The following is a 57076-nucleotide window of genomic DNA, read 5'->3' as shown; positions in this document are numbered from 1 at the left end:
CCGCGGGTGCACCTGCGGCGACCGCTCCGGCCATGTCTGCCGAGCTGGCCGCCAACCCTGCGACGGCACCTGCTGAAGTCGCCCCGGCGCCAGAAGCCGCTGCCGCTCCTGCACCAGCACCTGCTGAAACGCCAATCGAGCCTGCACCGGCCGTCTCGGACGATCAGAAATTCAACGAACTGCTGACCAATCCGATCCTGCTGGGTCTGATCGGCGGTGGTGCGGTGGTGCTTGCGCTCTTGCTGTTGTTGCTGGCGCGTCGTCGCAAAGCTCAGCAAGAAGCCGAGAAGCATCTGCGCATGGCCCGTGCATTGTCCGAAGAACAGGACCTGTCCTATGGCAACGACCTGCCGGAAAGCAGCTTTGAAGGCCTGGAAGTTCCACCGCCCAGCGTAAAACTCGCCACGGCGCCGACGCCTGCTCCTGCTCCTGTTCCTAAAGCAGAGCCTGCTCCAGTGGTTGCGCCCGTTGTGATGACGACACCGATCGCAGCACCCCTGGTGTCGCCTGCCGCCGAGCGTGATGACGATGTGCTGAGCAAAGCGCAGTCGCACATCACGGCCGGTCGTCTGAACCAGGCTGCTGCGTTGCTGGAAGACGGCATCAAGCAAGAGCCACAACGCAGTGATCTGCGTCTGAAGCTGATGGAAGTGTATGGCCAGCAAGGCGACCGCGATGCGTTCGTGGGTCAGGAGCGTCAACTGGTCGCCAACGGCGACAACTTCGCTCAGGTCGAAAAGCTCAAGGCTCGTTTCCCGGCCATGGCCCTGGTTGCCGCAGGTGGCCTGGCTGCCGCGGCTATCGCTGCGGAACTGGATGCGCAATACGTCAAGGACCTGCTGCTGGACGAGCCGCAAGCCCCGGCGGCTGCCGATGACGACTTCGACAGCGCTTTCGATTTGAGCCTGGACGATCTGGAGGCAACCTCCCCGGCGGTGGTTACGCCAGAAGAAGACACGTCGACCGAGCTGGAAGAGTTCCCGCTGGATGACGACTTGAGCTTTGAATCGGTGTTGCAGCAGCAAACCGAAATCAAGGAGAACCTCGACGACCTCGCGGACTTCGATCTGGACATGGACCTGGGGGCGGATCCGTCGCCGGCGATCCTCGCTGAAGACGACTTCCTGCTGGATCTGAGCCTGGACGAAGGCCTGAAGGATCTGCCGGTTGTACCTGAAGTGCCGCAGGATGACCTGGAATTGCCTGCCGACTTCGACCTGTCGCTGGCTGATGAAATGGACGCGGCTCCGGCACCGACTCCGACCGTGGCAGGCCTTGACGAACTTCCGGACGCCTTCGAGGCTGAGCTGGATGACGTCAACGCCGAGCTGGATCGTCTGTCCCAGAGCATTGGCGAACCGAGCTTTACCGCAGAGGACGCGATGGCCTCTGCAGGCGACGAGCCGGACTTCGACTTCCTCTCCGGTACGGATGAGGTCGCTACCAAGCTCGATCTGGCTCAGGCCTACATCGACATGGGTGACAATGACGGCGCACGGGACATCCTCAATGAGGTGGTGACCGAGGGTGATGCCGGGCAGAAGAGCGAAGCCAGGGAAATGCTTTCGCGTCTGGCTTGAGTGGTCGCTGCGCAGTAAACAAAACGGCAGCCCGGTGAGGCTGCCGTTTTTGTTTGCGTGATGAGCTGGGGGCTCTATTGTTTCGCGCGTTATGTGGTTGTCTATATAGCGAGGCTCGCACGTGTAGTGCAGCGGCACAAAAGACACGCGCCTCTGGCGTCCCGGTCCAGCCGCCTTATAATGCCCGCCTTTGCGCACATCAGCAGGCTGCACCCCTTGGCAAATATAGATAATCCGGCCGCCGAAATGGCGGCCGACGGCTTTTTCCGCGTCGCACTGGGCGTTGAATACAAAGGTTCGCGTTATCGCGGCTGGCAGCGCCAGGCCAGCGGCGTGCTCACGGTTCAGGAAACCCTTGAGAACGCCTTGTCCAAAGTCGCCGACTCACCGGTGTCGCTGCTCTGCGCCGGGCGTACGGACGCTGGCGTACATGCGTGTGGTCAGGTGGTGCATTTCGATACGCAGGTCGAGCGTTCGATGAAAGCCTGGGTGATGGGCGCCAATATCAATTTGCCCCACGATGTCAGCGTCAGTTGGGCCAAGGTCATGCCGGCGCATTTTCATGCGCGATTCAAGGCTATCGCCCGACGTTATCGTTATGTGATCTACAACGATCAGATCCGTCCGGCACATTTGAACGACGAGATCACCTGGAACCACCGCCCGCTAGACGTCGAGCGCATGGCCGAGGCGGCGCAGTATCTGTTGGGTACCCACGATTTCAGTGCGTTCCGTGCAGGTCAGTGCCAAGCCAAATCGCCGATCAAGGAACTGCATCACCTGCGGGTCACGCGTCACGGCAAGATGATTGTGCTGGACATCCGCGCCAGTGCATTTCTGCATCATATGGTGCGCAACATTGCTGGCGTGCTGATGACCATCGGCGCCGGCGAGCGTCCGGTGGAGTGGATGAAGGAAGTGCTGGAAAGCCGCATTCGCCGTTCCGGCGGGGTCACGGCGCATCCGTTCGGCCTGTATCTGGTGCAGGTCGAGTACCGCGATGAGTTTCAATTGCCCGAGCGTTACATCGGCCCACACTTCCTGACCGGTTTCACGGAACTTGACGGCTGACGCCCTCGAATGCATTTGTTACCATCCGGGACTTCCCCGGATTTACCCTGAGGTTTTATCGACATGTCAGCCGTTCGCAGCAAGATTTGCGGGATTACCCGCATAGAAGATGCGTTGGCGGCGGTCGAGGCGGGGGCCGATGCCATCGGGTTCGTGTTCTATGCCAAAAGCCCGAGGGCTGTGACGTTCCAGCAGGCGCGCGACATCATCAGGGTGCTGCCGCCGTTCGTCACAACCGTGGGGTTGTTCGTCAACGCCAGTCGGTGCGAGCTGGGTGAGTTGCTCGACGCCGTGCCGCTGGACCTGTTGCAGTTCCATGGCGATGAAACGGCTGCCGAGTGTGAAGGGTGGAACCGGCCGTACATCAAGGCGCTTCGGGTCAAGGCGGGTGACGACATCGCGGCGGCCTGCGATGCGTTTCCTACGGCCAGCGGTATCTTGCTTGACGCTTATGTCGAAGGCATTCCCGGTGGAACCGGTGAGGCGTTCGACTGGTCTCTGATACCGCAGGGCTTGAGCAAGCCAATCATTCTGGCGGGCGGTTTGACGCCTGAAAACGTCGCCGAAGCGATTGCCCGGGTCAAGCCTTACGCCGTGGACGTCAGCGGCGGGGTAGAGGCGAGCAAGGGCATCAAGGATCACGCAAAGATTCAGGCATTTATAGAAGCGGTGCGTAGGAGCTAGGTTGATGTGACGGCTGGCAGACTGCCGCCGTCCATAACTTCACTTGCACAAAGCAGGCACGGCTGAGGATGTTTCGGGTTGTACGCAGGTCGCGTTTCGCTGACCCGGCCACTCGATCAATCATCGCCACACACATGAATTTAGCTCAAGGGCATACGCGGGGCTGCGAACAAAGCGTTCGAGCCGCCGGTACTGGAGAAAGAAAGCATGAGCAACTGGTTAGTAGACAAACTGATCCCTTCGATCATGCGTTCCGAGGTCAAGAAGAGCTCGGTGCCTGAAGGTCTGTGGCACAAATGCCCGTCTTGCGAGGCTGTGCTGTATCGTCCGGAGCTGGAAAAGACCCTGGATGTTTGCCCCAAGTGCAACCACCACATGCGTATCGGCGCCCGCGCCCGCATTGATATCTTCCTTGATGCCGAAGGCCGTGCCGAACTGGGTGCGGACCTGGAGCCGGTTGACCGTCTGAAGTTTCGTGACGGCAAGAAGTACAAGGATCGCCTGACCGCTGCCCAGAAGCAGACCGGCGAAAAAGACGCACTGATTTCCATGAGCGGCACATTGCTGGGCATGCCAGTCGTTGTTTCGGCCTTCGAATTCTCCTTCATGGGCGGTTCGATGGGCGCCATCGTCGGTGAGCGCTTCGTTCGCGCCGCCAACTATGCGCTGGAAAACAAGTGCCCAATGATCTGCTTCGCCGCTTCCGGTGGTGCGCGGATGCAGGAAGCCTTGATCTCCCTGATGCAAATGGCCAAGACCTCCGCGGTACTGGCGCGTCTGCGTGAAGAAGGCATTCCGTTCATCTCCGTGCTGACCGACCCGGTTTACGGGGGCGTTTCTGCCAGCCTGGCGATGCTCGGTGATGTGATCGTCGGTGAGCCCAAAGCCCTGATCGGTTTTGCCGGCCCGCGTGTAATCGAGCAAACCGTGCGTGAAAAACTGCCGGAAGGCTTCCAGCGCAGTGAGTTCCTGCTGGAGCACGGTGCCATCGACATGATCGTTCACCGTCAGGAGCTGCGTCCGCGCCTGGGCAACCTGCTGGCGCAAATGATGGGCCTGCCGACGCCGAAATTCGTCGCTGCGCCAATCGAGCCGATCGTGGTTCCACCGGTACCTGCCAACCTATGACCCAACGTACCCTTGGCGAGTGGCTCGCCTACCTTGAGCAGTTGCACCCTTCGGCCATCGACATGGGCCTGGAGCGCTCGCAACAGGTAGCGTCCCGCATGGGACTGGGCAAGCCGGCGCCTCGGGTGATTACGGTCACCGGCACCAACGGCAAGGGTTCTACCTGCGCATTTGTGGCCTCGTTGCTACGGGCGCAGGGCCTGAACGTCGGTGTCTACAACTCTCCGCACCTGCTGCGTTACAACGAGCGGGTGCAGGTCAATGGCGTCGAAGCCACGGATGCCGCGCTGTGCGAAGCCTTCGCGGCTGTCGAGGCCGGCCGTGGCGATACTTCCCTGACGTATTTCGAAATGGGCACCCTGGCAGCGTTCTGGCTGTTTCAACAGGCCGGGCTTGATGCCGTGGTGCTGGAAGTCGGTCTGGGTGGGCGTCTGGACACGGTCAACGTGGTGGATGCCGACATGGCGCTGGTCACCAGCATCGGCGTCGATCATGCGGACTATCTGGGAGATACCCGTGAGTCCGTGGCTTACGAAAAAGCCGGCATCTTCCGCCAGGGCGCGCCTGCGCTGTGTGGCGATCTGAATCCTCCACAACCACTGCTGGACAAGGCGCGCGAGCTGGCTTGCCCGTTTTACCTGCGTGGGCGTGATTTCGACCTCGGCATTACCGATCACAACTGGCAATGGCGCGGACTTGATGCGCAGGGGCGCGCCGTGGAATTGCGTGATTTGCCCTTGCTCGATCTGCCAATGGAAAACGCTGCGCTGGCGTTGCAGGCCTACTTGTTGCTGGGTTTGCCGTGGGTGGATGCACAGATTGTCGATGCCCTGAAAGCGACGCGGGTAGTCGGTCGTCTCGATCGTCGGCAGTTCGACTGGCAGGGCAAGCGCCTGAACCTGTTGCTGGRCGTGGGCCATAACCCGCATGCCGCCGAGTACCTGGCTCGCCGTTTGGCCAGTCGACCACCAGCCGGCAAGCGTCTGGCGGTGTTCGGGTTGCTGGCTGACAAGGATCTGGATGGTGTTGTCGGTGAATTGAATGCTAGTGTCCAGCATTGGGCTGTGGCGCCGCTGGATTCGCCGCGCGCCCGTCCGGTCGCTGATTTGCACAAGGCGTTGAAGAGCCTTGGTGCTTGCGTAACATCTTATGCAAGTGTGGCCGCCGCGCTGGAAGGTCAGTGTGCGCTGGCGACGAGCGACGACGAGATTCTGTTGTTCGGATCATTTTATTGTGTCGCCGAAGCCCTTGAATGGTTGGCTCGGCGCTCCACGGAGGAAGCGGCAAATGGCATTGCTGGATAAGGCCTACAAACAGCGTATGGTTGGCGCTCTGGTGCTGGTGGCGTTGGCGGTGATTTTCCTGCCGATGCTGTTTTCCCGGCAGGATGAGCAGCGGCAGGTGACGGTCGATGCGCCGGCTGCGCCGCAGGCGCCGGCAATGCCGCAAGTTCAGGTCGAACCTGTGGTGGTGCCTGAGCCGCAAGCGCTGCCTCAAGAGCCTGTGCCGAGCGATGATGAAATCGCTCAGCAAGAAGTGCCTTCGGCACCTGTTGCGCCGGTTGCCCGTGTAGCCCCTGCGCCTGTGGCCAAGCCGGCTCCGGTGCCTGCTTTGGCCGCCAAGCCTGCTGCCGCGCCGTCGCAGCCTATCTCGGCAGCGCCGGGCAAGCCTGACACCACGCAAAGCCGTATCGACGCCAACGGTCTGTCGGTCAGCTGGTCGGTTCAGGTGGCGAGTCTTGCGAGCCGAGAAAATGCCGAAAGCCTGCAGAAAGACCTGCGCAGTCAGGGCTACAACGCTTACATCCGATCCTCTGATGGCAAGAATCGAGTGTTTGTCGGTCCGCTGATCGAGCGCGCCGAAGCCGACCGTCTGCGTGACTTGTTGGACCGCCAGAAGAAGCTCAAGGGCTTCGTCGTGCGCTTCCAGCCTGAGCGCGGTTAACGAGCGACCAATCGACTCTTTTTGTAGCAGCTGCCGAGCCTGCGAGGCTGCGTCCGGCGGCGCAGTCGTCGTAAAACCTGCTTGTACGGTGTACCTGATACACCGAGTTGCCTGATTTTACGGCTGCTGCGCAGCCGGACGCAGGCTTCGCCAGCGGCTACATTGCTAAGCGCGGTTAAATACTATCGCCCCGATTTGAAATGCACTGACAATCGCAGCTTACCGATAAGCATGGGCTCTGCTAAAATGCGCCGCCTTATCCGTCTGTAGGCTGCACTGTGCCATTTACCTGGGTTGACTGGGCGATCGTTGCAATCGTCGCCATCTCCGCATTGATCAGTCTGAGCCGCGGCTTCGTCAAAGAAGCGCTGTCGCTGGTGACCTGGATCATCGCAGGAGTCGTTGCCTGGATGTTCGGTGGTTCATTGTCCGAGTACCTCGCCGGATACATTCAAACGCCGTCGGCTCGTGTGATCACGGGCTGTGCCATCATGTTTGTCGCCACGTTAATCGTGGGCGCAATGATCAATTATCTTATCGGCGAGTTGGTACGCGTCACCGGGCTTTCCGGGACCGATCGATTCCTCGGCATGGCCTTCGGCGCCGCGCGTGGCGTGTTGCTGGTGGTCGTGGCGGTCGGGCTGTTGAGCCTGGGGCCGGTACAGCAGGACGGGTGGTGGAAAGAGTCACAGCTCGTGCCAAAATTTCTATTGGTCGCTGATTGGTCCAAAAACCTGATTCTCGGGTGGAGCAGTCAGTGGCTTGCCAGCGGTATCAGCGTACCCGCTGAGATACCGTTCAAGGAGCAACTCTTGCCGATGGCCAAAACGCCTCAGTGAGTGTTGTTCAGTTCAGATCCATTAAGTAGGGGTTGCGTCGCATGTGTGGCATCGTCGGTATCGTCGGTAAGTCGAACGTCAATCAGGCGCTGTATGACGCGCTAACCGTGCTCCAGCACCGCGGCCAGGACGCTGCCGGTATCGTGACCAGCCATGATGGCCGGTTATTCCTGCGCAAGGACAACGGCCTGGTGCGTGACGTGTTCCATCAGCGTCACATGCAGCGCCTGGTCGGCCACATGGGCATTGGCCATGTGCGTTACCCGACCGCGGGCAGCTCGACGTCGGCCGAAGCTCAGCCGTTCTACGTCAACTCGCCTTACGGCATCACGTTGGCGCACAACGGCAACCTGACCAACGTTGAACAGCTGGCCAAGGAGATTTACGAATCTGATTTGCGCCACGTCAACACCAATTCCGATTCGGAAGTGCTGCTGAACGTGTTCGCTCACGAACTGGCCCAGCGCGGCAAGTTGCAGCCAACCGAAGAGGACGTGTTCGCCGCCGTCACCGACGTGCACAACCGTTGTGTGGGTGGTTACGCGGTCGTGGCGATGGTGACCGGTTACGGCATCGTCGGTTTCCGTGACCCGCACGGCATCCGCCCGATTGTCTTCGGTCAGCGTCATACCGACGAAGGCGTCGAGTACATGATCGCCTCCGAAAGCGTCTCCCTGGACGTACTCGGTTTCACCCTGATTCGCGACCTTGCACCAGGCGAAGCGGTCTACATCACTGAAGACGGCAAGCTGCACACCCGTCAGTGCGCGACCAACCCGTCCCTGACTCCGTGCATCTTCGAACACGTCTACCTGGCGCGTCCGGATTCGATCATTGACGGCGTTTCTGTCTACAAGGCTCGTCTGCGCATGGGCGAGAAGCTCGCCGAGAAGATCCTGCGCGAGCGTCCTGAGCACGACATCGACGTGGTCATCCCGATCCCGGACACCAGCCGTACCGCGGCCCTGGAGCTGGCGAACCACTTGGGCGTCAAGTTCCGCGAAGGCTTCGTGAAGAACCGCTACATCGGCCGGACCTTCATCATGCCGGGCCAGGCCGCACGGAAAAAGTCCGTACGCCAGAAGCTCAATGCCATTGAATTGGAATTCCGCGGCAAGAACGTCATGTTGGTGGACGACTCGATCGTTCGCGGCACGACCTGCAAGCAGATCATCCAGATGGCTCGCGAAGCCGGCGCCAAAAACGTCTACTTCTGCTCCGCCGCACCGGCCGTTCGCTACCCGAACGTCTACGGCATCGACATGCCGAGCGCCCACGAGTTGATCGCCCACAACCGTTCGACTCAGGACGTTGCCGACCTGATCGGCGCTGACTGGCTGATCTATCAGGATTTGCCTGACTTGATCGAAGCCGTCGGTGGCGGCAAGATCAAGATCGACAAGTTCGATTGCGCGGTGTTCGATGGCCAATACGTCACCGGCGACGTCGACGAGGCTTACCTGAACAAGATTGAGCAGGCACGTAACGATGCCTCCAAGGTCAAGACGCAGGCAGTCAGTGCGATCATCGATCTGTACAACAACTGAGTTTCTACCGGCCCTGAGGGGCCGGTTTTGTATCTACTAAAGACTCTCTATATCAAGCAGCAAGGCAAGGAGTGTGAGCATGAGTCAGGATTGGGATGCCGGTCGGCTGGACAGCGACCTCGAAGGCGTAGCGTTCGATACCCTGGCCGTTCGTGCCGGTCAGCACCGTACGCCGGAAGGCGAACACGGCGATCCGATGTTCTTCACTTCAAGCTACGTATTCCGTACCGCTGCCGACGCGGCTGCGCGGTTTGCCGGTGAAGTGCCGGGCAACGTTTATTCGCGTTACACCAACCCGACGGTGCGTGCGTTCGAAGAGCGCATTGCTGCGCTGGAAAGCGCCGAGCAAGCTGTGGCCACGGCCACCGGCATGGCTGCGATCATGGCGGTGGTGATGAGCCTGTGCAGTGCGGGTGATCATGTGATCGTTTCGCGCAGTGTGTTCGGTTCGACCATCAGCCTGTTTGAAAAGTACTTCAAGCGCTTCGGCATCGAAGTCGATTACGTGCCTCTGGCGGACTTGTCCGGTTGGGATGCGGCAATCAAATCCAACACAAAGTTGCTCTTTGTCGAGTCCCCATCCAACCCGTTGGCCGAGCTGGTGGACATCGCCGCGCTGGCGCAAATCGCACACGCCAAAGGCGCGATGCTGGTGGTCGACAACTGCTTCTGCACCCCGGCGTTGCAGCAGCCGCTGAAGATGGGCGCGGACATCGTCGTGCACTCGGCAACCAAGTTCATCGACGGTCAGGGCCGTTGCATGGGCGGTGTGGTGGCCGGTCGTAGCGAGCAGATGAAAGAAGTGGTCGGTTTCCTGCGTACTGCCGGGCCAACCCTGAGCCCGTTCAACGCCTGGATTTTCCTCAAGGGCCTGGAAACCCTGAACCTGCGGATGAAGGCGCATTGCGCCAACGCCCAGCAACTGGCCGAGTGGCTGGAGCAGCAGGACGGTATCGAGAAAGTCCATTACGCCGGCCTCAAGAGCCACCCGCAGCACGAGTTGGCGTTGCGTCAGCAGAAGGGTTTCGGTGCGGTGGTCAGTTTCGAGGTCAAGGGCGGCAAAGACGGCGCTTGGCGCTTTATCGATGCGACCCGTCTGATTTCGATCACTGCCAACCTCGGTGATACCAAGACCACGATTACCCATCCAAGCACTACCTCTCATGGTCGTCTGGCGCCGCAAGAGCGTGAAGCGGCGGGCATTCGTGACAGCCTGATCCGTATTGCGGTCGGTCTCGAAGACGTGGCTGATCTGCAAGCCGATCTGGCACGCGGGTTGGCAGCCTTGTGATCGAGTTGTCCACGCCGACCTCCGGGTCCAATGGCCGAGTGGCCTTGGTCACCGGTGCCGCGCGCGGTATCGGTCTGGGAATCTCGGCATGGCTGATCAGCGAAGGCTGGCAGGTGGTGCTGAGCGATCTTGATCGGGTGCGTGGTTCGAAAGTGGCGAAAGTGCTCGGCGACAATGCCTGGTTTATCGCCATGGACGTCTCGAACGAAGGGCAGGTGGCACTGGGTGTTGCTGAAGTGCTGGGGCAGTTCGGGCGACTGGATGCGCTGGTCTGCAACGCGGCAGTGGCCGAGCCGCACAACATTACGCTGGAAAGCCTCGATCTGGCTTACTGGAATCGTGTGCTGGCGGTGAACCTCAGTGGGCCGATGTTGTTGGCCAAACACTGTGCGCCGTACCTGCGCGCTCACAGCGGCGCGATCGTCAACCTCGCCTCGACCCGTGCCGGGCAGTCGGAACCGGATACAGAGGCTTATGCAGCGAGCAAGGGCGGTTTATTGGCCCTGACTCACGCATTGGCGATCAGTCTTGGGCCGGAGATCCGCGTCAATGCGGTCAGCCCTGGCTGGATCGACACGCGCGATCCTTCGGTGCGACGTGCCGAGCCGCTGACGGATGCCGATCATGCCCAGCATCCGGCGGGCAGGGTAGGGACGGTCGAAGATGTCGCGGCGATGGTGGCCTGGCTGTTGTCGAAGAATGCCGGCTTTGTCACGGGCCAGGAGTTTGTGGTCGATGGCGGCATGACCAAGAAGATGATTTACAGCGAGTAGTTCCAGCGGACCCATGACAGACAGGGCTTGAGGTTGAAGGCGCTGGTTGTCAGTGCCGCAGGAATTGACACGATTTTGTCTTTTTCAGAAAAACTTCAATCCTGCTATTGACTTAGGTTCGGTACCTGCGTAAATTTCGCGGCCTCGGAGATGCAAACGGGTGATTAGCTCAGCTGGGAGAGCGTCTGCCTTACAAGCAGAATGTCGGCGGTTCGATCCCGTCATCACCCACCACTTCCGAGAGTCTTGCGAAAGCAAGATGGAAGCTGTAAAAAGCCTCCACCGACGCGCAGCGGTAGTTCAGTCGGTTAGAATACCGGCCTGTCACGCCGGGGGTCGCGGGTTCGAGTCCCGTCCGCTGCGCCATATTTTCCGAGTCAGATTTATCTGGTTCGAGATTGAAAAGCTACTGAGTTTTCAATCAGAGGAGTTACTTGGGCGAAAGTCCAAAGCGATACGCAGCGGTAGTTCAGTCGGTTAGAATACCGGCCTGTCACGCCGGGGGTCGCGGGTTCGAGTCCCGTCCGCTGCGCCATATCTGCTTCAAGGCCCACTGAACGCCTTGAAGCTACGAAGAAAGATGCTGGTAAAGCCAGTGACTGCTTCGAGTCGATAGCAAAGACCCTGGTCGAAAGACCGGGGTTTTTTGTGTCTGCGATTTGGCTTTGTCTCCTTCCCGTCATCCTCATGGATCCGCATCTGCCGGCCAAGCGCGAGCGCTCAGTGAGCTCCGATCCCTCTCGAAAATCTCTCCCCCCCTTTTTTTAATCCGCCGCCCCGATGAATCGGCGCCTGCGCGGCCGAATTGCCTTTCCGGCACTAAACAATTCAAGCATTTACTCGGTGCAATTTGCACAAAGGACTTGGTGTGGCGCCTCAACACAAATTAGAATGAATCTCATTTAGAATATTTCTTCGCGCAGGGTTTCTTTAGATGAGTGATGTAGCTACGCCGCCGGAGCAAACCTTCCACGACCTGTACCGCGACCACCGTGGCTGGCTCGAAGGCTGGTTGAGACGACGCATGAGTAACGGCAGCGATGCGGCAGATCTGAGTCAGGATACCTTTGTGCGGTTGCTCGCCAGCTCCCAACGCATCGCCGATCTGCAAGAACCTCGCGCCTACCTGGCGACCGTCGGCAAGCGGCTGCTGACCAACTTCTACAAGCGGCGCAGCCTGGAGCAAGCCTATTTGTCTGCTTTGGCATTACTCCCTGAGGACTGTGTGCCGTCCCCTGAGCAGCGCTGGATGCTATTGGAAACCCTGCAAGCCCTGGATGAATTGCTCGATGGATTGGCGCGGCCGGTAAGGCGGGCGTTTCTCTGGAGCCAGTTGGAAGGCCTGGGTTATCAAGAAATTGCCGAGCGATTGCAAGTCTCGGAGCGCACGATCAAGCGCTACATGGCTCAAGCCTACGAACATTGCCTGTTGGTGGAGCTGTGAACGGTTCGGCACCTTCGGCTCAAGCCCGACAAGTCGTGCGGGCCGCCGCGCAATGGCTGGCCCTTATGGAATCCGGCTGCGCCAATGAGCGGGACCGGGCACAGCTGCAGAGCTGGCGCGACAGCCATTCCAGTCACGAACAGGCCTGGCAGAAAGCGCAACTCTTGCGCCAACGCTTTGCAGAACTGCCATCGGCCCTTTCCATGGCCAGTCTGGACCGGCCGCAAACCAGTCGACGTACAGTGCTCAAGCGCGCCGTCGGGGCGGTAGCTTTGGTGCCGGCCGCGTGGCTGATCAGTCAGCAATTGCCCCTGGATGTCTGGAGTGCCGACCTGCGGACCGTCACTGGGGAAAGCAAAAAAGTTCAGTTGGCTGATGGCAGCTCTCTGCAGTTGAACACCGCCAGCGCCGTCGATATCGACCTGAAGAACCGGCGTCTGAAACTGGTGGAAGGCGAAATCGCACTGAATGTACCCGGGACTTCGCCGCTGACGATCCTCACGCGCTTCGGGCAAGTGGTCGTCGGTCAGAGCGAAGTGTGCGTTCGTCAGGGGCAGGCGGGCTACAAGGTGTCAGTACTTAAAGGCACCGTGCAGTTACAGCCCCTGCGCGGGCCGGTCTTTTCATTGCGCGGCGGCCAGCAAGTCAGCCTTCAAGCGGCGGGTGCCGGCGCTGTGGAGCCATTCGACGTGCTGGCCCCAGGCTGGCGTGACGGTGTGCTGATGGCGCAGAACCAACCCTTGGGGGATTTTTTGCGCGAACTCAGTACCTATCGTCCAGGCGTATTGCGTTGGGAGCCAGAACTGGAATCGCTGCGCATCACTGGCAGTTTTCGCCTGGAAGACACCGATCGCATCCTCGCGCTGCTAGCGGCCAGCCTGCCGCTGGAGGTGCATTCGCGTACGCGTTACTGGGTAACGCTGGTGGCGCGCAAAAATAATGTTTAAAGCGTGTCCCCTTTTTTCGCGCCGCTTGTCATTCAAGGCAAGTGAAACGAAATCAGAGAGATTCTCAATGCCTGTAGTGATGCCTTGTAGTACGCGTCTGGCTCCGTCCCGGTTGCGCCCCTTGTTGCACTTGAGTCTGTTGTTGAGTCTGAGTGCCTGTCCATTGTTTATCACTGCCGGTTGGGCCGAAGACGCGCCGCGCCGCAGCTATCAGGTGCCGGCCGGTAGCCTCGGCGCGGCGTTGACCCGTTTCGCGGGGCTGGCCGGGGTCAATCTGTCGGTGGACCCGGCACTGGTGAGGGGGCGCACCAGCCCTGGTCTTTCCGGCGACTTCGCGGTGGAGGAGGGCTTCACCCAGTTGCTACAGGGTTCCGGTCTGCAACTGCAGCCGGTGGGTGAACAGGCGTACATGCTGACCCCGGCGCCAACGGGCAGCGGCCTGCAACTGGGCGCTACCTCTATTTTCGCTGCTGCGGACACGGCGCACGGTGATCCGTATGCTGGCGGGCAGGTCGCGCGCCTTGGGTCGCAAGGCTTGCTGGGCTCCAAAGACTTCATGGAAACGCCGTTCAGCGAGACCACCTACACCAGTGAAACGGTCAAAAACCTGCAGGCTCGTACCTTGGGTGACCTTATCGCCAGCGATCCCTCGGTTCGCGCCACCAACCCGGCGGGTGGGCGGTATGAGCAGTTCACCATTCGCGGGCTTAGCCTGTTCAATAGTGATGTCTCCTACAACGGTCTCTACGGCGTCTTGCCGACTTACACGATCGATATGGAAATGGCCGACCGCGTCGACATCCTCAAAGGTCCGAGCCAGCTCATCAACGGCATCTCGCCGCGGGGTAGCGTGGGTGGAGGGATCAACGTGGTGCCCAAACGCGCCACCGATGCACCCATTACGTCGTTCACCACCAACTATGCCTCCAACAACCAGGTCGGCGGGGCCGTGGATGTCGGCCGGCGCTTTGGTGAAGGTGACATGTTCGGCGTTCGCTTCAACGGCGTGAAGCAGTCCGGCGACACCGAGTGGGATCATCAGAGTGTCGACCGTGACATGGCCGTGCTGGGCCTGGATTTTCGCGGTGAACGCCTGCGACTTGCGACGGACGTCGGGCATACCGAGCGTGATACCGACGCCCCGCAGGAGCGTGTGCAGGTGGGCGCCAAGGCGCAGGTTCCGCATGCAAGCGAGGTTCGCAGCAACTACGCGCAGCCATGGAGCAAGGCGCGTACCAGGGATACCTTCGGGACGGTGACCGGCGAATTCGATGTCAGCGACGCCGTCATGCTGTATGGCGGTGTGGGCGCGCGCAGGAGTGATCATGATTTTCTCCGACACGCCGTATCGGTCACCAACAACGCGGGTGATTTCAGCGTTCTGCCACGTGACTTCACCCGTGACGAAAATGTCCGGACGGCCAATGCCGGGGTGCGCAACTGGTTCCATACCGGCCCGGTGAGCCATGAAGTGAATCTGGCTGCCAGCTATTTCTACATGGACTTTGAAAATGGCGGCGCCCGTTATGCCGCTGCCCCCAGCAATATCTACAACCCCGTGCAAACACGGACGCCGATCACCCCCACGCGATTCGATCCGAAGGTGTATACCGAGAACCGCTTTAGCAGCATGGCGTTATCCGACACGTTGGGTTTCTTCGATGATCGAGTGCTACTGACCCTCGGCGCCCGCTGGCAGCGAGTGCAGGTTGACGACTGGTCGGATGATGTCAAAGGCGACACGGCCTATGATGAAGAAAAGGTTTCTCCGTCGGGCGGCATCCTGTTCAAGGCAACCGATAAACTGTCGCTGTATGCCAACTACATGGAAGGCTTGAGCCAAGGCAAGATTGCGCCGTCGACCTCGGTCAACGAGGACGAGATCTTCCCGCCGTTCATCAGTCGGCAGGTCGAGGTCGGTGCCAAGTACGACGCGGGTGCGTTCGCTATCACCACTGCAGTGTTCCGGATCAAGCAGCCGGCCTATGAGACCAACGCCATAACGCGAGTGTTCGGTCCGAACGGCAAACGCGAAAACAACGGTGTGGAAGTCAGTGTGTTCGGTGAGCCGCTCAAAGGTTTCCGCCTGCTCGGTGGCGTCATGTACATCGACAGCGAATTGACCAATACCGCCAACGGCACCTTTGACGGCAACCGCGCTCCTGCCACGCCGGAATACAACGTCAGCCTGGGCGCCGAGTGGGATGTACCGAGCGTGCAAGGCCTGACCCTGACCAGCCGCAGTATCTATTCCAGTTCGCAGTATCTGGACCAGTCCAATGACAAGGAAATCGATGCCTGGACGCGCATCGACGTCGGCGCGCGCTACGCCTTCAAGGTCGAAGAAAAGAACATCACCCTGCGTGCCAATGTCGAGAACGTGGCCGACAAGCGCTACTGGAGTTCTGCCGGGGCCTCGGATGACAGCGAGCCGGGATTGACGCTCGCGACCCCACGTACCTACCTCCTTTCAGCGACCGTCGACTTCTGAGTCGATCAACCGCGCGCTGCGCCACAGGGAAGGGCGCCGCCGGGTTGTGTTCATGAATTGATTCCTGCAGAGAAAGAAATGCTCGCCCATCTGATGTGAATGACCCATTGCGATACTTTTCTACAAGTTAGCGCCTGTTGCAGGGTATTAAAAAGTTGTCATTTTTATAATAAAAGCATGGCCGGATAATGGCACTAATGATCGTTTCTCAGGTTTTTATAACTTGGGATTTTGTGTGCGCGAGCGATTTTAATAGCTGACTGGCAAGCTATGTAAGTTTTCAAAAAATGGCGAGCAAGTAGTTGCGTTAATTTGCAAATGAGAATAATTTGCATATCGAAACTTATCGAGGATAAACCGATGTTGAATGATGGCGTATTGCACTCTAACCCTTTGCAAAAAACCAATGCCGACTATCTGGCTCGACAAAGCAAGTTTGAATCCAATGTGCGCAGTTACCCGCGCAAGTTGCCGCTGGCAATTGCCAAGGCGCATGGAGTCTGGGTGACTGACGTCGAGGGTAAAACGTACCTCGACTGCCTGGCCGGCGCCGGCACTTTGGCTTTGGGGCACAATCACCCGGCCGTCATGGCCAGCCTCGACAGCTTCCTTGCCTCGGGCCTGCCGATGCATACCCTGGACCTGACCACGGTAGTCAAGGACGCCTTTTGCGAAACCCTGCTCAGCCTGTTGCCAAACCAGGGCCGCGATTACTGCCTGCAATTTTGCGGGCCGTCCGGGGCGGACGCGGTGGAGGCCGCACTGAAACTGGCCAAGACCCACACCGGGCGCAATAACATCATCAGTTTCTCGGGGGCCTACCATGGCATGACCCATGGCGCCCTGGCCCTGACCGGCAATACCGCACCGAAAAATGCCATTGCCAGCCTGATGCCCGGGGTGCAGTTCATGCCGTACCCTCACGAATACCGTTGCCCGTTGGGCATTGGCGGTGAGCCCGGGGTAGAGGCCTTGACCCACTATTTCACCCAGTTCATCGAAGACGTCGAAAGTGGCGTGTCGTTGCCGGCGGCAGTCATTCTTGAAGCGGTGCAGGGGGAAGGTGGGGTCAACTGTGCTCCAGTGAACTGGCTGCGGGCGATCCGCGAGGTGACGCGCAAGCACGGCATCCTGCTGATCCTCGACGAAGTGCAGACCGGTTTCGCCCGCACCGGCAAGATGTTTGCCTTCGAGCACGCCGAGATCGAGCCGGACCTGATCGTCATGTCCAAAGCGCTCGGTGGCGGTTTGCCTATGGCGGTGCTGGGCATTCGTCGTGAGTTCGACGCCTGGGAGCCAGGTAATCACGCTGGCACCTTCCGCGGCAATCAGATGGCCATGGCTGCCGGGCTGGCCACGTTGCAGGTGTTGCAGCAGCAACACGTCGCCGCTCAGGCCGAGCGCCGTGGCCAGTGGCTCAAGGATCGGCTGATCGAGTTGCAAACGCACTATCCGGCCCTTGGCCAGGTGCGCGGTCGTGGCCTGATGCTGGGCATCGAGATCGTCGACGAGCGCGAGCCGGCTGATCGCCACGGGCATTTCCCGACGGACCCGGCGCTGGCCGTGGCCATCCAGCAGCAGTGCTTCAAGCAAGGTCTGTTACTGGAGCGCGGTGGGCGCAAGGGCAATGTCATCCGCTTGTTGCCGCCATTGATTATCGACGATGAACAATGCCAACAAGTGATACAGCGTTTTGATAACGCTGTGGCCGCTGCGTTATTGCAGTTGCGCCCTTGAATGAATCAATCGACGCTGAATGGTTAATTCCTCGAGTTGCAGTTTGATGATGTTGGCGTAAGTCACTTTTATCGTCATCCAGTTTTTTAAAAGGCTTAGCGAAGTGAAGTCGCTGTGTGGGGATTCGTCGACTTTTAATTAAGTCGATCAGTCACTAATTTTTTCGCGACATAACGTATTCAGTGACCTCGCGGGCTACTGTGGAGCACCCATGAATCATCCAAATCGCAATGTGTTACCGAATATGGTCAGTGAGTTGGCGACAACGTGCGCGCTGCTTAACTGTTTGATCAAAGAGTTCGCCTTGCCGGAAAACTGCGTCAGTTATAGCTGGCCGACGCAGATGCAGGGCATCGCCCCGGGCAGTTACCTTGAGGGCCTGAAATGGAAGGGCATTCCCCTGACCATCAAGCTGCCCAATCAGCAGCAGTTTTTTGTGATGGTGGACCGCCGTGATGGGCTGGGCAGCCACCGTTACCTGTCGGACGTTTATGCCCGGCGCGATGAGGGCGAATGGTCGTGCCTTGGATTCGGCGAGTTCGTCGAGCAGTTGCTCGCGGCGTGCGAACACATGACCCGCGCCAGCAACGACGAGTTGCTGGATCAGGTGTTGCAAAGCCAGTTGCTGACCGCGGCCATTGTTGGCCACAACACACCCAAGGACTCGGACCCGCTCAGCAGCTACCTGGCCAGCGAGCAAGGATTGTGGTTTGGTCATCCGAACCACCCGGCACCGAAAGCGCGGCTGTGGCCCGCTCATCTGGCCCAGGAAACCTACGCCCCTGAGTTCCAGGCCCGCACGCCGTTGCACCTGTTCGAGGTGCCGCTGGAAGGGTTGAGTGTCGGGGCCAACGGCTTGAGCAAAGCCCAGGTACTGGCGGGTTTTGCCGATCAGGCGCAAGCACGGCCGGGGTATGCAGTGATGAGCATGCACCCGGTACAGGCGCAGTTGTTCATGCAGGACGGCCGGGTGCAGCGCTTGCTGAAATCCGCGGCCATCGTCGATCTGGGCGCCACTGGCCTGATGGCCAATCCCACTGCATCGATCCGCACTTGGTACATCGAGGGGCATGAGTTCTTTATCAAGGGTTCGCTGAATGTGCGCATCACCAATTGCGTCAGGAAAAACGCCTGGTATGAGCTGGAAAGCGCGCTGATGATCGACCGTGTCTTCCGCAACCTGCAACTGACCCAGCCCGAGACGCTCGGCGGGTTGTCGGTGGTGGGCGAACCGGGCCTGTTGAGCTGGGCACCGCAGCAGTCCAGCGAAGCTGATACACACTGGTTCCGCGAGCAGACCGGCGCGATCCTGCGGGAGAATTTCTGCCTCGACACCGGCACTGACTGCAGCATCATGGCCGGCACACTGTTCGCCCGGGGCCTGCATTTGCGGCCGTTGGTGCATGAGTTCCTGAGTCGCTTCAAGGGTAACGACATCGATGACCAGCAGCTGTTGAGCTGGTTTGACGACTATCAGGCGCTGCTGCTGAGGCCGGTGCTGTCGCTGTTCTTCAACCATGGCATCGTCATGGAGCCGCATTTGCAGAACAGCGTGCTGGTGCATGACAACGGTCGCCCGCAGCGCTTGCTGCTGCGGGATTTTGAAGGGGTGAAGCTGACCGAGGAACCGGGTGCTTCCCGGATCGATGCCGACATTCATCCTCGGGTGCGTGAGTCGCTGCTGTATTCCCGCCAGCAGGGTTGGAATCGCATCGTCTACTGCCTGTTCGTCAACAACTTGTCCGAGGCGGTGCTGGCCCTGAGTTGGGAGCGTGCGCACCTGGCGCCGCTGATGTGGCAGCGGGTGGAGCAGCAATTGATCAGTATCCGCGCCGAATTGTCCCGCGCTGCGCCGGAGCTGGATGCGCTGATCGCCGGTCAGCCGATTGCTTGCAAAACCAACTTGAAAGTCCGTCTGGCGGCCAAGGCGGATCGTCAGGCCAGCTACGTCAGTCTGGTGTGCCCGTGGGGTAAGGAGGCCACCCATGGGTAAGCTGCCAGCCGCGGTTTTGGCCGCCATCGGCGAAGCCCGCACGCGACACGAAGACCCGTTGGCGCTGTTCATCTATGACCTGGACGCACTGAAACAGCACGTGACCCAGGTGATGGCGGCACTGCCTGAAGGTGTAGAGCTTTACTACGCGATCAAGGCCAACAGCGACCCGCAAATTCTCACCGCCGTAGCGCCGCTGGTGCACGGTTTCGAAATTTCGTCTGGCGGCGAGATCGATCGACTCCAGGCTTGCCCGGCCATCAAGCCGTTTATCTTTTCCGGCCCCGGCAAACTGGATTCCGATCTGCGTTTGGCCCTGCAACATCAGGTCGAAGCAGTTCACATCGAAAGCCTGAATGAAATCGTCCGCCTGCAACGGCTGGCACGGGAAGCGGGGCGAGTGCAGGACGTGTTGCTGCGCATCAACCCGCAACTGCCGTCACCCCTGTCGAGCAAACTGGCGATGGCTGGCACGGCTACGCCGTTCGGGATTGACGAGTCGGCATTGGCCCAGGCCGTTAGCTGGGTCGACAGCGCCAGCCATCTGCGGCTCAAGGGTTTCCATGTCCATGCGATGTCCCATCAGTCGCAAGTGGAGCGTCACGAACAACTGCTCGACCTGTACCTGGAACGCTGGCCGCAATGGAAGGCGCTGTCCGCCGACCCGGCGACGATTACCCATCTGAATGTGGGCGGTGGCATCGGGGTCAATTACCTCGGCCCGCAGCAGTTCGACTGGCAGCGTTTGTGCGCGCATCTGGGCCGGTCCCTGGCGACGTGTGTCGATGCGCCGATCGTGCGCTTTGAACCCGGCCGTTTCATCAGTGCTTTCTGCGGTTACTACGCCATTGAAGTGCTGGACACCAAAACCAGTCATGGCAAGCACTTCCTGGTTTGTCGCGGCGGCACACATCAGTTTCGCTTGCCAGTGGCACAGGGGCACGATCACCCGGTCATTCATCTGCCCAGGCACCCGGCAACATCGGGTGCCTTGGAGCAGGCGTGGACCGTGGTCGGGCAACTGTGTACGCCCAAGGATGTGCTGAGTCGCGATTGCCCGCTGACCGGCGTCGAAGTCGGCGACATGCTGGTGCTGCCGTTGGCCGGGGCTTACGGCTACAACATTTCCCATGCGGACTTCCTCTGCCATCCGCGACCGCCGCAAGTGTTTGTGCAAGCGGCAGGAGTCGCACCTTGGGATTGACGTTTGCAGTGCCGCGCTGGCTGGTAGTGGTCAATGTGCTGTTGGGCACCTTGACCGTCAGCCTGAACAACAGCTCGCTCAACCCGGCGTTGCCGGCCTTCATGAGTGCCTTCGATATCGGACCGCTGTTGGCCACCTGGATCGTGGCCGCGTTCATGGTGAGCATGGGCATGACCATGCCGCTCACCAGTTTTCTCAGCCAGCGGGTGGGGCGCAAGCGTCTCTACCTGTGGGGTGTGGCGTTATTTGTCTGCGGTTCGTTGATGGGCGCGCTGGCCGACTCCATCGCATTGGTGATCACGGCTCGCGTGGTGCAAGGCATTGCCAGCGGGCTGATGATCCCGTTGTCGTTGGCGATCATTTTCTCGGTGTACGCCAAAGGCGAGCGGGGTCGGGTCACTGGTTTGTGGGGCGCGGCGGTCATGCTGGCGCCGGCGTTGGGGCCGCTATGCGGCAGCCTGATGCTGGAGTGGTTCAGTTGGCGTTCGCTGTTCCTGATGAACGTGCCGATCGGTTTGGTGGCGCTGATCCTCGGCGTGGCGGTGCTGCCAGCCTCTGAACCGTCCGAGCGCCAACCGTTCGACCTCGCGGGTTATCTGCTGATTGCGGCGGGCATTGGCTTGCTGATGATTGCGGTGGGTCGTCTACGTCACGCCGAAGCCCTGACTGACCCGCTCAACCTCGGCATGTTGCTGGTGGCGATCGTGTGCCTGGTCGCGTTCGTACGGCTGGAACTGAACCGGACTTCACCCCTGTTGAACCTGCGCATCTTCGCGCTGCGCGGTTATCGCTTGAGCGTGATTATCGCGGTGGTGCAATCGGTCGGGATGTTCGAGTGCCTCGTATTGCTGCCGCTGCTGGTGCAAGTGGTGATGGGCTACAGCCCGATCTGGACTGGCCTGTCGCTGTTGTGCACAGCGTTGTTTGCCAGCCTGTTCGGGCATATCGGAGGTCGCTGGCTGGATCGGCATGGGCCGCGGGGCGTGGTGTTCTGGGGGTTGCTGCTGACCGGTGCGTCGACGCTGGGCCTGGGCATGCTCGGCGCTGGCGCCTCCATCGGTGTGGTGTTTTTCCTGATGATGGTTCGCGGCGCCGGGATCGGTCTGTCCTACATCCCCGTTACCACCGCCGGGCTCAACGCGTTGCCTGAACCGATGGTGACCCAGGGCGCGGCGATGAACAACATTTCCCGTCGACTGGTGTCGTCATTGGCCATCGTCATCGCGTCGCTCTGGCTGGAGTTTCGTCTGGCCGCCGAGACCGGGCCCGGGATTCAACAGGCGAGCACCTCTGGGGCAATCAGCGAAGTGTTCATGGCCACCGGCATCCTGGTTCTGTTGGCGCTGCCCTGCGCCTGGCGTTTTCCCGTTCACGCATCCGACGAGCCGGTCGAGGCACTGCCCTCGGCCCTCGAACAACGTTAATTATCTAATCGACAAGGTATGACAATGGCGACCTCTTCTCAGGCAACCCATCAGGCTCAAGATCACGCGCCAGGCGTCTGGCTGGCGAGCGCTGACACACGGCACTACCAACAAGTGGAACAGCGGGTGGTCGGTCAATTGCTGCAAACTCTGCTGTATGAAAACGTGCTGCCTTACCGCCATTCTCCATTGAGCGGCAGCCAATGCCGGTTTGTCGTCAGCGGCCTCGATGCACAGCAACAACCGGTGGAATACCACTGCACAGGCTTGCTGAGCGCCAGCTTCGAACTGATCCGCCTTGATTACGCCACCCTTGAACGCGTCAATGCTTCGGGCGAACACAGCCGTGTGCGCCTGCATCAAGCGCTGGCCGAATTGCTGGTCGATCTTCAGGACAGCCCGCACCTGCCACGCTTCACCCATGAACTGGAACAGACGCTGCTCAAGGACCTGCAATCGCGCAGTCAGGGTTATCAGGCGGCCCAGCCATCCCATCAACTGGATGTCGATGCGCTGGAACAGCACTTCATGGACGCCCATAGCTATCACCCTTGCTACAAATCGCGCATCGGTTTCTCGCTCAAGGACAACGCCAGCTATGGGCCGGAATTTGCCGCGCCCGTCGCGATTGTCTGGCTGGCGGTGGCCAAATCCTGTGGGGCGATGAACGTCTCGCGGCACTTGGATTTCGACGAATTCTTCCAGCAGGAATTTGGCCTGCAACGCTGGCAGCAACTCGCCGAAAACCTCATCGATCAAGGCAAGTCGCTGGGCGATTACTGGCTGATGCCGGTGCACCCGTGGCAGTGGGAAAACGTCATTGTCCCGGTGTTTTACCCAGAGCTGGTCAGCGGAGAGGTGATCTATCTGGGCACCACCGATGATCGCTACCAGGCTCAGCAGTCGATCCGCACCTTGGCCAATGTCACTGAAAAACAGCGGCCTTACGTCAAGCTCGCGTTGAGCATGACCAACACGTCCAGCACACGCATTCTGGCCCGGCACACCGTGATGAACGGCCCGATCATCACCGACTGGCTGCACCAGTTGATCCGCAGTGACAGCACGGCGCGCGACCTGGGTTTTGTGATTCTCGGCGAGGTGGTCGGCGTCAGTTTTGACTACGAACACCTGCCGGCCACGCGCATGTCCCAGGCCTACGGCACGATGGGCACTCTGTGGCGCGAAAGCATCCATCAATACCTGCAGGAAGATGAGCAAGCGGTGCCGTTCAATGGCCTGAGTTCTGTGGACAACCGCTACGGCAGCGGTGAACAGATCCCGTTCATCGATGCCTGGATCACACAATACGGGCTGCATGCCTGGACCCGCCAACTGTTGCAGGTCGCGGTGTCGCCGATCATTCACATGCTCTACGCCGAAGGCATCGGCATGGAGTCCCACGGTCAGAATATCGTCCTGATCGTCAAGCAGGGCTGGCCGCAGCGTATTGCCCTGAAAGATTTCCACGACGGTGTGCGCTATTCACCCGAGCATCTCGGGCGCCCCGAGCTGTGCCCGACCCTGGTACCGCTGCCAGCCAGCCACGCCAAGCTCAACCGCAACTCGTTCATCCTCACCGATGACGTGGATGCGGTACGGGATTTCTCCTGTGATTCGTTCTTCTTCATCTGCCTGGCCGAGATGGCGATCTTCCTGCATCAGCACTATCAACTGGAGGAAGCCCTGTTCTGGCAGATGACCGCCGAAGTGATCTCGGCTTACCAGGCCGAACACCCGCAACACCGTGTGCGTTATGAAACGTTTGATGTGTTCGCGCCGTTCTATGAAGTCGAAGAACTGACCAAGCGTCGCTTGCTGGGCGATGGCGAACGTCGTTTCAAATCAGTGCCGAATCCGCTGCATGCCTTCCGGCCGCAATCATGCTGAGGACCAACCTGCTCAAGCAGAAACTCACGGCGGGTGCGCCGGTGTATGGGTTGATCAGTTCGATTCCGGCACCGGCGGCCATCGAGTTGATTGCCGAAGCCGGTTTCGATTTCGTGATCATCGATATGGAACACGTGCTGATCAATCCCGAAACCGTGGAGAACATGATTCGCACCGCCGAGAGCTACGCGATCACGCCGTTGGTGCGGGTCGCGGACCTCAACCCGAAAACCCTGCTGCGCCTGCTCGATGGGGGTGCCCAGGGCATCGTGTTGCCGATGATCGAAGGCCCCGAGCCTTTGGCCCAGAGCATCCGCGCCTGCAAATACCACCCGCAGGGCACTCGCAGCCTAAATGCCGGGCGCCCCGGCGCGTTTGGTAAACACAGCCTGGCGAACTACATCGAGCTGGCCAACGAGCAAATCATGATCGTGGCGATGATCGAAAGCGCCGAAGGTGTGCGGCGCGCCGCAGAGATTGCCGCCGTTCCCGGCCTCGACATGATTCTCGAAGGCGCTGCCGATTTATCGCAATCGATGGGCCTGCCCTGGCAGATCGACCGGCCCGAGGTGCAGCAAGCGTTGCTCGCTGCTTGGCAAGCAACCTGTGCCGTGGGCGTGCCGTATTGCGCGATTCCACGCCAACCGGGCGACCACGAACGGTGGTTGAGCCGGGGCGTAAAAAGTTTTGTTTTGGGTGACGAGCGTGGCATCGCTTTTCGTGCCCTTCAGGCCAGATTGGCCGCCACTTCAGCAGAAGGAAAATAATCCGATGAACTTCACCACGATGGCCGCCGACAGGGTGATGCAAGATCTGGTCGATTGCTTGCTGGCCGAACATTTTTTCGGGACCGAACCGCTGAACCTGATGGCGCCCTCGTCATCGGTCGATCAGCCGTTCAGCGGATTGAGCGCCGAGCAGCGCATCTGGGAATGGCACAGCGCGCCGCAGGCTTCGATCGTCGTGGCACTGCGCCCCGGCATTACTCAGCAATGGGAAAAAGTACCAGGCACGCCGGTATGGGCTCGACAGGATGAGCAACTGACAGAACTGTCGCCCGAAGCGTTCATGACCCAGGTGTTGGCCGGGATGACCGATCGCTACGAGGACAATGAAAAGGGCTTTGCGCTGTTCCTTGATGTGCTGCGCACCAGCGTGCGCCAAACCGAATTGTCCCTGGGCCATCGGGTCGACAGCCAGCGCTTGCTGGAAAAAAGTAACGCGGATTTTTTCCTGACCATGGAGCAGTGGGCTTCGCTGCGTGATCGTCCTTACCATCCACTGGCCAAAGCCAAGCAAGGTTTGGATGACGCGGAATATCAGCAGTATCAAGCGGAATTCGCCCAGCCAGTGGCGCTGAACTGGGTCGCGATCGACCGCGCGCTGCTGCAATGCGGCGACGGTGTGGTGGACCTGGAGCAGAGCTATCCCGCCCGCTACCTGTTGCCGCCGGCGTTGCAGGCCGACCTGCAAAAAGAACTGCTACAACGGGGTATCGCCCAGAGCCACATCGCACTGCCGGTGCACCCATGGCAGTTCGACCATGTACTGGAGGCGCAACTCGGCGATGCTTTCGCCAAGGGCGACTGCCAGCGACTGAAATTCACCGACGGCGATTTCTTCGCCACCTCATCGTTGCGTTCGATGACCCCCTGCTTCAACAGCGCTGATTACCTGAAGTTACCGATGGCGATCTATTCGCTGGGTGCCTCGCGTTACCTGCCTGCGGTGAAAATGATCAACGGCGGTTTGAGTGAAGCGCTGTTGCGCCGGGCACTGGGCAAGGATCAGACGCTGCAACAGTCCCTGCACCTGTGCGATGAAACCAAGTGGTGGGCGTTCATGCCGCCGCACGCGACACTGTTCGACGAAGCGCCGCGTCATCTGGCGGCCATGGTTCGCAGTTATCCTTCGGCGCTGCTCGAAGAGGCGGACACCCGACTGGTGCCCATGGCGGCCCTCGGCACGCCATTGCCCGGCAACAACCAGCACTTTTTCGATGACTGGATGGGCTACCGTCAACTGCCGGCCAACACCGCGTCGGTGATGACGCTGTTCCGCGAGTTGTGCCACAGCTTCTTCGAGATCAACCTGCGGATGTTCCGCATCGGCATGCTCGGTGAAGTTCACGGGCAGAACGCGGTGCTGGTCTGGAAGGCCGGCTACGCCCAAGGGCTGTTGCTGCGCGATCACGATTCGTTGCGCATTTACGTGCCGTGGCTGGAACGCAATGGCCTGGCCGATCCGGCGTACCGGCTCAAGAAAGGGCACGCCAACACGCTGTATCACGAGCGTCCCGAAGACCTGTTGTTCTGGTTGCAGACACTGGGGATCCAGGTCAACTTCCGGGCGATCATCGATACGCTGGCGCAGGTTTACTCGCTGCCGGCCAGTACCTTGTGGACGGCGATGGGCGAAGTGCTGAACGAGTTGATTGACACTATCGAGTTCGACACTGAAGCTCGGGCGATGATCAAGCAGCAATTGTTCGAAGCCCCTCACTGGCCACAGAAACTGCTGCTCACGCCAATGATCGAGCGGGCGGGCGGTCCCGGCAGCATGCCGTTCGGTAAAGGCCAGGTGGTGAACCCTTTCCACCGGTTGCATCGTGAAGCCTGACCTTCATTGCCATCCCTCCAGGCGCACGCTGCTGCGCCTGTCGTTGGGCGTGCTTGCACTCAGGTTTACCCCATCGGCGTGGGCCCAGGCCGACGCCGCGCCGCTGCGGGTGATCACCCTGTTTCAGGGCGCCACCGACAGCGCCGTGGCGTTGGGCATCACACCGTGCGGCATCGTCGATTCCTGGAGCGAAAAGCCGACCTATCGCTATCTGCGTTCGACGCTGGAGCCGGCGCCCCATGTCGGGCTGGAAACCCAGCCCAGTCTTGAGGACATCGCGCTGCTGAAGCCGGACGTGATCTTCGCCTCGCGCTTTCGCCATGAACGCATCGCACCGTTGCTCAAGCAGATCGCCCCGGTAGTGATGGTGGAGGAAGTGTTCGAGTTCAAAAAGACCCTGGCATTGATGGGCGTCGCCTTGCACCGCCAGCAGCAGGCCGACGAAGTGTTGGCCCGCTGGCAGCTGCGCACGGCACAACTGCGCCAACAACTGCAGAAGAAGTTTGCCGGGCGCTGGCCGCCCACGGTGTCGATTCTGGATGTCCGTGAAGACCATATCCGCAGTTATTTGCCGGCCAGCTTTCCAGGTTCGGTGATCACCGAGCTAGGTTTCGACTGGAGTGAGGCCAGTCGGGCAGCGAGTGGGACATCTATCAAACTCACCAGCAAGGAGAGCCTGGCGGTGGTGAATGCCGACATTTTCTTTGTCTTCATGCGCGCGGAGAAGCCGGCAGTGCAGCGAAACTATGAACACCTGGTGCAGCATCCGCTGTGGCAGCAAATGCGTGCGCCACAACAGGGGCAAGTGTGGCGGGTCGACGGGGTGACCTGGAACCTGTCCGGGGGGATTTTGGGGGCGAACCTGATGCTCGATGACGTTGCGCGGCTGGTCACGGCGGACGCGGCCTCATGAGCAATGGTTTGAAGTTGTGGATTGCCGGTGTCGTGTTGCTGATGAGTGGCGTGCTGAGCCTGGCGGTCGGCGCGACCTGGATTCCGTTGTCGCAGATTGTGGCGGCGTTTGCGCATCCCGATCCGCTGAGCGTCAGTCATGTGCTGGTGACCACTACGCGCCTGTCGCGCACCTTGATGGCAGTGGCCGTGGGCGCGAGCCTGGCAGTGGCGGGGGCCTTGATGCAGGCGTTGACGCGCAATCCGCTGGCGTCTCCCGGGTTGTTCGGGATCAATGCCGGCGCGACGTTTTTTATCATTCTGGGTTCCTCGCTGTTTTCCCTGTCGTCCCCGGATGCCTGGCTGTGGTGCGCGTTCATGGGCGCGGCCGTGGCCGGTTGTCTGGTGTGGCTGATCGGCAACATGGGCCAGGGCAGTCTCAGCCCGCTGCGCATTGTGCTGGCGGGTGCGGCGATGGCGGCTTTGTTCTCTGCCTTCAGCCAGGCGTTGCTGGTGGTCAATCAGGATGGGCTGGACACCGTGCTGTTCTGGCTGGCGGGATCGTTGACGGAGCGCAGCCTGTCGGTCGCCGCGCCATTGCTGCTGTGTGGCGTACTCGGACTGTTCGGCGCGATGTTGCTGGCGGGGCAGGTCAACGTGCTCAACGCAGGCGAGGAGATTGCCACCGGCCTGGGCCAGCGAACCGGTTTGATCCGGCTATTGATGAGCGTGCTGGTGGTCTGCCTGGCGGGCAGTGCCGTGGCATTGGCGGGCAGCATCGGGTTCATCGGTTTGCTGGTGCCGCACATGGTGCGCAAGGGGTTGTCCATCGATCATCGCTGGTTGCTGCCGGGGTGTGCGCTGCTCGGCGCGATTGTTCTATTGCTGGCGGACACCTTGTCGCGGGTGTTGATCCTGCCTCAGGAAGTGCCGGTGGGCGTGATGACGGCGTTGTTCGGCGCACCGTTTTTTATTCTGTTGGCCCGACGTGGAGGTCGTTATGGATAAGGTCCTGACCTGGCGGCGCAGCGGGTTTTCCCGGCGGATCAACGTCATCACGTTGTGGCGGTTACTGGCGGCGTTGATGGTGACGGTGCTGATCATGCTCGGTTCGCTGTCACTGGGCAAAGTCATGCTGTCGCCGCTGGAGGTGCTGCGAATTTTGCTGTCGAGCCAGGACGCCAGCCTGACGTTCATCGTCGAGCAACTGCGCTTTCCACGCATGCTGTTGGCAGCGTTGGTGGGGGCGGCGCTGTCGGTGTCGGGGCTGATTCTGCAGAGCATCATCCGCAACCCGCTGGCGTCCCCTGACCTGCTGGGTATCACCAGTGGCGCCAGTGCGGCGGCGGTGCTGTATTTGTCGTTTTTCTCCGTGGCGCTGGGCCAACAGTATCTGCCGCTGGCGGCGATGCTCGGCGCGGGGCTGGCGGCATTGGCGATCTATCTTCTGGCCTGGAAACAGGGTGCTTCACCGCTGCGACTGGTGTTGATTGGCGTCGGCGTCTGCGCGATGTTGACGGCGGCGACCACCTTCATTCTGGTCTTCAGCCCGCTGACCACGACCCTGTCGGCTTATGTCTGGCTGACCGGCAGCGTGTACGGCGCCAGTTGGCCGGAACCGCTGGCGCTGGGTCGCTGGTTGTTGGGCATTTGCCCGCTGCTGGTGCTGCTGGCCCGGCAGGTGATGGTGCAACAACTGGACGACAACCTGGCCCAGGGCATTGGCGTTCGCGTGCAGTGGTTGCGCGCCGGTTTGTTGCTGGTGAGCGTGGCCTTGGCTGGGGCAGCGATTGCCTGGGGCGGGGCGATTGCATTTGTCGGGTTGATTGCGCCACACATTGCCAAGCGTCTGGTGGCCCCGGGTTTCGGCGGTCAGGCGGTGATGGCGGCGCTCGTCGGGGCGAACCTAGTGGTGCTGGCCGACCTTGCCGGGCGTGTGCTGTTTTTGCCGCTGGATCTGCCGGCCGGCATTTTTGTCGCGGTGCTGGGCACACCCTTTTTTCTCTATTTGTTGATTAAACAACGTCATTAAGGAATTCAACGTATGACGTCGATTGCAAGTCGCGGCCTGACCCTGAGTTATCAGCGCCAGGTGATTATTGACGCGCTGGACATGCAACTGCCCCAGGGCAAGATTTCGGTACTGATTGGCAGCAACGGCTGCGGCAAAAGCACCTTGCTCAAATCCTTCGCCCGACTGCTGAAACCGCAGCAGGGTTCGGTGATTCTCAACGGTGTGGATATTCAGCAAAAGTCCACGGCTGCCGTGGCCCGGGAGTTGGCCATTTTGCCCCAGACCCCCAGCGCGCCGGAGGGCATCACCGTCCGGCAGTTGGTGGCGCTGGGGCGTTACCCGTATCAGAGCTGGATGCAACAGTGGTCGGCGCAAGACGAAGCCATGGTCAACCGCGCGCTGGCGCAAACCAGTCTGCAGGCCCTGGCGGATCGACCGGTGGACGCGTTGTCCGGCGGGCAACGCCAGCGTGCGTGGATCGCCATGACCCTGGCCCAGGACACCGGCATCGTGCTGCTCGACGAGCCCACCACCTTTCTCGACCTGGCGCACCAGATCGAAGTGCTGGACCTGCTGCGCGACCTCAATCGGCTGGAAAACAAAACGATCATCATGGTGCTGCACGACCTCAATCTGGCCTGTCGTTATGCCGACCATATGGTGGCGGTGCACAACCAGACCGCGTTTGCCCAAGGCCGGCCCGACGAAGTGCTGACCGAGGCGCTGGTCAAAACCGTGTTCGACCTCAATTGCCGGATCATTCCCGATCCGTTCTTCGGGACGCCGCTGTGCATTCCGTTTGGCCGGGAGTTGCCGCAATGAGTCTGGCGCGACATTTCACGGCGCCGGAGTGGGCGGTGTTGTCCGCAGGCTTGCGGCTCAAGGGCGGCGACGAGCGCGACCCGTTGCGCTCGTTGCTGGCCCGGGATTTGTTGCAGGAGGACGTGTGCGAGCAACTGCTGGACGCCCTGGGTCCGGTGATTGGCTCGCCCACCCGGGCGATCACGGCCTCGCTGCTGGGCAAGCGCTTGTCCTTCCTGGCGACCGGCGCCTGCTTGTATGCGATGTCGGTGTATGACAAAGGGTTGTTGCTGACGCTCGACAACACGGTGATTGAATACGGTCACGATGACGGGTTGTGGACGTCTTCGATGCCGCTGCATCACGGCCAGCCGCTGACGTATGGGATCAATGAACGCGATGCCTGGAGGGAAGCCTTGGTGCAGGGACTGTTCGCTGGACTGCTGAAGCCGTTGTGGCACACCTTCAATCGGGTCACCGGTGTTTCCCGGCGCATCCTCTGGGAAAACACCGCCGTGCGCGTTTATTCGCTGTATGAAAAACGCATGGCGAAAATCGACGATCCATCGATACGGGCGCGTTATGACGCGGACTTCCAGTGGCTGCTGACCCAAGCCGAACCCGCACTGTTCGGCCTCGACTACAACCCGCTGAGCCATTTCCGCCGACCGCCGACGCTGGTGGACGACGGGCAGCGCAGCATTCGCTTTCGCCGAACCTGTTGCTTTTACTACCTGGCCACCGAGCCCGCTGAATACTGCTCGACCTGCCCATTGCTACGTCCGGGGAAATGCCGATGAGTTACCAGATAAGCCCTCGCCAGCAGCTCGTCAGTCCAGAGTTGATCGACCAGTACCGGGCAATCCCGTCGTCCACGATAGGCCATTTTTCCGACCGCGGCTTTCTGCGGGGAATCAAGCCACTGTTCAACGATATCCGCATAGTCGGCAATGTGGTCACCGTCAAAGTTTTCCCACCGGACGGCAGCATTTTGCGTGAAGCGTTGCTGCTGAGTGAGCCCGGCGACGTGCTGGTGATCGAATGTGTGGGCGACGCAGAGTGCGGCTGCTGGGGTGAGCTTCGGACCTTGGCTGGCTTGATCAAGGGACTGGCCGGGGTGGTGGTATCGGGCGCGGTTACTGATGTCGGCGCCTTGCGTCTTCATGGGTTGCCGGTGTTTTGTCGCGACGTCAGTGCGTTCACCACTCGGGGTATTGGCGCCGAGGGTGAAGTCAATCAGCCGATCCAGGTGGGCGAGGTTCGGGTGCAGCCAGGGGACTTGGCCATTGGCGACGATGACGGCATCTACATTCTCGATGCCCGGCGAGCGGCCGAACTGCTGCCCGAATTAATCACCAAGGAAGAAACCGATCAACGCCGCCGCGCGGAGTTCCTGCTCAGACTGGACGCCCGCCTGTCCTAAGGCATCATCGATTTGCTGCGTCGAACAGTCGCGGTTTTTTGATTCGCTGGTCAGTTTTTTGTTTGCCGCAATGGCATTAGTCTATAAACTTAACCTTTCGGTCAGCTTTGCGCTGTCAAACTCAGCCCTTTGAATCGTCAAAAAGGGCTTCCGCTAGACTCGAGATTTCCAGTACATAACCAGAAGGGCGGGCCCATAACCGCCCAGAGGATGATCCATGTCCAACCGTGAAATATCCCGGCGCTCGTTCCTTCAGGGCGGGCTGGTAGCGGGTGTGAGCGTGACGCTCACGCCACTGAGCAGCCAGGCGCTGGCAGCCTTGATGGAAAACAGCGTGACCGTGCCCTCCGAGCAATGGCTCGGCAACAACGGCAAGGCACGCACGCGTAACGATGCCTTGTCGAAGGTCTGCGGCAGCAAAGTCTTTGCCCGCGACATCCGCGCCAAGGACATGCCGGGCTGGCCACAGCAACAAGGCCACGCCATGCTGCTGAAAACCATCAAGGCCGACCGCATCTACGCGGGCATGGACCTGTCGTGGCTTGGCGCCGAATTGCAGCCCGACCGCATCGTCACCGCCGCCGACCTGGAGAAAGACGGTATCGCCTTTCCGGAAGATCACGCGCCTGATCCGCTGCTGCCGGAAGGCAAGGTGCCGATGTTCATCGGTCATCCGGTGGCGATCCTGATCTGGAACGACTTCGAGCGTTTTCGCCAGGCCAAGGCCAAACTCAAATTCAATGACAAAGCGATTCGCTACGGCGCCCAAGTGCCGTTCTACGAAGGCGATCCCTACGGCAGCTTCCGCTACGTGCGTGTGGGCGGCAAGACCTCGGCAGACGAAGACGAATTCGCCAGCCTCAAGGACTCGATCCTGTTTCCGATGCTGAAAAACCGTCGCCCGGTGTGGAATTCTCAACCGAACCTGCACGGCAACCTGACCGAGCGCGGGTTGTTCTACGCTGATCGCATGAAACAGCAGATCGACACGCCGCCGGACAACTGGCTGGTGTTCGACGAGCGCTACAAAACCCCATCGATCGAACCCGCCGCGATGGAGCCGGACAACGGCAACGGTTGGTACGACCCGGCGACCAAGACCCTGCATTTCGTTGTCGCCACTCAATGCCCGCTGGAAACCGCGACCGAAACCGCGAAGATGATCGCGCCGTCTCGCTTCGGTCTGGCGCACTTGAACATGCACCCAGGCTACACCGTCGGCTACGGTTCCAAGGACCACAACATTTTCGTCTACTACGCGGCCCTCGCGGCGTTGTACGGCGCGGGTGTGCCGGTGCGCCTGGCCAACGATCGCTATGAGCAGTTCCAGAGCGGCATCAAGCGTCACCCGTTCGATATCCGCTATCAATTGGCGGTGGACAAGACCGATCACAGCTTCAAGATTTTCCGCGCCGAGATGAGCGTCGACGGCGGCGGGCGAGTCAACTACAGCCCATCGGTGGCGGCGGTTGGCGCCACGGCGGCGCAGTCGATCTACTACATGCCGCAGAACGATTTGCAGGTCACGGCCTATCATTCCCGCGCCGTTGAAGCCGGTTCGATGCGTGGCTACGGCACCCTGCAAAGCATGGCGTCCACCGAGATGATGGTCGACGAAATTGCCGATCGCCTCGGCATCGATGCCATCGACCTGCGCAAGAAAAACGCCATGGTCTCGGGCATGAAAAACACCCAGGGCGCGGTGCCGGCGGGTGCCTTGCGCTTGCACGAGATTCTCGACAAGGCCGCCGTGCACGAAGTCTGGAAAAACCGCGACGCGATCAAAAAGCAGCGCGAAGCGCAGGATCCGGATAACTGGTATGGCGTGGGTTTTGCCATCTGCCAGAAAGACTTCGGCACCGGTTCCGAAGCGCCGATGGCCAGTATCGAATTCACCGCGCAAGGGCATATCACCCTGCGCCACATCGGTATCGAAATCGGCACGGGCATGTCCACTTCTCAAGCCTTGGTCGTGGCCGATTTCCTCGGCATCGCGGCGACTGAAGTGAAGACCGGCGAGACCGAATGGAAGGAGTTGCAGCTCATCAGCGGCGGCAACCCGTACATCATGAGTCAGGCCGAGCAGGACAGTTTGCTGCGTAATCCGCGCTGGGTCGGCAAGATTGCCTCGGCGTCGTCGGCGACCAACTCTGCGTACTACTTCAGCCACGCCACCCGTGAAGCGGCACGCGTGCTGTTCAACCACGGTTTGTGGCCGGCGGCGTTGCAGATCTGGAGTCAGGGCCCTTACGGCGGTTCGGCCAACCCTTATGTGGTGCGTCGCGAAGATGCGCATTGGGTTGACGGCAAACTCACCGCCAACGGCATGCAGCCGTTGAGCTTTGAGCAATTGGCCAAGCACGCTCATGAGAAGGGTTTGGTCACTGGCGCGACCGTGCACGGTTTCAACCGCTGGAGCTGGGCCGAGGCCGAGTTCAGCATCGACGGCGTGCGTGAGCGTCTGCCGCTCGACGCCCTGGCTGTCAAGTATGGCGACGGCGCTCCAAGCGTGAAAAAGGCGCAAATGAACAGCGCCGGTTTCCACCTGCTGGATCGCCAGAATGTGCATTACCCGGACACTCAGTTGAACAACGCGGCCGTGACTTACTACAGCCCGGTGGCGACGCTGGTGGAAGTGAAAGTGAACAAGGGCTCGGCCGAAGTGCAGGTGCTCGATCATCACTCGTGGGTCGAGTGCGGTCGGGTGCTGGTGGAAGAACTGGTCAGGGGCCAGATCGAAGGCGGGATCGCCATGGGCATCGGCCATGCGTTGATGGAAGAGATGCCGTTGTACGAAGGCGGACCGGGGGAGGGTGACTGGAACTTCAACCGTTACCGCTTGCCGATGGCGCGCCACGTTGCGGTGTGGAAGCAGACAGCTGAAATCCTGCCGCCGTTGTCGCCGAGCGATCCATCGAAGGGCATTGCCGAAGTGGTGATGATCCCGGTGGTCGGTGCCATCGGTAACGCCGTGGCGCACGCCATCGGTAAACGGGTCCGCGACCTGCCTATCACTTCTGCTCGCATCAAGGAGGCCCTCAATGGCTAACCGTCCGCTTCAACTGACCCTCAACGGTCAATCCGTCGGCCCGGTGGACATCCCTGATGATCTGCCGATGATCGACTACTTGCACGAATACAAGAACCTCACCGGCTCGCGTCTGGGCTGCGGCCAGGGCATCTGCCACGCCTGCGTGGTGATCGTCGACAACCCGGACGGCACCAGCGAAGAAGTGCGCACCTGCATCACCGGCGCGCATTACTTCGAAGGCAAAAAAGTACGCACTATCGAAGGCCATGCGAAACGTGACGAGGAAGGGAAAGTCACTGAGCTGAACCCGATCCAGCAGCGTTTCGTCGATGAATTCGCTTTCCAGTGCAGCTACTGCGCCCCCGGATTTGTGAATGCCGCGACGGTATTGGTCGAGAAGCTGCAGCGTCAGCCCATCGTCAAAAGCCAACTGGAAAAAGTCATCGAGGACAGCCTCGGTCACCACATCTGCCGCTGCACCGGCTACGTGCGCTACTACAGCGCGACGCGCAACGTGCTGACCGATCTCGGCCTGGTCAAGGAGGGTTAAGCATGAAGCAACTACTTTCCCGCCTGGCGTTGGCGGTTGGTCTGGCTGCGCCGGTGTTGCTGGCCCACGCGGAAGATCAGGTCAAGCACGGCGAATACCTCGCCCGCGCTGCCGACTGCATGGCTTGCCACACCGCGCCGGGTGGCGCGCCGTATGCGGGCGGTCTGCCGATTGTCTCGCCGTTCGGTACGATCTACGGCACCAACATCACTCCGAGCAAAGAGCACGGCATCGGCCTTTACAACGATGACGAGTTCTTTGCCGCGCTCACCGAAGGCAAGCGTCGCGACGGCGCGAACCTGTATCCGGCGATGCCGTACACCTCGTATCACTTGATGCCGCGTGAAGATTCCGATGCGATTCATGCGTACCTGAAAACCGTCGAGCCGATTGAGCGTGCAGCCCCGGTCACCAGCCTGAGTTTTCCATTCAACGTGCGCCTCGGTCTGGTGGGCTGGAACATGCTTTACGGCAAGGACGTGAAATTGGCGCCCACCGAAGGCAAAAGTGAAGCCTTCAAGCGTGGCCAGTATCTGGTCGATGTGCTCGGCCACTGCGGCGAATGCCACACCCCGCGCGGTTTGCCAGGGGCGATGCAGCAAGATAAGCGTATGACGGGCGGCCTGCTCAATGGCTATCTGGCTCCAAGCCTGTTGGCCAATGACCTGGCGGCTCGCGGCTGGAATCATCAGGACCTGAGTTCGTTCCTCAAGCACGGCATGAGCGCCCAGGGCACGATGTTCAACGAAATGTTCCCGGTGTTTCACAACAGCACCCAGGGCCTGACAGATCCGGACCTGGCGGCGATGGCGACCTTCCTGCTCGGCGATCAACCACCGGCGGCGAAAGTGCTGACAGACATGCCGTTGGACAAACTCACGGCAAGTGCCCAGCGGGGGCGGCAGGAATACCTCAACGTCTGCGCCGGTTGCCACGCTGTCGGTGGCGAAGGCAAGCCGCACATTGCCGTGGCCATGCGGGGCAACACCACGCTGCGCCTGGAAGATCCGCGCAACCTGGTCCGGGTGATCGACGACGGTATTGGTGAGCAGAAGTTTTCCGGGTTCGAACACATGCAACCGATGCCGGGGTTTGCCGAGAAGCTCAGTCACGAGCAACTCACTGATCTGCTGAACTACCTGCGTCAAGCGTGGGGTGGTCAGGCTGGTGATCTGGCGGTCAATGATGTGCAGACGTTGCGCGCCGATGCGCCGCCGCTCGAGCACAAGGCGCACTGACATGCAGCATCTCGACCTGCAAGTGGTGCGCCGGGCGCTGGAGTGGTCGACGACCGGAAAGCGCCTTTGGCTCTGTACGGTGCTTGCCACCTACGGCTCGGCGCCTCGTGCGCCGGGTTCGCTGCTGGCGGTGAACACCGACGGGCAATGGATCGGTTCGCTGTCGGGCGGTTGTGTCGAGGAGGATTTTCTCGAGCGAGTCGCCGAAGGGGCGTTCCTTGAAGCGGTCAGCGTCGTCCGTTATGGCGAGGGCGACGATCCGCGCTCCCGGGTGAGTTTGCCCTGTGGCGGTGTGCTCGACGTGCTGGTGGAGAAGCTTGAGCCCGATTGCGAGGTTCAGGCACACCTGCGGGAGCTGGAGTCGGCGCTGCTGGGGCAGCGTCGACTGATCCGCGAGATCGATCTGGCCAATGGTGCGCGCAGTCTGTTCGATGATCGCGAGCAGGGTGTGCGAATCGAGCGTGAGATCGATCGGGTGCGCGTGCGCATTGGTGCGGCACAGCGATTGTTGCTGGCGGGGTACTCCTCGGTCGCTCAGGCCTGCGCGGAGTTTGCCATCGGGCTGGGTTTCGAAGTCATTCTCTGTGATCCGCGCGACGAGGTGCTCGACGGTGTGGTGCTTGAAAACGTCGAGATTCGTCGTCAACTGCCCTCGGTATTCATCGCTGACGGCGGCTGCCACAGCGACACCGCGGTGGTGGCGTTGACCCACGATCCGCGCATCGATGACCTGGCAATGATGGAAGCGGTGCGCACCGAGGCGTTTTACATCGGTGTGATGGGGTCTATGCAAACCTCGCAAAAGCGCTTCGAGCGATTGCGTCGGATTGGTGGTTTGGGGGAATTGGAGCTGTCGCGGATTCATGCACCCATCGGCCTGAACCTGGGCAGCAAAACCCCCGCTGAAATCGCCCTCGCCGTACTCGCCGACATCCTGCGGATTCGCAGCGGGATAGCGCGGGATCGACTCTGACCCCCCGGTTCTTCTTGTAGGAGTGAGCCTGCTCGCGATAGCGGTGTGTCAGCTATGAATCTCTGACAGGAAAACCGCTATCGCGAGCAGGCTCGCTCCGACAAAGTATTGCAGTGTTGCTTAGTACCCGAATTTGTCCCGCAGCCCGTAGTACCAGGCGCCTAACGCCGCAAACGGTGTGCGCAGCAATTGTCCGCCGGGGAACGGATAGTGCGGCAGATCAGCAAACGCATCGAAACGCTCGGCCTGACCGCGCAACGCTTCGGCCAACACCTTGCCTGCCAGGTGCGTGTACGTCACGCCATGACCGCTACAGCCTTGGGAATAGTAAATGTTGTCCCCCAGTCGTCCGACCTGCGGAAGACGCGACAGGGTCAGCAGGAAGTTGCCCGTCCAAGCGTAGTCGATTTTCACGTCCTTGAGCTGCGGGAACGCCTTGAGCATCTTCGGCCGAATGATCGCCTCGATGTTCGCCGGATCGCGCGCGCCATACACCACGCCGCCGCCGAAGATCAGCCGCTTGTCGCTCGTGAGGCGGTAATAGTCGAGCAGGTAATTGCAGTCCTCGACACAGTAATCCTGTGGCAGGAGGTTTTTCGCCAATTCGTCACCCAATGGTTCGGTGGTGATGACCTGGGTTCCACAAGGCATCGACTTGGCCGCCAGTTCCGGCACCAGATTACCGAGATAAGCGTTGCCGGCGACGATGATGAACTTGGCCCTGACCTTGCCCTGTGGCGTATGCACCACCGGATTGGCGCCGCGCTCGATGCGCACCGCTGGCGACTGCTCATAGACAGTGCCGCCCAGCGACTCAACAGCCGCTGCCTCGCCCAGCACCAGGTTGAGCGGGTGAATGTGCCCGCCACTCATGTCGAGCATGCCGCCGACATACTGATCGCAGTTCACGACCTCACGGATGCGGCGTTGATCCATCAGCTCAAGCTGCGTGTGACCAAAACGTTCCCACAGACGCTTCTGCGATTCCAGATGACCCATCTGCTTGGCGGTGATGGCCGCGAACACGCCGCCGTCCTTCAAGTCGCACTGGATATTATATTTGGCGACCCGATCACGAATAATCCGACCGCCCTCGAACGCCATCTGTCCCAGCAGTTGAGCCTGCTTGGGGCCGACGCTGCGCTCGATCACGTCGATGTCACGGCTATAGCTGTTGACGATCTGGCCGCCGTTACGGCCCGACGCACCAAAACCCACCTTGGCCGCTTCCAGGACCGTGACTTTAAAACCGCTCTCCAACAGAAACAGGGCAGAGGACAGGCCGGTGTAGCCGGCGCCAATTACGCAGACATCGGTCTCTACTTCGCCCTGCAAGGCCGGACGCGGCGGGACCGCATTGGCCGATGCGGCGTAATAGGACTCTGGGTAGGGAATGTTCGCCATCCTGCTGCCTCTGTTTAATATATTTTACGAGTGTATTGATCCTACCCGAGTTAAAAATCGACCGCCAGCCACCGGAAATTCTGCTTCACGGCAGCAAAATTAAATATTTTGCATATTCATAGGGTTAGCTCGAAAAAAGGTGTTGACACCCCTCCGGAATTCCGTAGAATGCCGCCTCACAGCAGGCACGTAGCTCAGTTGGTTAGAGCACCACCTTGACATGGTGGGGGTCGTTGGTTCGAGTCCAATCGCGCCTACCAAACAAAATCCGCTCTGCTGGGCGGTCTAGAAGGGCTCACCGAAAGGTGGGCCCTTTTTTGTTGTCTGTGTTTGGGCAAGCTGTGGGAATATTTTGGGCAAACGACCACCGCGCTACACCTTCAGGTCGGCTTTGACCTTCATATAAGCCACCGCATCATCGCCGTGCCCTGCCTGGTAGTGCTCGGTCATCTTTACGTCAGCGTGCCCCATCAAGCCCTGAATGTATTCCTGCTCGAAACCCTGCTGTACGTACAGCCTGGCGCCGAGTGCGCGTATCTCGTGAAAGGTGGGGCGCTCACCGGCCGGCACGTTCTCGTAGGCCTTCGAATCGTCCTGCGGCTGGGCGAAGACTTGGTCAGCCATTCCTTTTTGAAACGCTCCAGGCGGCCGCTGAACTTCGGTGCGGCGTCACCGGTGAGCATCGCCAGCAACGCCCCGTCGTCAGTCAGTAGCGGAAGCAGCTTGGCGTTGGCAGCGTTGGCTACCTATTTCCGCGCAAGCAAGTCCGCTGCTGGAGAGCGATTGCAAATGCCAGTTCGGCCTTTGTTGCTCACCCTTCTGCTCTAATCGCTGAAGGCGAGGTGCAGGCCGGCGACGGGTCGGGTGGCGCAGGTGGCAGACGGGCGCGCAATGATCGAAGAGTCTTGGACTGGACGATACCCACGCGACAGGAGGCTGGTCGATCTGCCGCTGCTGGAATGCGGGTAGGCACATCTCCCAAAACAGCAGTGCCGGACCAGCGCTTGGAATTGTGCGCATTCTAATTTCATTCGACGAGTGGGTTGTTGATAAGGGGCTTTCAGCGGCGCAAGTTATTCGTGATTCGGGCGTAAGATAGTAGTGCTACCTCACCAAAAGGAGCCGCATATGATCGCCGACGAAATGAAAAGGCAGGCATTTGAAGGCAGGGCTGTTTGGGATCAGTACTTCTGCGCTGCGTTGATTGCCGAAAGCAACCTGACGGCCCCGGTCGTAGGAGGGGCTACTCATGAGGACAGGCAGAACCTGTTGATTGAAAGGGCTAAGGCTCTCGCCGACAAGATGATGGACAACAGAAAATAACTTGAGCCCAGCCTTTGCGCTGGGCTCCTTGTTTCTGGCTATCTCAACGACAGGCGATGGGTATTCTGAGTCAGGCGACCAGGTCTACCTTTCCGCTCGCCAGGCGATAGATGCCGCCCACTATTTTCAACGTACCTTTGCTGAGGGCATCAGTCAGAATGGGTGAGGCGTTTTTGAGTTTGTTGACCGAGTCTTTGACATTTTGGGCTACAGCGTTGGCAGGAAGACTCCCTGATTCTTTTAGCACTTTCTCGATAGAAGCCTTGAGTGCATCAGTCAGTTTTGGGATGTGGCCGGGGAAAACGGTTTGATCTTTTACTGCTTTTATACCTGCATTGATAGCGCCGCAGTCTTCATGCCCGAGCACGAGAATCAGCGGTGAGCCGAGCACCGCGATTGCGTACTCAAGGCTTGCCAGGCCTTCATCAGTAACGAAGTTACCGGCGACACGTATGGAGAAAAGATCTCCGCGTGCAGTGTCGAAAGCGTACTCGGGGGCGATGCGAGAGTCAGAGCAACTGAGCACCGACACGAACGGGTTCTGGCCTGAGACCAAGGCTTCTCGTTCGGCTTTGAAGTCATGCGTCTTGGAAGTGCCCGAAACATACCGTTCGTTTCCCTCCATAAGCCTTTGAAGGGCCATGTCGGGGTTGATTGCGTTTTGCGGTTTTGGGGGTGGCGCCGTTTTCTCCGCAGCGTGGAGGAGTTGGCCAGGCAAGGCGCCAGCCAACAACAGTGCTCCTGCGCTAAGTCCGGCAAGCTGAAGGAACTTACGGCGGCAGCTCGTTTTTTGAAGCGAATTTGAATCACATGATTCACACATGGCTTGTGTACTCAGGTGAATTGGGAGGAAGGGCTTGCTGTCAAAAGCGAGCAGAAACCTTCAGCTCTTGATGGGTGGAGTCTAGACGGTCTGTGACGTTATGTTTCTGGCGTCATATTCAGGCCTGCGGGTATGGCGGGTGATGGTTTGTTTCAGCTGGAACCTTCCAAGGGTCCATAAAAAAATTGCGGATATTTAATGGGTTACGATATTTTTTAACCAACTAGTGACCTAAAATATATTGTTACAAGTAAGCCGTTGGGATATTATTCGCCCCGCGTTCACCACCACGGTTTATGCATTTTTAAGTCCCAAGCTTCCATCAGCTGCTTGGGATTTTTTTTGCCTGAGATTTGTCTCGCACCTTCGAACTGCTGTTGCGCCTATCCCCGGCAGCAACGCTATTTGACGATCCATTGACTCAATCCCTGATAAAGCGCCCTGCGCTCAAATCGGGCAAGTCCCGGTTTTTTGGGCTACTACTGACTGGCCAAACTCAAACTCGGTCTGACGGGGGTATATCAATGCTGGTTCATTGGTCACTTGCAGCAATTCACCTGCTGGCTTTTGCGCTGGGCTTCTGGGCGGTTTTGACCCGAGGGACGGCGTTCAGTCGCTTGGCGGCCGGGACGGGGGAGGTGCGTCGCGTACTGATGGCCGATAACCTATGGGGGATCAGCGCAGTCATCCTCTTGGTCAGCGGTGGAATGCGGGCCTTTGGCGGATACGAGAAAGGCACCGATTATTACCTGCACCAGCCACTGTTTCATCTCAAGATGACGCTCTTCGTGCTTATCCTGCTGCTAGAAGTCGCACCCATGGTGACGCTGATCAAATGGCGAATTGCGCTTAGCCGTGGTGCGGCGATCGATGCCGGGCGCGCAAAACTGTTTGCCCGTTTCAGTCACATCGAAGCGCTGCTGGTGTTGCTGATGGTCATTGCTGCGACGGGTATGGCGCGCGGGGTGACGTTTGGTTAAGCGGGTGCGATCAGGTCCTTCCTCGGGTTTATTCAGAAATGTCTGACAGCCATGGCATGTGACATGCCGGTAGTATCGACGTCTTGCCGGGAGGGGAGAGGGTGAGCAATTAAACGGCGGGCACTACAGCGCCCGAATCTTTAGCCAGCCGATGTTCAGGGCGAACGGGCTGGCTACTGACTGCAACAGGATTCAGGGAGTTTGTGGCTTGTCTGGCGCGGTGAGGCCAGCCTGAATGCGCTGATAGATTTCTTCACGATGCACTGCAACGTCTTTCGGAGCGTTGATGCCAATCCTGACTTGCTGGCCGCTCACGCCCAGGATGGTGATCGTAATGTCGTCACCGATGTTTATGCTTTCACCGACTTTGCGGGTGAGTATCAGCATGGTCTTCTCCTTGATTGCTTGGTAGGGCACCTGATTCGAACAGTGCAGAGGTCGGTGTTATGTATAGATTAGTGCGAAGTCTCACGGTTTGGGTGCCTCTTTCTGACGCGCAGATGCTGCATTAATTCCCAAGGCGTAACTATACAGAGGCTGCCATCATCATTCTCGTTGTTTTGAGTCCATTTTGCGGCACTCGAGAAGTATTCATGGGTGTTAAAATCGCCGCTTTCGGCATTCAGAGGGAACCGTTGTGCGCAAAATGGTCTTGGTATTCGCTGTACTGGCGTTGGCTGGGTGCGGTGAGGGTAAGGGGGTTGACGCTCAAAAGCCTAAGTCGGCAGTCGTTTCCGCTCCAGTAACGGCTACCGGGCCGCAATGGGATCTCGAGGTGCGAGGCGAAACAACCCAGGCTGTCAGCGATCTGAGCGGCTGGTTGATCGAGCATAGCTTCGTTTCCAACGTCATCATGGAAAATGGCAAGACGCGCATTCTGATGGGGCCATTCAGCTCGAAAGCCGAGGCCGAGGCCAAGCAGTCAGAGGTGGCGGCGGCGCTGGTTCGGGCCAAGAAGCAGAACATCGAATTGCTGGTGCTTGAGCATCCTTTGGCTCAGTGACAGTGGCAGATAGAAATAAAAAAGGCCTCGGGTATTACACCGAGGCCTTTTGTTTTTCAGCGGCTATCAACCGCAGGCTTTCATGTCCACCGGCCCGACAAACTCATTGCCGCGACCCATGACGCACGCCACGCTTTGGTTGCGCTGACGTTCCCAGGCTTCCACCGGATAGGTCTTGTTCCAGGCTTCGTACAGTTGACGATCCTGTTTCGACAGGCTCAAGCCGTATTGCTTGCTCATGTAAAAATAAGTCCGGGCGATCATGCCGCGAATGGATGGGCGGGGCATGACCTTCTTTGCCTTGAAGTCGACTTGGGTCAAGCACGAGCCATATTGACCGGTCTGCACCGGCAACCAACCAAAACTGAAGTTATTGCGATCGCCATTCACTTCGCCAATGCTCGGCACCAGGTTGTGCAAATCGGCTTCGGCCTTCTGGTAAGCCGGATCGTAACGGGTGCAGTTCTTGCGTCCGCCTTCCTGCCAGCACTGGCGCTGATGGCCGATCTGCCACGCAGGGACAATGTGCTCCCACTCGATGCGAGCCGCGCGTTTGGCATTTTTGCGTGGCACATAACCACAGGCCGCCAGGTTCACCTTGTTGCCGGTGTATTTGCAACCGCAATAAAACTCGGTGGATTGCGGTGCGTACAGCTTCCAGGCGACTTTTTTGGCTTCATTGAAAGTGCGTGGGGCGGCGGCCTGGGCGCCGAAGGTGATGAACAAAAACAGCAAAGCAAACCAGCGGACGCTCATTGACTCAATCTTCCTTCGGCACAACCCAGAAAATCTGCACGCCGCCATCGTCGCGATAGGCGAGGGTGACGTTGTCGTTCTCGTCGATTTCTTCGAGCAATTGCTCCCACTCATCCACGGGTTCATCCGGCAGGCGGAAGATCAGTGCGGCTTTGGCTTTTTGAGCGGTGGGGGAATTGATGATTTTCTGAACGCGCATGCCCATGCGTTCATAGGTGCCAGGAGAGGTGGAGGTGGTAGCCACGGGATTATCCTTATTAAGCTGTACGTGCATACAGTATTTAACTGTAAGCATTTTCGCAACTGCTTAAAATTCAAGAAAATCCTCTGACAGTGGTTTTTTCCGTTTGGTGTAGGAAGAGCGAAATTTTTTTGTCGGCGTTTTGCGGAGGGCGTTAACCACTCGTCAACGCTGACGAGTGGTTAATAAAGTGCCCGACCAGAACCGGTCGGGCGAGGGCGAATCAATATTCCCAGAACATCCGTTGCAGCTCTTTGCTGTCGTTGGTCTTGGTCAGTGCAACCATGGCCAGGATGCGGGCTTTTTGCGGGTTCAAATCGTGCGCGACAACCCAGTCGTATTTGTCGTCAGGCTGTTCGGCGTTACGCAGGACGAAACCGCCAGCGTTCACGTGAGACGAACGAATGATTTGAACGCCGTCCTTGCGCAGGGCTTGCAGGGCTGGAACCACGCGAGAGGAAACCGAACCATTGCCAGTACCGGCATGGATGATCGCTTTGGCGCCGGACTGCGCCAGTGCCTTGTAGGCCGTGTCGCTGACATTGCCGTAGGAGTAGGCGATTTCTACGTCGGGCAGGCTCTTGATGGTTTTGATGTCGAATTCCGAGTCCATGGTGTGACGCTTGGCCGGCAGGCGGAACCAGTAGGACTTGCCTTCAACCACCATGCCCAACGGACCCCAGGCACTTTTAAACGCTTCCGTCTTGATGTTGATCATCTTGCTGACGTCGCGACCCGACTGGATCTCGTCGTTCATGGTCACCAGGACGCCTTTGCCGCGCGCTTCTTTGCTGCTGGCGACGGCGACGGCGTTATACAGGTTCAACATGCCGTCGGCCGACATCGCAGTGCCTGGACGCATGGAGCCGACGACGATGATCGGCTTGTCGGTTTTTTCCACCAGGTTCAGGAAGTAAGCGGTTTCTTCCAGGGTATCGGTGCCGTGGGTGATCACGATGCCATCGACGTCTTTGCTGTCGGCCAGTTCGGCCACGCGACGGCCCAACTGAAGCAGGTTGTCATTGGTGATGCTTTCCGAGGCGATCTGCATGACCTGCTCGCCACGAACATTAGCCAATTGGCTCAATTCCGGAACACCGGCAATCAACTGTTCGATGCCAACTTTTGCCGCCTGGTAAGTTGCGCTGTTCGCGGCGCTCGCGCCTGCGCCGGCAATGGTGCCGCCAGTGGCCAGGATGACCACGTTCGCCAGCTTCTGTTTGGTTTCGACTTCTTTTGCTTGAAGGGCAGCAGGCAGGAGGAGCAAGAGGGCCAAAGCGCCCGGAATAAAAGTATTGAAAGCAGATTTCATTATTTTCTCTCTAGTAGTGAGACGGTGCTGATGCAAGTTCATCTAGATGCGCCCCTGGCAGATCTGAACGCCGGGGGTATGGGTGAAGAGCAGGATCTGTACCAGTCAAACGTCGATAGAAAAAAATATCTAACCTTATGATTTATATAGGTAATTGTTTTTAGTCTGATGCATGTTAAACGTCATGTTGTCCGGGTTTCCGAATGTGGTGTGCGTTTGCGTTCGGCTCTCCGAAAATGCCTACGACTTTTGCTGGCAAATTCGCCTTGCCAGATCTGCAATCAGTGCTAAAGAAAACCTCGCGCAGGTCGATGCCCCTGAAAGGTTATTTTTCTTACAGGAGTTAACGTGTCCTTCTCTATCGGTTTTCCAAATGCAGGCGCGATCACCATCGGTGGCAAATCCCCGTCAACGATCAATGCCTTGAGCGAAGCGACGGCAGATGCCTCGACAGCGGTTCTGGATAAGGAAGAGGGCCGCGACAACCAGGTTCGAACCGGTGGCGGAACGCAGGGCGCCGAAGCCAAGTCCGAAGGCGGCAGCACCCAAAGTATTGCGGTGCAAACGCTGCTCAAGCGTATGCAGGAACTGCAACAGCAACTGCGCGAACAACAGCAGCAATTGGCCGCCGCTCAGGCAGCGACTTATCCGACGCCGGAAGCCAAGGCTACAGCGGTCATGTCGATCCAGGGACAGATCGCCGACACCACCGGAGCGCTGTCACAAGTGACGGGTAATCTGGTGAAAGAGCTGGCCAAGGACTCCAGTACGGGTGGCCTGATCAGCACCACTGCGTAACGTGGAGGGGGAGGTTTTGTTTGCGAAGACGCCAAACAGCTCGTTGACAAATCCTGGCAGGATTCGCATAGTTCGGTCTACGCAAACGTTTGCGCGACCCTGTTCGCAGTCTGACTCCTGACGATTGGGGTCCAGGCGTTACTCCAGCGCAAGCACTGCTCACAATAATCATAAGATCGGAGTGAACCCATGAAGCTGCCATTCGCTGGACGTCTTCTTGCTGTCGCTATGCTGGCTGTCGCATCCGCTGCACTGCCTGTCTCATCGGCATTCGCCGAGTCTCCTGAAAAACCCAAAGTCGCGCTGGTCATGAAGTCCCTGGCCAACGAATTCTTCCTGACCATGGAAGATGGCGCCAAGGCCTACCAGAAAGACCATTCCGGCGAATTCGAGTTGATCTCCAACGGCATCAAAGACGAAACGGATACCGCTGGCCAGACACGCATCGTCGAGCAAATGATCCTGGCCAAAGTCAATGCACTGGTCATCGCTCCGGCGGATTCCAAAGCCATGGTTCCGGTGATCAAGAAAGCCATCGACGCCGGAATCACCGTGATCAACATCGACAACCAGCTGGATCCTGCCGTCGTCAAAAGCAAGAACATGACGGTGCCGTTCGTGGGCCCGGATAACCGCAAAGGCGCGCGTCTGGTCGGCGAGTACCTGGCCAAGCAACTGAAGGCCGGTGACGAAGTCGGCATCATCGAAGGCGTGTCCACCACCACCAACGCCCAGGCCCGTACCGCTGGTTTCAAAGATGCGATGGAAGCGGCGCAGATCAAAGTCGTTTCATTGCAGTCTGGCGACTGGGAGATCGACAAGGGCAACAAGGTTGCCGCCTCGATCCTCAGCGAGTACCCGGATGTCAAAGCCCTGCTGGCCGGTAACGACAGCATGGCCGTCGGTGCCGTTTCCGCCGTGCGTGCAGCGGGCAAGGCCGGCAAGGTGCAAGTGGTCGGTTACGACAACATCAACGCCATCAAGCCGATGCTCAAGGACGGTCGCGTTCTGGCGACCGCCGACCAGTTTGCAGCCAGGCAAGCGGTGTTCGGTATCGAGACTGCGCTGAAGATCATCAAGGGCGAGAAGGTCGACAGCGGCACCAACGGCGTGATTGAAACCCCGGTAGAACTGGTTACCAAGTAGGCCTTCTGGCGACACAACGGTGCTCGCCCGTCGGGGCGGGCACATGGAGAGTTTTATGTCCGTTTGCGCCCCGAACGCTGTCCTCTCGGTCAGCGGTATCGGCAAGACCTACGCTCAACCTGTCCTGACCGGCATTGACCTGACGCTGATACGCGGCGAAGTGCTGGCGCTGACCGGCGAGAATGGCGCGGGTAAAAGCACGCTGTCGAAGATCATTGGCGGGCTGGTGACGCCGACTACTGGCCAGATGCAGTTTCAGGGGCAGGATTACCGCCCCGGCAGTCGGACCCAGGCCGAAGACCTGGGCATCCGCATGGTCATGCAAGAACTCAATCTGTTGCCGACACTGTCGGTGGCGGAAAACCTGTTTCTCGATAATTTGCCCAGTACCGGTGGCTGGATCAGTCGCAAGCAACTGCGCAAGGCGGCGATCGAGGCCATGGCTCAGGTCGGCCTCGATGCGATCGATCCGGACACTCTGGTCGGCGACCTCGGTATCGGTCACCAGCAAATGGTCGAGATTGCCCGCAACCTGATTGGCGACTGCCATGTACTAATCCTCGACGAGCCGACGGCCATGCTGACGGCGCGCGAAGTCGAGATGCTGTTCGAGCAAATCACCCGCCTTCAATCGCGAGGCGTGTCGATCATCTATATCTCTCACCGCCTCGAAGAGTTGGCGCGGGTCGCCCAGCGCATTGCGGTTTTGCGCGACGGCAACCTGGTCTGCGTCGAGCCGATGGCCAATTACAACAGCGAGCAATTGGTCACCCTGATGGTCGGTCGCGAGCTCGGCGAACACATGGACATGGGGCCACGCAAGATCGGCGCTCCCGCGTTGACGGTCAAGGGCCTGACCCGCTCCGATAAGGTTCGCGATGTGTCCTTCGAAGTTCGCACTGGCGAAATCTACGGTATCTCCGGATTGATCGGGGCAGGGCGCACCGAGTTGCTGCGTCTGATCTTCGGTGCCGATACCGCCGACAGTGGCACGATCGCGTTGGGGTCACCGGCCCAAGTGGTGAGTATCCGTTCGCCGGCCGATGCGGTGAGTCACGGCATCGCTCTGATCACCGAAGACCGCAAGGGCGAAGGCTTGCTGCTGACCCAGTCGATCAGCGCCAACATTGCCATGGGCAACATGCCGGTGATTTCCAGTGCTGGTTTCGTCAACAACGCAGACGAGATGTCTTTGGCCCAGCGTCAGATCGACGCCATGCGTATTCGCAGCTCGAGCCCGACGCAACTTGTCTCCGAGCTGTCCGGTGGCAACCAGCAAAAGGTCGTGATCGGCCGTTGGCTGGAGCGTGACTGCTCGGTGATGTTGTTCGATGAGCCAACCCGTGGCATCGATGTCGGCGCCAAGTTCGACATATACAGTTTGCTTGGCGAGTTGACTCGACAGGGCAAGGCGCTGGTGGTGGTGTCCAGCGACCTGCGCGAGCTGATGCTGATTTGCGACCGGATCGGCGTGCTGTCGGCGGGGCGCCTGATCGACACGTTCGAGCGTGACCGCTGGACCCAGGATGACTTGCTTGCCGCCGCTTTTGCCGGCTACCAAAAACGTGATGCGCTGCTCAATGAAGCGGCGCCTAGGGACCTTCCATGAAAACTGCATCTTCTGCCAGCAAACGTAGTGGCAATTTCTACGGTCTGGGCACCTATCTGGGCCTGGCCGGTGCCTTGCTGGCGATGATTGCGCTGTTCTCGGTATTGAGCAGCCACTTTCTGTCTTATGACACTTTCAGCACGCTGGCCAACCAGATTCCCGATTTGATGGTGCTGGCGGTCGGCATGACTTTCGTGTTGATTATCGGTGGCATCGACCTGTCGGTCGGCTCGGTGTTGGCGCTGGCGGCTTCAACCGTCAGTGTGGCGATTCTCGGCTGGGGCTGGAGCGTTCTGCCGGCGGCACTGCTTGGAATGGCGGCGGCAGCATTGGCCGGGACCATCACCGGTTCGATCACCGTGGCCTGGCGGATACCTTCGTTCATTGTGTCTTTGGGTGTGCTGGAAATGGCCCGGGGCGTGGCCTATCAGATGACCGGTTCACGCACGGCCTACATCGGAGATGCCTTCGCCTGGCTGTCCAACCCGATTGCCTTCGGCATCTCGCCGTCGTTCATCATCGCCTTGCTGATTATCTTCGTTGCCCAAGCCGTGTTGACCCGTACGGTGTTCGGTCGCTACCTGATCGGCATTGGCACCAATGAAGAAGCGGTGCGTCTGGCCGGGATCAATCCAAAACCTTACAAGGTGCTGGTGTTCAGCCTGATGGGGCTATTGGCCGGTATTGCTGCGCTGTTTCAGATTTCCCGGCTGGAAGCGGCAGATCCGAATGCCGGCTCCGGGTTGGAGTTACAGGTGATCGCTGCCGTTGTTATCGGCGGCACCAGTTTGATGGGAGGACGTGGCTCTGTGATCAGCACGTTCTTCGGGGTCCTGATCATTTCCGTATTGGCGGCCGGTCTGGCGCAGATCGGTGCGACCGAGCCTACCAAGCGCATCATCACCGGCGCAGTCATTGTTGTGGCGGTGGTGCTGGATACTTATCGCAGTCAACGCGCAAACCGGCGGACCTGAATCATGGCAACGATCAAGGATGTAGCCGCACTGGCGGGCATTTCCTACACCACGGTGTCCCATGTGGTGAACAAGACCCGACCGGTCAGCGAAAAAGTGCGGGTCAAGGTCGAGGCGGCAATCAAAACCCTGGATTACGTGCCGAGTGCCGTCGCCCGCTCGCTGAAAGCCAAGACCACCGCCACCATCGGTTTGTTGGTTCCTAACAGCCTCAACCCGTACTTCGCCGAGTTGGCGCGAGGCATCGAAGACTACTGCGAGCGCAAAGGGTATTGCGTCATCTTGTGCAACTCCGATGACAACCCGGACAAGCAACGCAGCTACCTGCGTGTGTTGCTGGAAAAGCGTATTGACGGTTTGATCGTGGCGTCGGCGGGTGGCGATGCGGGGTTGGCGCAAGGCCTGGCCGGCGTGCGTACGCCGATGGTCATCGTCGACCGCGGGCTGGAGGGGGTGAATGTCGATCTGGTACGCATCGACCACGAATACGGCGCCTATCTGGCCACGCGACATTTGCTGGAGCTGGGGCATCGGGACATCGCCACCATCGGCGGCCCTTTGGGCACCAGTGTGGCGCAAATGCGTCTGGCCGGTTATTGCCGTGCCTTGCACGAGGCGGGCGTCGAAGTGAATCCCGAGCGCATGCTGGAAAGCGATTTCACCAGCACCGGGGGATACAGCGCGGCCGCGATTTTGCTGGAACGCAATGCTCCCAGTGCGATCTTCGCCGGCAACGACATGATCGGCATCGGTGTGTTGCGAGCGGCTGCCGAGCGCAACATTCGCGTACCCACTGAATTGTCGGTAATCGGCTTCGACGATATCCAGATGAGCCGTTACGTTTACCCGGCGTTGACCACGGTGGGGCAGTCGATCCTGCAGCTCGGTGAGATGGCGGCGGAAGTGCTTTTGCGCAGGATCGCCACCCCGGATATGGCCACTGATCAACGAATTGTGACGCCGAGTATTGTCTTGAGAGAGTCGACTGCGCCGCTTGCCGGTGTGTTCGTCCAGTACCGTTGAAATAGAAAAGCCGCTAAACCAAAAGCACCGCCGATACAGAATTGATGAGTAGCAATGTATGCCAGCAAAAGTAGTGGTGATAGGCAGCCTGAACATGGACCTGGTAACCCGGGCGCCAAGGTTGCCGCGTGGCGGTGAAACGCTGATCGGCGAGTCGTTTGCCACGGTTTCCGGTGGCAAGGGGGCCAATCAGGCCGTCGCTGCGGCCCGATTGGGTGCCGAGGTGTCGATGGTCGGTTGCGTGGGCAACGATGCGTATGGCGCAGAACTGCGCGAGGCGCTGCTGGCCGAGCGTATCGATTGTGATGCAGTCAGTACCGTCGATGACTCCAGCGGCGTGGCGTTGATCGTAGTCGATGACAACAGTCAAAACGCTATTGTCATTGTCGCGGGTGCCAACGGATCGCTGACGCCGCAAGTCATCGACCGTTTTGACGCCGTGTTGCAGGCGGCGGATGTGATTATTTGTCAGCTGGAAGTACCGGATGCAACGGTGGGCCATGCCCTCAAGCGGGGGCGTGAGCTGGGCAAGACCGTCATTCTCAACCCTGCGCCCGCCAGCCGCCCATTGCCGGCTGACTGGTTTGCCGCCATCGATTACCTGATCCCCAACGAAAGCGAAGCTTGCGTCCTGAGTGGTATGCCGGTGGATTCCCTGGCGTCGGCTGAAGCCGCTGCGACCCGATTGGTTGCCATGGGGGCCGGTAAGGTGATTATCACTTTGGGCGCCCAGGGCTCGTTGTTCGCCGATGGCTCGCGCCTGGAGCATTTTCCCGCACCGAAGGTGAAGGCAGTCGATACCACGGCCGCCGGGGACACCTTTGTCGGTGGTTTTGCCGCCGCATTGGCCGCTGGAAGCAGCGAAGCCGAAGCGATCCGGTTCGGTCAGGTCGCAGCGGCGTTGTCGGTCACCCGGGCTGGCGCACAACCTTCGATTCCCACGTTGTCTGACGTACAGGCGTTCAAAGCACCATGAAAAAAACACCGCTGCTCAATATCGCGCTGTCTCGGTTGATCGCCTCCCTGGGGCACGGCGACATGGTCGTCATCGGCGATGCCGGTCTGCCGGTGCCATCAGGCGTCGAACTGATTGATCTGGCGCTGACTCAAGGGATTCCGGATTTCATCAGTACCTTGAAGGTTGTGCTGAGCGAAATGCAGGTCGAAAGCCATGTTCTGGCCCAAGAGATCCTGAGCAAGCAGCCGCCAGCATTGAGTGTGCTGGACGAACTGAATGCCGAAGGTCAGCTGGGTTCGCGCGAGTTGCTCAGTCATGACCAGTTCAAGGTCCTCAGCCGACAGGCACGGGCGATTGTTCGTACAGGAGAATGTGCGCCGTACTGCAACATCGTGTTGGTGTCGGGAGTGACATTCTAACGCTGCCTACATTCGTTTCCCCCAAGCACAAGGAGTGCGACATGAACCGCTATGCTGAGAAACTGCACCATCTGCTCCGGAGTCTGCTGCTTTTGTCCCTGATTACTGCAACGAGCGCCCAGGCGGCGGACAAGATCGACTTGATCATCGACACCGATCCGGGCGCCGACGATGTGGTCGCTTTGCTGTTCGCCCTGGCATCACCCGAAGAACTGAACATTCGTGCGCTGACCACCGTGGCCGGCAATGTGCGACTGGACAAGACATCGCGTAACGCGCGACTGGCTCGTGAATGGGCGGGGCGCGAAGATGTGCCGGTGTATGCAGGAGCGCCGAGGCCCCTGATACGTGCCCCGATCTATGCCGAGGACATTCATGGCAAGGAAGGGCTGTCGGGTATCACCGTTCATGAGCCGAAGAAAGGCCTGGCTGATGGCAATGCAGTCAATTACCTGATTGATACCTTGAGGGCTGCCAAGCCCCACAGCATCACCATCGCGATGCTCGGTCCACAGACCAATCTGGCCCTGGCGCTGATCCAGGAACCTGGAATCGTTCAGGGCATCAAGGAGGTGGTGGTCATGGGTGGTGCGCATTTCAACGGTGGCAACATTACTCCGGTGGCCGAGTTCAACTTGTTCGCCGACCCACAGGCCGCCGAAGTCGTATTGAAAAGTGGCGTGAAGCTGACCTATCTACCGCTGGACGTGACCCATAAAATCCTCACCAGCGAATCGCGCCTGAAGCAAATTGCCGCGCTGAACAACAATGCCAGCAAGCTGGTGGGCGATATTCTCAACGAATACATCAAAGGCGATATGGAGCACTACGGCATTGCGGGTGGCCCAGTGCACGACGCGACCGTCATCGCCTACCTGCTCAAGCCCGAACTGTTTAGCGGTCGCTCAGTCAACGTGGTTGTTGATAGTCGCGACGGCCCGACCTTTGGCCAAACCATTGTCGACTGGTATGACGGACTGAAAGCGCCGAAGAATGCTTTTTGGGTCGAAAGTGGCGACGCTCAGGGTTTCTTCGACTTGCTGACTCAGCGCCTGGCTCGTCTGAAGTAAAACCCCCCGCCCGCAGGTGCCAGCCTGTGGGTTTTACGCCCGTCCTGCCTCTGCCGCGGCCTTTTGGTCCGCCAGGTGTTTTTCGAAAATCTGTTCGATGAAAGACTGTGCGGCCTCAGTCCCCAAGTCCCTGACGAGCAGGTCGATGCCGATAATGGCGAGTTCTTCCGTACTGCTTGGGCTGTAAGAGCTGTGCCCGTCTTGCCACTTGGCTTTGATGTCGGCGTCGATGCTTACGGTGGTCATGATGGCACTCGTTAAGTCGGGAAAGTCTGAATGTCGAGTTAACCATTTTTGCGCGGTGTTTGGCACTCCGACTTAGGCATGAGGGGAGGGCTATGCGACACTTGGTTTTTGGCGAATTTTCAAGGACCGCGCTGTGCAGATCGATTTGAACACTCCTGACGGTTTGACCCTTGAGGCGGTGCGCCAGTTATTGGCATCCGCCAGTGACGACGAACACACTCAGTTGCGGGTTACCAAGGGCGGTATCGCCTACATTTCTTCAGGCGTCGTAGGCGGCACTGATATCGACGGGCTGAGATTTCGGCTGGAGACGTGGGCTAAAGGCTCGGGATATGTAGGCTTGGTCGCAGCCAGTGACGAGGTCTGGGTCATGCAGATCTTCAATGCGCTGAAAGACAACTGGCCGAACCCACCGTATGACTACATCGACGTTTATTAAGCGCTATTAATATTCAGTCACGATTGAGTGCTAAAGGGCAGGGCAATGCTCAGGCAAACTCAGCGCTCGTCCGAAATGGGGGCGGGGTGATGGCATTCACCTTGAAACCAATCGCCAGAACGGCGGTCGCACGATCTCAGCTTAACTATTGAAAAAGGAGGCTTCATGCCTTGGAAGCTCGCGTCATTGGGTGCCTTGTTGGCCGCTACTCTGCTGGCAGGTTGCAGCAGCACGTCGCCTGAGTCGGCAACGGACCCTGTAACGACGACTGACACGGGTCATAGCCGCTGTGAAGCAAAGGCTGCCGAATTCACCCTTGGCAAACCAGCCTCACCGCAACTGCTGGAGCAGGCGCGCACTCGCGCAGGCGCACAGAACGCACGATTCCTGTCGCCTAACGACATGGTGACCCTGGAGTACCGCTCCGATCGTTTGAACCTGAACACCGATGCCAATCGGGTAGTCACTCGCGTCAACTGCGGCTGATCGCACCAGGCTTTTGTTTCGCCCATAAAAAACCCCGCCACATGGACGGGGTTTTTTTAGTGCGGCTGAAAATTACTCAGCGCGGACTTGTGCAGCTTGCATACCCTTTTGGCCTTTCTCAGCCACGAAGGAAACGGTTTGGCCTTCTTTCAGGCTTTTGAAACCGTCGCTTTCGATAGCTTTGAAGTGTACGAACAGGTCGTCACCGCCACCTTGAGGAGTGATGAAGCCGAAGCCTTTTTCATCGTTGAACCATTTAACGGTGCCGGTTTGGCGATTAGACATGGTGTATCTCCAAGAAACATATATTTTCAGTAGTGCTGTGCTGCTCAGGCCAACTGGGCACACCCGAGTATCATAGTCGAAATGTTCGCTTTGGGAGCCCCCCGGACGTGCTGTTTGCCTTCATGATGCATGTTTTTCGTAGCGTCGAATGGCTGGAAGCCCCGGTTTAAGCGGCTTTTCGCTTAAAAAAACGGATGTAAAAAAAGCCATAAAAGCTGCGTAAATAATGTAAATCAAGCGTTTTTGGGCCATTTCAGGCCCTTGGGTTGCTCAAAAAGAGCTTTGCAAAACCTTATTTCTGGACTCTGCACACCGAGATTTCTTTCAGGGCGCGCTGGCCCAGTTCCTGGCTAGGCGGTGTTTTTTTGTCCATCAGCTGCGCGATTTCTTGCGTGGTGAATTTCTTCTCCAGAACGTCGGCACCGCATGCACAGTGCTTCTTTGCTTCGGCCGGGTTTACGCTTTGGCTGGCCGCTTTAGTGCAATCTCCCATGTACTGGTCTTTCACGCCGGTTGGCCAGGCGGCGTGTGCACTCAGTGGCAGTAGCAAGGCCAGCGGGGCGGCGAAGGCTAAAAGACGGATAACGCGCATGTCAGGAACTCCTTGGGGTGGATAGTCTGTAGCGATTCTCAGCCTATTTGAGGTGGCCCGTACATCTCAAGTTCACTTTGCGCCCTGGAAAGTGTGGAAATCTTCATTGTCCGAACGCGTACGCATCGACGACCGTTCATCTGTGCTAGCATGCCACGCTCGGGCGTTTGCAAGCTCCGGATGACCTTCAGTCCCGGTGGCGGCAATTGCGCGAATAACCCTGATTTGAATCCCAGTCACTCTGGTTCGGTTTTCCGGTTGGCCGCAAGGCTCCTGCCGCTGTAAGGCAGGCGTTCGTCATTGAATGGCCTGGATCGGATCTTGTACTGGCTCATCCCAACCCACGTGACCTTTGGTAGGGGTCACCACTAGGAGAGGAGGCGCCATGCCAACTATTACTCTTCCCGACGGCAGTCAACGTTCATTCGATCACCCGGTATCCGTAGCCGAGGTCGCCGCATCCATTGGTGCAGGTCTGGCCAAGGCCACCGTGGCCGGCAAGGTCAATGGCAAGCTGGTCGACGCCAGCGACATCATCGACAGCGATTCCACGCTGCAAATCATTACGCCAAAGGATGAAGAGGGGCTGGAGATCATTCGCCACTCTTGCGCCCACCTGGTTGGCCACGCGGTCAAGCAGTTGTACCCGACCGCCAAAATGGTGATCGGGCCGGTCATTGACGAAGGCTTCTATTACGACATCGCCTTCGAGCGTCCTTTTACTCCGGACGACCTGGCCGCCATCGAACAGCGCATGCAACAGCTGATCGAAAAAGATTACGACGTGATCAAGAAAGTCACTCCGCGCGCCGAAGTGATCGAAGTGTTCAAGGCCCGTGGTGAAGACTACAAACTGCGCCTGGTCGAGGACATGCCGAACGAACAGGCCATGGGTCTGTACTATCACGAAGAATACGTCGACATGTGCCGCGGTCCGCACGTGCCGAACACGCGCTTCCTGAAGTCCTTCAAGCTGACCAAGCTGTCCGGCGCCTACTGGCGTGGCGATGCCAAGAACGAGCAATTGCAGCGCGTTTACGGCACCGCGTGGGCAGACAAGAAGCAACTGGCGGCTTACATCCAGCGCATCGAAGAAGCTGAAAAGCGTGATCACCGCAAGATCGGCAAGCGCCTGGGCCTGTTCCACACCCAGGAAGAGTCGCCGGGCATGGTGTTCTGGCACCCGAACGGCTGGACTCTGTACCAGGTCCTCGAGCAGTACATGCGCAAGGTTCAGCGCGACAACGGCTACCTGGAGATCAAGACTCCTCAGGTCGTTGACCGCAGCCTGTGGGAGAAATCCGGGCATTGGGCCAACTACGCCGACAACATGTTCACCACCCAGTCGGAAAACCGCGACTACGCCATCAAGCCGATGAATTGCCCTTGCCACGTGCAAGTGTTCAATCAAGGCCTGAAAAGCTACCGCGAGTTGCCGATGCGCCTGGCCGAATTCGGTGCCTGCCACCGTAACGAGCCATCGGGTGCGCTGCACGGCATCATGCGTGTGCGTGCGTTCACTCAGGATGACGCCCACATCTTCTGCACTGAAGAGCAGATGCAGGCTGAATCCGCAGCGTTCATCAAGCTGACCATGGACGTTTACGCCGATTTCGGCTTTAAAGACGTCGAGATGAAGCTGTCCACGATGAAGCTGTCCAC

General features: G+C 59.2%; 54 protein-coding genes and 4 tRNA genes (1 of these 58 cut by a window edge). 48 read left to right on the top strand and 10 right to left on the bottom strand.

Going from position 1 to position 57076, the window contains the following annotated elements; genetic code table 11:
• The 33 genes from AC1D2P_RS10120 to AC1D2P_RS09960 all read left to right on the top strand — a co-directional run.
• Window positions 1-1580, top strand: the 3' portion of a protein-coding gene (locus AC1D2P_RS10120; protein ID WP_477757602.1) for a motility hub landmark protein FimV. It extends 1060 nt beyond the left edge of the window; the window shows 1580 of its 2640 coding nt (coding positions 1061-2640); the start codon falls outside the window, past its left edge; the stop codon is at window positions 1578-1580.
• A gap of 246 nt (window positions 1581-1826) precedes the next feature.
• Entirely contained in the window at window positions 1827-2651 is an 825-nt protein-coding gene (truA, locus tag AC1D2P_RS10115) for a tRNA pseudouridine(38-40) synthase TruA (RefSeq protein WP_046026892.1), read from the top strand.
• 63 nt (window positions 2652-2714) lie between these two features.
• Window positions 2715-3335, top strand: coding sequence for a phosphoribosylanthranilate isomerase (locus AC1D2P_RS10110; protein ID WP_223524032.1), 621 nt, complete (start codon window positions 2715-2717; stop codon window positions 3333-3335).
• Between the two features lie 207 nt (window positions 3336-3542).
• The gene (accD, locus tag AC1D2P_RS10105) at window positions 3543-4463 is read left to right on the top strand and encodes an acetyl-CoA carboxylase, carboxyltransferase subunit beta (RefSeq protein WP_109785877.1); all 921 of its coding nucleotides are present in this window, start codon (window positions 3543-3545) and stop codon (window positions 4461-4463) included.
• Entirely contained in the window at window positions 4460-5767 is a 1308-nt protein-coding gene (gene folC, locus AC1D2P_RS10100) for a bifunctional tetrahydrofolate synthase/dihydrofolate synthase (RefSeq protein WP_477811414.1), read from the top strand. Before accD ends, folC begins: the two co-directional genes overlap by 4 nt.
• Entirely contained in the window at window positions 5751-6407 is a 657-nt protein-coding gene (locus AC1D2P_RS10095) for an SPOR domain-containing protein (RefSeq protein ID WP_046026888.1), read from the top strand. The genes folC and AC1D2P_RS10095 overlap by 17 nt, the downstream gene beginning before the upstream one ends.
• Window positions 6408-6685: 278 nt before the next feature.
• The gene (locus tag AC1D2P_RS10090; RefSeq protein ID WP_109785875.1) at window positions 6686-7246 is read left to right on the top strand and encodes a CvpA family protein; all 561 of its coding nucleotides are present in this window, start codon (window positions 6686-6688) and stop codon (window positions 7244-7246) included.
• 41 nt (window positions 7247-7287) lie between these two features.
• Window positions 7288-8793: an amidophosphoribosyltransferase gene (gene purF / locus AC1D2P_RS10085; RefSeq protein WP_046026886.1), complete on the top strand. Its 1506-nt coding sequence runs from the start codon at window positions 7288-7290 to the stop codon at window positions 8791-8793.
• Window positions 8794-8872: 79 nt separating this feature from the next.
• Window positions 8873-10084, top strand: coding sequence for an O-succinylhomoserine sulfhydrylase (locus AC1D2P_RS10080; protein WP_109785874.1), 1212 nt, complete (start codon window positions 8873-8875; stop codon window positions 10082-10084).
• A complete protein-coding gene (locus AC1D2P_RS10075) occupies window positions 10081-10857 on the top strand; it encodes an SDR family oxidoreductase (protein ID WP_077430531.1) in 777 nt (258 codons plus the stop codon). Before AC1D2P_RS10080 ends, AC1D2P_RS10075 begins: the two co-directional genes overlap by 4 nt.
• A gap of 158 nt (window positions 10858-11015) precedes the next feature.
• Window positions 11016-11091: transfer RNA gene (locus tag AC1D2P_RS10070), tRNA-Val, on the top strand.
• Window positions 11092-11146: 55 nt separating this feature from the next.
• Window positions 11147-11223, top strand: a tRNA-Asp gene (locus AC1D2P_RS10065).
• A gap of 92 nt (window positions 11224-11315) precedes the next feature.
• A tRNA-Asp gene (locus AC1D2P_RS10060) sits at window positions 11316-11392 on the top strand.
• 399 nt (window positions 11393-11791) lie between these two features.
• A complete protein-coding gene (locus tag AC1D2P_RS10055; RefSeq protein ID WP_046026883.1) occupies window positions 11792-12301 on the top strand; it encodes a sigma-70 family RNA polymerase sigma factor in 510 nt (169 codons plus the stop codon).
• On the top strand, window positions 12298-13248 hold the full coding sequence (locus AC1D2P_RS10050) for a FecR domain-containing protein (protein WP_477757601.1): 951 nt from the start codon (window positions 12298-12300) through the stop codon (window positions 13246-13248). Before AC1D2P_RS10055 ends, AC1D2P_RS10050 begins: the two co-directional genes overlap by 4 nt.
• A 67-nt stretch (window positions 13249-13315) precedes the next feature.
• Complete coding sequence (locus tag AC1D2P_RS10045) at window positions 13316-15739, top strand: TonB-dependent receptor (protein ID WP_223524038.1); 2424 nt, start codon at window positions 13316-13318, stop codon at window positions 15737-15739.
• Between the two features lie 360 nt (window positions 15740-16099).
• The gene (locus AC1D2P_RS10040) at window positions 16100-17476 is read left to right on the top strand and encodes a diaminobutyrate--2-oxoglutarate transaminase (RefSeq protein WP_109785872.1); all 1377 of its coding nucleotides are present in this window, start codon (window positions 16100-16102) and stop codon (window positions 17474-17476) included.
• Between the two features lie 211 nt (window positions 17477-17687).
• Window positions 17688-19469, top strand: coding sequence for an IucA/IucC family protein (locus AC1D2P_RS10035; protein ID WP_477757600.1), 1782 nt, complete (start codon window positions 17688-17690; stop codon window positions 19467-19469).
• Complete coding sequence (locus tag AC1D2P_RS10030) at window positions 19462-20673, top strand: type III PLP-dependent enzyme (RefSeq protein WP_223524042.1); 1212 nt, start codon at window positions 19462-19464, stop codon at window positions 20671-20673. The genes AC1D2P_RS10035 and AC1D2P_RS10030 overlap by 8 nt, the downstream gene beginning before the upstream one ends.
• Window positions 20670-22097 (top strand): DHA2 family efflux MFS transporter permease subunit, encoded by a 1428-nt coding sequence (locus AC1D2P_RS10025; RefSeq protein ID WP_477757713.1) that lies wholly within the window; start codon window positions 20670-20672, stop codon window positions 22095-22097. The genes AC1D2P_RS10030 and AC1D2P_RS10025 overlap by 4 nt, the downstream gene beginning before the upstream one ends.
• Before the next feature lie 18 nt (window positions 22098-22115).
• Window positions 22116-23987, top strand: coding sequence for an IucA/IucC family protein (locus tag AC1D2P_RS10020; RefSeq protein ID WP_477757599.1), 1872 nt, complete (start codon window positions 22116-22118; stop codon window positions 23985-23987).
• A complete protein-coding gene (locus tag AC1D2P_RS10015) occupies window positions 23981-24754 on the top strand; it encodes an HpcH/HpaI aldolase family protein (RefSeq protein WP_477757598.1) in 774 nt (257 codons plus the stop codon). Before AC1D2P_RS10020 ends, AC1D2P_RS10015 begins: the two co-directional genes overlap by 7 nt.
• A gap of 4 nt (window positions 24755-24758) precedes the next feature.
• A complete protein-coding gene (locus AC1D2P_RS10010; RefSeq protein WP_477757597.1) occupies window positions 24759-26606 on the top strand; it encodes an IucA/IucC family protein in 1848 nt (615 codons plus the stop codon).
• On the top strand, window positions 26596-27519 hold the full coding sequence (locus AC1D2P_RS10005) for an ABC transporter substrate-binding protein (RefSeq protein ID WP_109785866.1): 924 nt from the start codon (window positions 26596-26598) through the stop codon (window positions 27517-27519). Before AC1D2P_RS10010 ends, AC1D2P_RS10005 begins: the two co-directional genes overlap by 11 nt.
• Window positions 27516-28505, top strand: a complete 990-nt coding sequence (locus AC1D2P_RS10000) for a FecCD family ABC transporter permease (RefSeq protein WP_109785865.1) — start codon at window positions 27516-27518, stop codon at window positions 28503-28505. The genes AC1D2P_RS10005 and AC1D2P_RS10000 overlap by 4 nt, the downstream gene beginning before the upstream one ends.
• Window positions 28498-29529 carry a FecCD family ABC transporter permease gene (locus AC1D2P_RS09995; RefSeq protein ID WP_046026872.1) on the top strand — a complete coding sequence of 344 codons (1032 nt, stop codon included), beginning with the start codon at window positions 28498-28500 and terminating at the stop codon, window positions 29527-29529. The genes AC1D2P_RS10000 and AC1D2P_RS09995 overlap by 8 nt, the downstream gene beginning before the upstream one ends.
• Window positions 29530-29541: 12 nt before the next feature.
• Complete coding sequence (locus tag AC1D2P_RS09990; protein ID WP_046026871.1) at window positions 29542-30333, top strand: ABC transporter ATP-binding protein; 792 nt, start codon at window positions 29542-29544, stop codon at window positions 30331-30333.
• Entirely contained in the window at window positions 30330-31112 is a 783-nt protein-coding gene (locus AC1D2P_RS09985; protein ID WP_477757596.1) for an IucA/IucC family C-terminal-domain containing protein, read from the top strand. The genes AC1D2P_RS09990 and AC1D2P_RS09985 overlap by 4 nt, the downstream gene beginning before the upstream one ends.
• Entirely contained in the window at window positions 31103-31735 is a 633-nt protein-coding gene (locus AC1D2P_RS09980; protein ID WP_080942971.1) for an RraA family protein, read from the top strand. The genes AC1D2P_RS09985 and AC1D2P_RS09980 overlap by 10 nt, the downstream gene beginning before the upstream one ends.
• Window positions 31736-31952: 217 nt before the next feature.
• A complete protein-coding gene (locus AC1D2P_RS09975; RefSeq protein WP_477757595.1) occupies window positions 31953-34784 on the top strand; it encodes a xanthine dehydrogenase family protein molybdopterin-binding subunit in 2832 nt (943 codons plus the stop codon).
• Entirely contained in the window at window positions 34777-35316 is a 540-nt protein-coding gene (locus AC1D2P_RS09970) for a (2Fe-2S)-binding protein (protein ID WP_046026867.1), read from the top strand. Before AC1D2P_RS09975 ends, AC1D2P_RS09970 begins: the two co-directional genes overlap by 8 nt.
• Window positions 35317-35318: 2 nt before the next feature.
• Window positions 35319-36554 (top strand): c-type cytochrome, encoded by a 1236-nt coding sequence (locus AC1D2P_RS09965; RefSeq protein ID WP_477757594.1) that lies wholly within the window; start codon window positions 35319-35321, stop codon window positions 36552-36554.
• A 1-nt stretch (window position 36555) separates the two neighbouring features.
• Complete coding sequence (locus AC1D2P_RS09960) at window positions 36556-37527, top strand: XdhC family protein (protein WP_223524066.1); 972 nt, start codon at window positions 36556-36558, stop codon at window positions 37525-37527.
• 120 nt (window positions 37528-37647) lie between these two features.
• Here AC1D2P_RS09960 and AC1D2P_RS09955 read toward each other — a convergent pair whose 3' ends face one another.
• Window positions 37648-38931, bottom strand: a complete 1284-nt coding sequence (locus AC1D2P_RS09955; protein WP_109785858.1) for an NAD(P)/FAD-dependent oxidoreductase — start codon at window positions 38929-38931, stop codon at window positions 37648-37650.
• Window positions 38932-39114: 183 nt separating this feature from the next.
• Between AC1D2P_RS09955 and AC1D2P_RS09950 the strand changes: the two genes are divergently transcribed.
• Window positions 39115-39191, top strand: a tRNA-Val gene (locus AC1D2P_RS09950).
• A gap of 112 nt (window positions 39192-39303) precedes the next feature.
• On the opposite strand, the gene AC1D2P_RS09945 is transcribed toward AC1D2P_RS09950, so the two are convergent.
• Window positions 39304-39555 (bottom strand): tyrosine-type recombinase/integrase, encoded by a 252-nt coding sequence (locus AC1D2P_RS09945; RefSeq protein WP_109785857.1) that lies wholly within the window; start codon window positions 39553-39555, stop codon window positions 39304-39306.
• Window positions 39556-40059: 504 nt separating this feature from the next.
• On the opposite strand from AC1D2P_RS09945, the gene AC1D2P_RS09940 reads away from it, so the two are divergent.
• The gene (locus AC1D2P_RS09940; protein WP_046028257.1) at window positions 40060-40254 is read left to right on the top strand and encodes a hypothetical protein; all 195 of its coding nucleotides are present in this window, start codon (window positions 40060-40062) and stop codon (window positions 40252-40254) included.
• 70 nt (window positions 40255-40324) lie between these two features.
• Here the strand turns inward: AC1D2P_RS09940 and AC1D2P_RS09935 are convergent, their stop codons facing one another.
• The gene (locus tag AC1D2P_RS09935) at window positions 40325-41077 is read right to left on the bottom strand and encodes a carbonic anhydrase (RefSeq protein ID WP_477757593.1); all 753 of its coding nucleotides are present in this window, start codon (window positions 41075-41077) and stop codon (window positions 40325-40327) included.
• Window positions 41078-41601: 524 nt separating this feature from the next.
• On the opposite strand from AC1D2P_RS09935, the gene AC1D2P_RS09930 reads away from it, so the two are divergent.
• Window positions 41602-42057 (top strand): DUF2214 family protein, encoded by a 456-nt coding sequence (locus tag AC1D2P_RS09930; protein WP_477757592.1) that lies wholly within the window; start codon window positions 41602-41604, stop codon window positions 42055-42057.
• Window positions 42058-42249: 192 nt separating this feature from the next.
• On the opposite strand, the gene csrA is transcribed toward AC1D2P_RS09930, so the two are convergent.
• Entirely contained in the window at window positions 42250-42444 is a 195-nt protein-coding gene (gene csrA / locus AC1D2P_RS09925; protein WP_007938114.1) for a carbon storage regulator CsrA, read from the bottom strand.
• Between the two features lie 250 nt (window positions 42445-42694).
• Between csrA and AC1D2P_RS09920 the strand changes: the two genes are divergently transcribed.
• Window positions 42695-43060, top strand: coding sequence for an SPOR domain-containing protein (locus tag AC1D2P_RS09920; RefSeq protein ID WP_477757591.1), 366 nt, complete (start codon window positions 42695-42697; stop codon window positions 43058-43060).
• A 66-nt stretch (window positions 43061-43126) separates the two neighbouring features.
• Here the strand turns inward: AC1D2P_RS09920 and AC1D2P_RS09915 are convergent, their stop codons facing one another.
• From AC1D2P_RS09915 to AC1D2P_RS09905, 3 genes are all read right to left on the bottom strand, one after another.
• Window positions 43127-43816, bottom strand: coding sequence for an endonuclease (locus AC1D2P_RS09915; protein WP_046028251.1), 690 nt, complete (start codon window positions 43814-43816; stop codon window positions 43127-43129).
• 4 nt (window positions 43817-43820) lie between these two features.
• Window positions 43821-44111, bottom strand: coding sequence for a DUF1654 domain-containing protein (locus AC1D2P_RS09910; protein ID WP_046028250.1), 291 nt, complete (start codon window positions 44109-44111; stop codon window positions 43821-43823).
• A gap of 169 nt (window positions 44112-44280) precedes the next feature.
• Window positions 44281-45369, bottom strand: a complete 1089-nt coding sequence (locus AC1D2P_RS09905) for an asparaginase (RefSeq protein WP_046028247.1) — start codon at window positions 45367-45369, stop codon at window positions 44281-44283.
• 348 nt (window positions 45370-45717) lie between these two features.
• On the opposite strand from AC1D2P_RS09905, the gene AC1D2P_RS09900 reads away from it, so the two are divergent.
• From AC1D2P_RS09900 to AC1D2P_RS09865, 8 genes are all read left to right on the top strand, one after another.
• Window positions 45718-46167: a hypothetical protein gene (locus tag AC1D2P_RS09900; protein ID WP_223523290.1), complete on the top strand. Its 450-nt coding sequence runs from the start codon at window positions 45718-45720 to the stop codon at window positions 46165-46167.
• Between the two features lie 189 nt (window positions 46168-46356).
• Window positions 46357-47313 carry a sugar ABC transporter substrate-binding protein gene (locus tag AC1D2P_RS09895; protein ID WP_109785853.1) on the top strand — a complete coding sequence of 319 codons (957 nt, stop codon included), beginning with the start codon at window positions 46357-46359 and terminating at the stop codon, window positions 47311-47313.
• Between the two features lie 55 nt (window positions 47314-47368).
• Complete coding sequence (locus tag AC1D2P_RS09890; RefSeq protein WP_223523288.1) at window positions 47369-48922, top strand: sugar ABC transporter ATP-binding protein; 1554 nt, start codon at window positions 47369-47371, stop codon at window positions 48920-48922.
• The gene (locus tag AC1D2P_RS09885) at window positions 48919-49896 is read left to right on the top strand and encodes an ABC transporter permease (RefSeq protein WP_477757590.1); all 978 of its coding nucleotides are present in this window, start codon (window positions 48919-48921) and stop codon (window positions 49894-49896) included. Before AC1D2P_RS09890 ends, AC1D2P_RS09885 begins: the two co-directional genes overlap by 4 nt.
• A gap of 3 nt (window positions 49897-49899) precedes the next feature.
• Window positions 49900-50919 (top strand): LacI family DNA-binding transcriptional regulator, encoded by a 1020-nt coding sequence (locus AC1D2P_RS09880; protein WP_109785851.1) that lies wholly within the window; start codon window positions 49900-49902, stop codon window positions 50917-50919.
• A gap of 58 nt (window positions 50920-50977) precedes the next feature.
• Window positions 50978-51895 (top strand): ribokinase, encoded by a 918-nt coding sequence (rbsK, locus tag AC1D2P_RS09875; RefSeq protein ID WP_109785850.1) that lies wholly within the window; start codon window positions 50978-50980, stop codon window positions 51893-51895.
• Complete coding sequence (gene rbsD, locus AC1D2P_RS09870; protein WP_109785849.1) at window positions 51892-52296, top strand: D-ribose pyranase; 405 nt, start codon at window positions 51892-51894, stop codon at window positions 52294-52296. The genes rbsK and rbsD overlap by 4 nt, the downstream gene beginning before the upstream one ends.
• A gap of 41 nt (window positions 52297-52337) precedes the next feature.
• Window positions 52338-53366 carry a nucleoside hydrolase gene (locus tag AC1D2P_RS09865; RefSeq protein ID WP_046028235.1) on the top strand — a complete coding sequence of 343 codons (1029 nt, stop codon included), beginning with the start codon at window positions 52338-52340 and terminating at the stop codon, window positions 53364-53366.
• Window positions 53367-53399: 33 nt separating this feature from the next.
• Here the strand turns inward: AC1D2P_RS09865 and AC1D2P_RS09860 are convergent, their stop codons facing one another.
• Entirely contained in the window at window positions 53400-53612 is a 213-nt protein-coding gene (locus AC1D2P_RS09860) for a hypothetical protein (protein ID WP_046028234.1), read from the bottom strand.
• 133 nt (window positions 53613-53745) lie between these two features.
• On the opposite strand from AC1D2P_RS09860, the gene AC1D2P_RS09855 reads away from it, so the two are divergent.
• Together AC1D2P_RS09855 and AC1D2P_RS09850 are read left to right on the top strand one after the other, a co-directional pair.
• The gene (locus tag AC1D2P_RS09855; RefSeq protein WP_019649602.1) at window positions 53746-54051 is read left to right on the top strand and encodes a hypothetical protein; all 306 of its coding nucleotides are present in this window, start codon (window positions 53746-53748) and stop codon (window positions 54049-54051) included.
• Window positions 54052-54216: 165 nt separating this feature from the next.
• Window positions 54217-54537, top strand: a complete 321-nt coding sequence (locus AC1D2P_RS09850; protein ID WP_109785848.1) for an I78 family peptidase inhibitor — start codon at window positions 54217-54219, stop codon at window positions 54535-54537.
• A gap of 72 nt (window positions 54538-54609) precedes the next feature.
• Here the strand turns inward: AC1D2P_RS09850 and AC1D2P_RS09845 are convergent, their stop codons facing one another.
• Window positions 54610-54822: a cold-shock protein gene (locus AC1D2P_RS09845; RefSeq protein ID WP_007905882.1), complete on the bottom strand. Its 213-nt coding sequence runs from the start codon at window positions 54820-54822 to the stop codon at window positions 54610-54612.
• Window positions 54823-55114: 292 nt separating this feature from the next.
• Window positions 55115-55414, bottom strand: a complete 300-nt coding sequence (locus tag AC1D2P_RS09840; RefSeq protein ID WP_223523286.1) for a hypothetical protein — start codon at window positions 55412-55414, stop codon at window positions 55115-55117.
• A 385-nt stretch (window positions 55415-55799) separates the two neighbouring features.
• Here AC1D2P_RS09840 and thrS point away from each other — a divergent pair.
• Window positions 55800-57076, top strand: a 1277-nt coding sequence (gene thrS, locus AC1D2P_RS09835; protein WP_477811413.1) for a threonine--tRNA ligase, incomplete at its 3' end; no start/stop codon positions are given.

The sequence above is a fragment of the Pseudomonas sp. P1_F1_2 genome (genome assembly GCF_056405815.1).
This window is presented reverse-complemented; position numbering and strand designations above follow the sequence as displayed.

What these genes read in the sequence shown, in the direction of transcription:
- AC1D2P_RS10030 (WP_223524042.1), top strand. Translation starts at nt 19,462, where the DNA reads ATGGGTAAGCTGCCAGCCGCGGTTTTGGCCGCCATCGGCGAAGCCCGC.
- AC1D2P_RS09965 (WP_477757594.1), top strand. Translation starts at nt 35,319, where the DNA reads ATGAAGCAACTACTTTCCCGCCTGGCGTTGGCGGTTGGTCTGGCTGCG.
- AC1D2P_RS09970 (WP_046026867.1), top strand. Translation starts at nt 34,777, where the DNA reads ATGGCTAACCGTCCGCTTCAACTGACCCTCAACGGTCAATCCGTCGGC.
- AC1D2P_RS09945 (WP_109785857.1), bottom strand. Translation starts at nt 39,555, where the DNA reads ATGGCTGACCAAGTCTTCGCCCAGCCGCAGGACGATTCGAAGGCCTAC.
- AC1D2P_RS09980 (WP_080942971.1), top strand. Translation starts at nt 31,103, where the DNA reads ATGCCGATGAGTTACCAGATAAGCCCTCGCCAGCAGCTCGTCAGTCCA.
- AC1D2P_RS10015 (WP_477757598.1), top strand. Translation starts at nt 23,981, where the DNA reads ATGCTGAGGACCAACCTGCTCAAGCAGAAACTCACGGCGGGTGCGCCG.
- AC1D2P_RS09840 (WP_223523286.1), bottom strand. Translation starts at nt 55,414, where the DNA reads ATGCGCGTTATCCGTCTTTTAGCCTTCGCCGCCCCGCTGGCCTTGCTA.
- AC1D2P_RS10110 (WP_223524032.1), top strand. Translation starts at nt 2,715, where the DNA reads ATGTCAGCCGTTCGCAGCAAGATTTGCGGGATTACCCGCATAGAAGAT.
- AC1D2P_RS09895 (WP_109785853.1), top strand. Translation starts at nt 46,357, where the DNA reads ATGAAGCTGCCATTCGCTGGACGTCTTCTTGCTGTCGCTATGCTGGCT.
- rbsK (WP_109785850.1), top strand. Translation starts at nt 50,978, where the DNA reads ATGCCAGCAAAAGTAGTGGTGATAGGCAGCCTGAACATGGACCTGGTA.
- AC1D2P_RS10045 (WP_223524038.1), top strand. Translation starts at nt 13,316, where the DNA reads ATGCCTGTAGTGATGCCTTGTAGTACGCGTCTGGCTCCGTCCCGGTTG.
- AC1D2P_RS09960 (WP_223524066.1), top strand. Translation starts at nt 36,556, where the DNA reads ATGCAGCATCTCGACCTGCAAGTGGTGCGCCGGGCGCTGGAGTGGTCG.
- truA (WP_046026892.1), top strand. Translation starts at nt 1,827, where the DNA reads ATGGCGGCCGACGGCTTTTTCCGCGTCGCACTGGGCGTTGAATACAAA.
- AC1D2P_RS09915 (WP_046028251.1), bottom strand. Translation starts at nt 43,816, where the DNA reads ATGAGCGTCCGCTGGTTTGCTTTGCTGTTTTTGTTCATCACCTTCGGC.
- AC1D2P_RS09975 (WP_477757595.1), top strand. Translation starts at nt 31,953, where the DNA reads ATGTCCAACCGTGAAATATCCCGGCGCTCGTTCCTTCAGGGCGGGCTG.
- AC1D2P_RS09955 (WP_109785858.1), bottom strand. Translation starts at nt 38,931, where the DNA reads ATGGCGAACATTCCCTACCCAGAGTCCTATTACGCCGCATCGGCCAAT.
- AC1D2P_RS10040 (WP_109785872.1), top strand. Translation starts at nt 16,100, where the DNA reads ATGTTGAATGATGGCGTATTGCACTCTAACCCTTTGCAAAAAACCAAT.
- AC1D2P_RS09860 (WP_046028234.1), bottom strand. Translation starts at nt 53,612, where the DNA reads ATGACCACCGTAAGCATCGACGCCGACATCAAAGCCAAGTGGCAAGAC.
- AC1D2P_RS09865 (WP_046028235.1), top strand. Translation starts at nt 52,338, where the DNA reads ATGAACCGCTATGCTGAGAAACTGCACCATCTGCTCCGGAGTCTGCTG.
- AC1D2P_RS10095 (WP_046026888.1), top strand. Translation starts at nt 5,751, where the DNA reads ATGGCATTGCTGGATAAGGCCTACAAACAGCGTATGGTTGGCGCTCTG.
- AC1D2P_RS09845 (WP_007905882.1), bottom strand. Translation starts at nt 54,822, where the DNA reads ATGTCTAATCGCCAAACCGGCACCGTTAAATGGTTCAACGATGAAAAA.
- AC1D2P_RS10020 (WP_477757599.1), top strand. Translation starts at nt 22,116, where the DNA reads ATGACAATGGCGACCTCTTCTCAGGCAACCCATCAGGCTCAAGATCAC.
- AC1D2P_RS09995 (WP_046026872.1), top strand. Translation starts at nt 28,498, where the DNA reads ATGGATAAGGTCCTGACCTGGCGGCGCAGCGGGTTTTCCCGGCGGATC.
- AC1D2P_RS10055 (WP_046026883.1), top strand. Translation starts at nt 11,792, where the DNA reads ATGAGTGATGTAGCTACGCCGCCGGAGCAAACCTTCCACGACCTGTAC.
- csrA (WP_007938114.1), bottom strand. Translation starts at nt 42,444, where the DNA reads ATGCTGATACTCACCCGCAAAGTCGGTGAAAGCATAAACATCGGTGAC.
- AC1D2P_RS09880 (WP_109785851.1), top strand. Translation starts at nt 49,900, where the DNA reads ATGGCAACGATCAAGGATGTAGCCGCACTGGCGGGCATTTCCTACACC.
- AC1D2P_RS09885 (WP_477757590.1), top strand. Translation starts at nt 48,919, where the DNA reads ATGAAAACTGCATCTTCTGCCAGCAAACGTAGTGGCAATTTCTACGGT.
- AC1D2P_RS10080 (WP_109785874.1), top strand. Translation starts at nt 8,873, where the DNA reads ATGAGTCAGGATTGGGATGCCGGTCGGCTGGACAGCGACCTCGAAGGC.
- rbsD (WP_109785849.1), top strand. Translation starts at nt 51,892, where the DNA reads ATGAAAAAAACACCGCTGCTCAATATCGCGCTGTCTCGGTTGATCGCC.
- AC1D2P_RS09985 (WP_477757596.1), top strand. Translation starts at nt 30,330, where the DNA reads ATGAGTCTGGCGCGACATTTCACGGCGCCGGAGTGGGCGGTGTTGTCC.
- purF (WP_046026886.1), top strand. Translation starts at nt 7,288, where the DNA reads ATGTGTGGCATCGTCGGTATCGTCGGTAAGTCGAACGTCAATCAGGCG.
- AC1D2P_RS09910 (WP_046028250.1), bottom strand. Translation starts at nt 44,111, where the DNA reads ATGCTTACAGTTAAATACTGTATGCACGTACAGCTTAATAAGGATAAT.
- AC1D2P_RS09890 (WP_223523288.1), top strand. Translation starts at nt 47,369, where the DNA reads ATGTCCGTTTGCGCCCCGAACGCTGTCCTCTCGGTCAGCGGTATCGGC.
- AC1D2P_RS09930 (WP_477757592.1), top strand. Translation starts at nt 41,602, where the DNA reads ATGCTGGTTCATTGGTCACTTGCAGCAATTCACCTGCTGGCTTTTGCG.
- AC1D2P_RS09940 (WP_046028257.1), top strand. Translation starts at nt 40,060, where the DNA reads ATGATCGCCGACGAAATGAAAAGGCAGGCATTTGAAGGCAGGGCTGTT.
- AC1D2P_RS10035 (WP_477757600.1), top strand. Translation starts at nt 17,688, where the DNA reads ATGAATCATCCAAATCGCAATGTGTTACCGAATATGGTCAGTGAGTTG.
- AC1D2P_RS09990 (WP_046026871.1), top strand. Translation starts at nt 29,542, where the DNA reads ATGACGTCGATTGCAAGTCGCGGCCTGACCCTGAGTTATCAGCGCCAG.
- AC1D2P_RS09935 (WP_477757593.1), bottom strand. Translation starts at nt 41,077, where the DNA reads ATGTGTGAATCATGTGATTCAAATTCGCTTCAAAAAACGAGCTGCCGC.
- accD (WP_109785877.1), top strand. Translation starts at nt 3,543, where the DNA reads ATGAGCAACTGGTTAGTAGACAAACTGATCCCTTCGATCATGCGTTCC.
- AC1D2P_RS10010 (WP_477757597.1), top strand. Translation starts at nt 24,759, where the DNA reads ATGAACTTCACCACGATGGCCGCCGACAGGGTGATGCAAGATCTGGTC.
- AC1D2P_RS09905 (WP_046028247.1), bottom strand. Translation starts at nt 45,369, where the DNA reads ATGAAATCTGCTTTCAATACTTTTATTCCGGGCGCTTTGGCCCTCTTG.
- AC1D2P_RS09850 (WP_109785848.1), top strand. Translation starts at nt 54,217, where the DNA reads ATGCCTTGGAAGCTCGCGTCATTGGGTGCCTTGTTGGCCGCTACTCTG.
- AC1D2P_RS10000 (WP_109785865.1), top strand. Translation starts at nt 27,516, where the DNA reads ATGAGCAATGGTTTGAAGTTGTGGATTGCCGGTGTCGTGTTGCTGATG.